Origin of the sequence: Rhodoplanes tepidamans (genome assembly GCF_030813915.1) — a bacterium.
GTDB lineage: Bacteria > Pseudomonadota > Alphaproteobacteria > Rhizobiales > Xanthobacteraceae > Rhodoplanes > Rhodoplanes tepidamans.
In genome coordinates, this window is sequence record NZ_JAUSUJ010000024.1 from 1 (window position 1) to 55,528 (window position 55,528).

The 55,528-nt window shown below is 70.9% G+C and carries 50 protein-coding genes and 1 tRNA gene; 31 read left to right on the plus strand and 20 right to left on the minus strand.

What is annotated here, in order from left to right:
- Positions 1 to 296: 296 nt before the first annotated feature.
- Positions 297 to 599, plus strand: a complete 303-nt coding sequence (locus tag J2S22_RS23765; protein WP_272780758.1) for a hypothetical protein — start codon at positions 297 to 299, stop codon at positions 597 to 599.
- Between the two features lie 91 nt (positions 600 to 690).
- Here J2S22_RS23765 and J2S22_RS23770 read toward each other — a convergent pair whose 3' ends face one another.
- From J2S22_RS23770 to qatA, 6 genes are all read right to left on the minus strand, one after another.
- Positions 691 to 1,059 carry a DUF5368 domain-containing protein gene (locus tag J2S22_RS23770; RefSeq protein ID WP_272780757.1) on the minus strand — a complete coding sequence of 123 codons (369 nt, stop codon included), beginning with the start codon at positions 1,057 to 1,059 and terminating at the stop codon, positions 691 to 693.
- Between the two features lie 12 nt (positions 1,060 to 1,071).
- Positions 1,072 to 2,388, minus strand: coding sequence for an NAD(P)/FAD-dependent oxidoreductase (locus J2S22_RS23775; protein ID WP_272780756.1), 1,317 nt, complete (start codon positions 2,386 to 2,388; stop codon positions 1,072 to 1,074).
- A 234-nt stretch (positions 2,389 to 2,622) separates the two neighbouring features.
- Entirely contained in the window at positions 2,623 to 3,375 is a 753-nt protein-coding gene (gene qatD / locus J2S22_RS23780; RefSeq protein WP_272780755.1) for a Qat anti-phage system TatD family nuclease QatD, read from the minus strand.
- Positions 3,376 to 3,381: 6 nt separating this feature from the next.
- Positions 3,382 to 4,731, minus strand: a complete 1,350-nt coding sequence (gene qatC, locus J2S22_RS23785; RefSeq protein ID WP_307155881.1) for a Qat anti-phage system QueC-like protein QatC — start codon at positions 4,729 to 4,731, stop codon at positions 3,382 to 3,384.
- A complete protein-coding gene (qatB, locus tag J2S22_RS23790) occupies positions 4,728 to 5,600 on the minus strand; it encodes a Qat anti-phage system associated protein QatB (RefSeq protein WP_272780753.1) in 873 nt (290 codons plus the stop codon). The genes qatC and qatB overlap by 4 nt, the downstream gene beginning before the upstream one ends.
- The gene (gene qatA, locus J2S22_RS23795; protein WP_272780752.1) at positions 5,600 to 7,561 is read right to left on the minus strand and encodes a Qat anti-phage system ATPase QatA; all 1,962 of its coding nucleotides are present in this window, start codon (positions 7,559 to 7,561) and stop codon (positions 5,600 to 5,602) included. Before qatA ends, qatB begins: the two co-directional genes overlap by 1 nt.
- A 162-nt stretch (positions 7,562 to 7,723) precedes the next feature.
- On the opposite strand from qatA, the gene J2S22_RS23800 reads away from it, so the two are divergent.
- Positions 7,724 to 8,011: a type II toxin-antitoxin system ParD family antitoxin gene (locus J2S22_RS23800; RefSeq protein ID WP_272780751.1), complete on the plus strand. Its 288-nt coding sequence runs from the start codon at positions 7,724 to 7,726 to the stop codon at positions 8,009 to 8,011.
- Between the two features lie 7 nt (positions 8,012 to 8,018).
- Entirely contained in the window at positions 8,019 to 8,375 is a 357-nt protein-coding gene (locus J2S22_RS23805; RefSeq protein WP_272780750.1) for a type II toxin-antitoxin system RelE/ParE family toxin, read from the plus strand.
- Between the two features lie 41 nt (positions 8,376 to 8,416).
- Here the strand turns inward: J2S22_RS23805 and J2S22_RS23810 are convergent.
- The 4 genes from J2S22_RS23810 to J2S22_RS23825 all read right to left on the minus strand — a co-directional run bounded on the left by J2S22_RS23810 (position 8,417) and on the right by J2S22_RS23825 (position 12,884).
- Positions 8,417 to 8,493, minus strand: a tRNA-Arg gene (locus J2S22_RS23810).
- 427 nt (positions 8,494 to 8,920) lie between these two features.
- Positions 8,921 to 10,297: a sensor histidine kinase gene (locus J2S22_RS23815; protein ID WP_272780759.1), complete on the minus strand. Its 1,377-nt coding sequence runs from the start codon at positions 10,295 to 10,297 to the stop codon at positions 8,921 to 8,923.
- A 326-nt stretch (positions 10,298 to 10,623) separates the two neighbouring features.
- On the minus strand, positions 10,624 to 12,078 hold the full coding sequence (locus J2S22_RS23820; RefSeq protein WP_272780749.1) for a dihydrolipoyl dehydrogenase family protein: 1,455 nt from the start codon (positions 12,076 to 12,078) through the stop codon (positions 10,624 to 10,626).
- Positions 12,075 to 12,884, minus strand: coding sequence for a VTT domain-containing protein (locus tag J2S22_RS23825; protein ID WP_272840450.1), 810 nt, complete (start codon positions 12,882 to 12,884; stop codon positions 12,075 to 12,077). The genes J2S22_RS23820 and J2S22_RS23825 overlap by 4 nt, the downstream gene beginning before the upstream one ends.
- Positions 12,885 to 13,208: 324 nt before the next feature.
- On the opposite strand from J2S22_RS23825, the gene rpmH reads away from it, so the two are divergent.
- The 6 genes from rpmH to J2S22_RS23855 all read left to right on the plus strand — a co-directional run bounded on the left by rpmH (position 13,209) and on the right by J2S22_RS23855 (position 18,333).
- The gene (rpmH, locus tag J2S22_RS23830; RefSeq protein ID WP_111360736.1) at positions 13,209 to 13,343 is read left to right on the plus strand and encodes a 50S ribosomal protein L34; all 135 of its coding nucleotides are present in this window, start codon (positions 13,209 to 13,211) and stop codon (positions 13,341 to 13,343) included.
- 30 nt (positions 13,344 to 13,373) lie between these two features.
- Positions 13,374 to 13,799: a ribonuclease P protein component gene (gene rnpA, locus J2S22_RS23835; protein ID WP_272778711.1), complete on the plus strand. Its 426-nt coding sequence runs from the start codon at positions 13,374 to 13,376 to the stop codon at positions 13,797 to 13,799.
- Positions 13,796 to 15,646 (plus strand): membrane protein insertase YidC, encoded by a 1,851-nt coding sequence (gene yidC / locus J2S22_RS23840; protein WP_272778710.1) that lies wholly within the window; start codon positions 13,796 to 13,798, stop codon positions 15,644 to 15,646. Before rnpA ends, yidC begins: the two co-directional genes overlap by 4 nt.
- Before the next feature lie 204 nt (positions 15,647 to 15,850).
- Positions 15,851 to 16,522, plus strand: a complete 672-nt coding sequence (yihA, locus tag J2S22_RS23845) for a ribosome biogenesis GTP-binding protein YihA/YsxC (protein ID WP_370878246.1) — start codon at positions 15,851 to 15,853, stop codon at positions 16,520 to 16,522.
- A 180-nt stretch (positions 16,523 to 16,702) separates the two neighbouring features.
- Positions 16,703 to 17,074, plus strand: coding sequence for a DUF423 domain-containing protein (locus tag J2S22_RS23850; RefSeq protein WP_272778709.1), 372 nt, complete (start codon positions 16,703 to 16,705; stop codon positions 17,072 to 17,074).
- 158 nt (positions 17,075 to 17,232) lie between these two features.
- Positions 17,233 to 18,333 (plus strand): sugar kinase, encoded by a 1,101-nt coding sequence (locus tag J2S22_RS23855; RefSeq protein WP_272778708.1) that lies wholly within the window; start codon positions 17,233 to 17,235, stop codon positions 18,331 to 18,333.
- On the opposite strand, the gene J2S22_RS23860 is transcribed toward J2S22_RS23855, so the two are convergent.
- Entirely contained in the window at positions 18,234 to 19,280 is a 1,047-nt protein-coding gene (locus J2S22_RS23860) for a tyrosine--tRNA ligase (RefSeq protein WP_272778707.1), read from the minus strand. The genes J2S22_RS23855 and J2S22_RS23860 overlap by 100 nt on opposite strands.
- A 292-nt stretch (positions 19,281 to 19,572) precedes the next feature.
- On the opposite strand from J2S22_RS23860, the gene argB reads away from it, so the two are divergent.
- Positions 19,573 to 20,457 carry an acetylglutamate kinase gene (gene argB, locus J2S22_RS23865; RefSeq protein WP_272778706.1) on the plus strand — a complete coding sequence of 295 codons (885 nt, stop codon included), beginning with the start codon at positions 19,573 to 19,575 and terminating at the stop codon, positions 20,455 to 20,457.
- Positions 20,458 to 20,537: 80 nt separating this feature from the next.
- On the opposite strand, the gene J2S22_RS23870 is transcribed toward argB, so the two are convergent.
- Positions 20,538 to 21,440: a LysR family transcriptional regulator gene (locus J2S22_RS23870; RefSeq protein ID WP_272778705.1), complete on the minus strand. Its 903-nt coding sequence runs from the start codon at positions 21,438 to 21,440 to the stop codon at positions 20,538 to 20,540.
- A gap of 258 nt (positions 21,441 to 21,698) precedes the next feature.
- On the opposite strand from J2S22_RS23870, the gene J2S22_RS23875 reads away from it, so the two are divergent.
- The 8 genes from J2S22_RS23875 (at position 21,699) to dapE (ending at position 30,047) form a co-directional block, all read left to right on the plus strand.
- The gene (locus J2S22_RS23875) at positions 21,699 to 22,745 is read left to right on the plus strand and encodes an amidohydrolase family protein (protein WP_272778704.1); all 1,047 of its coding nucleotides are present in this window, start codon (positions 21,699 to 21,701) and stop codon (positions 22,743 to 22,745) included.
- 48 nt (positions 22,746 to 22,793) lie between these two features.
- A complete protein-coding gene (locus J2S22_RS23880; RefSeq protein WP_272778703.1) occupies positions 22,794 to 23,759 on the plus strand; it encodes a tripartite tricarboxylate transporter substrate binding protein in 966 nt (321 codons plus the stop codon).
- A 244-nt stretch (positions 23,760 to 24,003) separates the two neighbouring features.
- Positions 24,004 to 25,584 carry a B12-binding domain-containing radical SAM protein gene (locus J2S22_RS23885; RefSeq protein ID WP_272778717.1) on the plus strand — a complete coding sequence of 527 codons (1,581 nt, stop codon included), beginning with the start codon at positions 24,004 to 24,006 and terminating at the stop codon, positions 25,582 to 25,584.
- A gap of 73 nt (positions 25,585 to 25,657) precedes the next feature.
- Positions 25,658 to 26,662, plus strand: coding sequence for a DUF1036 domain-containing protein (locus J2S22_RS23890; RefSeq protein ID WP_272778702.1), 1,005 nt, complete (start codon positions 25,658 to 25,660; stop codon positions 26,660 to 26,662).
- A 31-nt stretch (positions 26,663 to 26,693) separates the two neighbouring features.
- On the plus strand, positions 26,694 to 27,452 hold the full coding sequence (locus J2S22_RS23895) for a pyrimidine 5'-nucleotidase (protein WP_370878247.1): 759 nt from the start codon (positions 26,694 to 26,696) through the stop codon (positions 27,450 to 27,452).
- 87 nt (positions 27,453 to 27,539) lie between these two features.
- The gene (gene dapD, locus J2S22_RS23900) at positions 27,540 to 28,385 is read left to right on the plus strand and encodes a 2,3,4,5-tetrahydropyridine-2,6-dicarboxylate N-succinyltransferase (RefSeq protein WP_272778701.1); all 846 of its coding nucleotides are present in this window, start codon (positions 27,540 to 27,542) and stop codon (positions 28,383 to 28,385) included.
- Between the two features lie 49 nt (positions 28,386 to 28,434).
- Positions 28,435 to 28,887, plus strand: a complete 453-nt coding sequence (locus J2S22_RS23905; protein WP_272778700.1) for a DUF805 domain-containing protein — start codon at positions 28,435 to 28,437, stop codon at positions 28,885 to 28,887.
- A gap of 5 nt (positions 28,888 to 28,892) precedes the next feature.
- Positions 28,893 to 30,047 (plus strand): succinyl-diaminopimelate desuccinylase, encoded by a 1,155-nt coding sequence (gene dapE / locus J2S22_RS23910; RefSeq protein WP_272778699.1) that lies wholly within the window; start codon positions 28,893 to 28,895, stop codon positions 30,045 to 30,047.
- Here the strand turns inward: dapE and J2S22_RS23915 are convergent.
- A complete protein-coding gene (locus J2S22_RS23915; protein ID WP_272778698.1) occupies positions 30,004 to 30,954 on the minus strand; it encodes a LysR family transcriptional regulator in 951 nt (316 codons plus the stop codon). The genes dapE and J2S22_RS23915 overlap by 44 nt on opposite strands.
- A 141-nt stretch (positions 30,955 to 31,095) precedes the next feature.
- Here J2S22_RS23915 and J2S22_RS23920 point away from each other — a divergent pair, with 141 nt between their 5' ends.
- Positions 31,096 to 32,553, plus strand: a complete 1,458-nt coding sequence (locus J2S22_RS23920) for an MFS transporter (RefSeq protein ID WP_370878248.1) — start codon at positions 31,096 to 31,098, stop codon at positions 32,551 to 32,553.
- Between the two features lie 49 nt (positions 32,554 to 32,602).
- Here J2S22_RS23920 and truA read toward each other — a convergent pair whose 3' ends face one another.
- Positions 32,603 to 33,340 (minus strand): tRNA pseudouridine(38-40) synthase TruA, encoded by a 738-nt coding sequence (gene truA / locus J2S22_RS23925; RefSeq protein ID WP_272778697.1) that lies wholly within the window; start codon positions 33,338 to 33,340, stop codon positions 32,603 to 32,605.
- 11 nt (positions 33,341 to 33,351) lie between these two features.
- Positions 33,352 to 34,284, minus strand: coding sequence for a methionyl-tRNA formyltransferase (gene fmt / locus J2S22_RS23930; protein WP_272778696.1), 933 nt, complete (start codon positions 34,282 to 34,284; stop codon positions 33,352 to 33,354).
- 257 nt (positions 34,285 to 34,541) lie between these two features.
- Here fmt and J2S22_RS23935 point away from each other — a divergent pair, with 257 nt between their 5' ends.
- From J2S22_RS23935 to J2S22_RS23965, 7 genes are all read left to right on the plus strand, one after another.
- Positions 34,542 to 35,234 (plus strand): DUF2848 domain-containing protein, encoded by a 693-nt coding sequence (locus J2S22_RS23935; protein WP_272778695.1) that lies wholly within the window; start codon positions 34,542 to 34,544, stop codon positions 35,232 to 35,234.
- A 1-nt stretch (position 35,235) separates the two neighbouring features.
- Entirely contained in the window at positions 35,236 to 36,000 is a 765-nt protein-coding gene (locus J2S22_RS23940; RefSeq protein WP_272778694.1) for a M15 family metallopeptidase, read from the plus strand.
- A gap of 181 nt (positions 36,001 to 36,181) precedes the next feature.
- Positions 36,182 to 38,863, plus strand: coding sequence for a bifunctional diguanylate cyclase/phosphodiesterase (locus J2S22_RS23945; RefSeq protein WP_272778693.1), 2,682 nt, complete (start codon positions 36,182 to 36,184; stop codon positions 38,861 to 38,863).
- A 194-nt stretch (positions 38,864 to 39,057) separates the two neighbouring features.
- On the plus strand, positions 39,058 to 39,954 hold the full coding sequence (locus J2S22_RS23950) for an NAD(P)-dependent oxidoreductase (protein WP_272778692.1): 897 nt from the start codon (positions 39,058 to 39,060) through the stop codon (positions 39,952 to 39,954).
- A 126-nt stretch (positions 39,955 to 40,080) separates the two neighbouring features.
- A complete protein-coding gene (locus J2S22_RS23955; RefSeq protein ID WP_272778691.1) occupies positions 40,081 to 40,908 on the plus strand; it encodes a putative hydro-lyase in 828 nt (275 codons plus the stop codon).
- A gap of 11 nt (positions 40,909 to 40,919) precedes the next feature.
- A complete protein-coding gene (gene ggt / locus J2S22_RS23960) occupies positions 40,920 to 42,521 on the plus strand; it encodes a gamma-glutamyltransferase (protein ID WP_272778690.1) in 1,602 nt (533 codons plus the stop codon).
- Positions 42,522 to 42,534: 13 nt separating this feature from the next.
- Positions 42,535 to 43,752, plus strand: a complete 1,218-nt coding sequence (locus J2S22_RS23965; RefSeq protein ID WP_272778689.1) for a M20 family metallopeptidase — start codon at positions 42,535 to 42,537, stop codon at positions 43,750 to 43,752.
- A gap of 187 nt (positions 43,753 to 43,939) precedes the next feature.
- On the opposite strand, the gene J2S22_RS23970 is transcribed toward J2S22_RS23965, so the two are convergent.
- Positions 43,940 to 45,316, minus strand: coding sequence for an acetate--CoA ligase family protein (locus J2S22_RS23970; protein ID WP_272778688.1), 1,377 nt, complete (start codon positions 45,314 to 45,316; stop codon positions 43,940 to 43,942).
- Positions 45,317 to 45,345: 29 nt separating this feature from the next.
- A complete protein-coding gene (locus J2S22_RS23975) occupies positions 45,346 to 46,404 on the minus strand; it encodes a zinc-binding dehydrogenase (RefSeq protein WP_272778687.1) in 1,059 nt (352 codons plus the stop codon).
- A gap of 194 nt (positions 46,405 to 46,598) precedes the next feature.
- Here J2S22_RS23975 and J2S22_RS23980 point away from each other — a divergent pair, with 194 nt between their 5' ends.
- The 4 genes from J2S22_RS23980 (at position 46,599) to J2S22_RS23995 (ending at position 50,256) form a co-directional block, all read left to right on the plus strand.
- On the plus strand, positions 46,599 to 47,627 hold the full coding sequence (locus tag J2S22_RS23980; protein WP_272778686.1) for an ABC transporter substrate-binding protein: 1,029 nt from the start codon (positions 46,599 to 46,601) through the stop codon (positions 47,625 to 47,627).
- Between the two features lie 165 nt (positions 47,628 to 47,792).
- The gene (locus J2S22_RS23985; RefSeq protein WP_284701281.1) at positions 47,793 to 48,548 is read left to right on the plus strand and encodes an ABC transporter ATP-binding protein; all 756 of its coding nucleotides are present in this window, start codon (positions 47,793 to 47,795) and stop codon (positions 48,546 to 48,548) included.
- A gap of 11 nt (positions 48,549 to 48,559) precedes the next feature.
- Entirely contained in the window at positions 48,560 to 49,399 is an 840-nt protein-coding gene (locus J2S22_RS23990; protein ID WP_272778684.1) for an ABC transporter permease, read from the plus strand.
- Between the two features lie 92 nt (positions 49,400 to 49,491).
- Positions 49,492 to 50,256, plus strand: a complete 765-nt coding sequence (locus tag J2S22_RS23995) for a GntR family transcriptional regulator (RefSeq protein ID WP_272778683.1) — start codon at positions 49,492 to 49,494, stop codon at positions 50,254 to 50,256.
- Positions 50,257 to 50,293: 37 nt separating this feature from the next.
- On the opposite strand, the gene J2S22_RS24000 is transcribed toward J2S22_RS23995, so the two are convergent.
- The 3 genes from J2S22_RS24000 to J2S22_RS24010 are packed head-to-tail and all read right to left on the minus strand — an operon-like array spanning position 50,294 to position 53,314.
- Complete coding sequence (locus J2S22_RS24000) at positions 50,294 to 51,340, minus strand: HlyD family secretion protein (RefSeq protein ID WP_272778682.1); 1,047 nt, start codon at positions 51,338 to 51,340, stop codon at positions 50,294 to 50,296.
- Positions 51,330 to 52,184: an ABC transporter ATP-binding protein gene (locus J2S22_RS24005; RefSeq protein ID WP_307155882.1), complete on the minus strand. Its 855-nt coding sequence runs from the start codon at positions 52,182 to 52,184 to the stop codon at positions 51,330 to 51,332. Before J2S22_RS24005 ends, J2S22_RS24000 begins: the two co-directional genes overlap by 11 nt.
- Positions 52,181 to 53,314 carry an ABC transporter permease gene (locus J2S22_RS24010; RefSeq protein ID WP_370878250.1) on the minus strand — a complete coding sequence of 378 codons (1,134 nt, stop codon included), beginning with the start codon at positions 53,312 to 53,314 and terminating at the stop codon, positions 52,181 to 52,183. Before J2S22_RS24010 ends, J2S22_RS24005 begins: the two co-directional genes overlap by 4 nt.
- Before the next feature lie 378 nt (positions 53,315 to 53,692).
- Between J2S22_RS24010 and atzF the strand changes: the two genes are divergently transcribed.
- Complete coding sequence (atzF, locus tag J2S22_RS24015) at positions 53,693 to 55,486, plus strand: allophanate hydrolase (protein WP_272778680.1); 1,794 nt, start codon at positions 53,693 to 53,695, stop codon at positions 55,484 to 55,486.
- Positions 55,487 to 55,528: the final 42 nt, after the last annotated feature.

A 55,528-nucleotide genomic window follows, 5' to 3' on the forward strand; every position in this document is an offset into this window, starting at 1 on the left:
GATCGGCGGCCTCGTCCGCACCTTCACCCCGGCGGAATGTGCCAACTACTTCGCCGCCGCAGGATACGATGCAGCCTGATCGGATTCCGCTCTAGTCCGCGCGGGTCGATCGCCCTGCGTCCCGCGGGGCGGCCCTGCGTCCGGCCGGCCGCGCGCCGCCGCCAACGGCCGCCGACGGCCGCGTGGGGCGCGGGGCAGCCATCGGCCGGGCCGGCGAGCGGGAATGTACGGACTCACGTTTTCTCATCACGTGGTATTCCGCTGCCGGTTGCAGCGAGACACGGAGGCCCTCTCCCATGAGCGGCCGTGAAGACCGGGACGATCGGGCAGGGAGCCGGCGCGAGAGGGTGGTGCCGCGCGCCGTGCCGCCGCGGCCCCCCCTCGACATCGAGACCGTCGCCACCCTGATCCTCTACCGCGACGTGGTGCTGGACCGCCCCGCCTGCGCGCAGTGCGGCCATCGCACCCAGGTGGTGGCGCGCACCTTCAGCATCGCCGGGCCGATCAGCCGCGAGATGCGCACCTACGAGTGCACGGCCTGCGGCCACACCCAGGCCTCCGCCTACACGCCCAACGGCAACGCCAGGCGCTCGAACTGAGCGCTCCAACTGAGCGCTCCAACTGAGCGCTCGAACTGAGCGCCCGAGCCGGTCGCTCCAACCGAGCGCCGCGCCCGCCCGTCGCGGCCCGCTACAGCGCCCGGCGGCTGGCGTCGCGGACGCCGCGGACCAGCGACTGCGCCGTGTAGACCAGGATGGCGATGCCGACCGCGCCCAGCACGGCGACGCCGAGCAGCACGATCACGTCGACCGGCCCGCCGATGTCGTCGAAGCCCGAATGCGTCACCGCCTGCACGAACAGCACGGCGGCCACCGCGCCGAGCGGCATGGCGAGCTGCGCCCACAGGAACTTGCGCATCGACAGCCGGCGGTCGCGGATCAGCACATAGAGATAGGCGGCCGTCACCGCGACGGCGGCCAGCACCATGATCCAGAACAGCGCGAGGCCGAACATCTCCTCGAACACCGCGACCAGGGTTCCGACGGTCAGCTCCTTCATGGCGTGTCCTCCTCAGGCCCGGCCGCGCAGCATGGCGCTGTAGGTCGCCTTGAGGGCGACCTCCTTCATCAGCCAGCTGATCCACAGCTCCTCCAGCGGCGCGATGACGCCCGGGAAGGAGGGGGTGAGATTGTTGTGGTAGTCGAACTCGATCAGCATGGCGCGGCCGACCCGGGTGATCAGCGGGCACGAGGTGTAGCCGTCGTAGACGGCGGTGCCCTGCCGGCCCTCGATCTGCGCCACCAGGTGGTCCTCGACCACCGGCACCTGCCACTTCACCGAGGCGGCGGTCTTGCCCTTCGGCACGCCGGCGACGTCGCCGATCGCGAACACCTCCGGGAAGCGGCGGTGGCGCAGCGTCTTCTGGTCGGCCTCCACCCAGCCCTGGTCGGTCCACCTGTCGGCCCAGGACAGGCCGGACTGGCGGATCACCTCGGGGGCCCGCTGCGGCGGGATGACGTGCAGATAGTCGTAGGCCATCTGCGTGTCGCCCTTGGGCGTCGCGAAGGTGGCGATGCGCCGCCCCGGGTCGACGGCCTTGAGCACGTGGCTGTAGACGGCCGCGATGCCGCGCTCCTCGAACAGCATGCGCACCTTCTCGGAGACGATCGGCACGCTGAACAGCGCCGTGTTGTTGGCCGCGTAGGTGATCTCGTAGCGGCCCTTGCCGACCCGCCGGCTGGCGATGTCCTCGATCAGGAAGGTGTGCTTGAGCGGCGCGCCGGCGCATTTCATCTCGGTGCCCGGGCGGGTGAACACGCCCTTGCCGCCGGTGTCGGCGAAGGCCGAGGCCGCCGCCCAGGTCTTCGCCGCGTAGTCCGGCCCGGCATAGAGCGAGCCGATACCGTCGCGGCCGATCAGGTCGAGCGAGAAGCCCTCGATCGCGGCGTAGTCGAGCACCAGGCCGGGCGCGACGATCAGGAAGTCGTAGGCGAGCCGCTTGCCGCCCGCGGTCGTCACCGTCTTCGCCACCGGGTCGATGCCGGCGGCGGCCTCCGGCACCAGGGTGACGCCCTGGGGCAGCCAGTCGGTGGTGCGCGACACCGTGTAGGAGGCGGGCCGCAGGCCGGCGGCGACCAGCGAGAAGCCGGGCTGGTACCAGTGCGCGGCGCGGCCGTCGACCAGCGTGATGGCGGCGCCGTCGAGCCGCTCGACCAGCCGGCTCGCCATCGCGGTGCCGGCCGCCCCGGCGCCGACGATCACGATGCGGGCCTTGGTGGCGACGCGGGCCGCCCGGGCCCGCGCCAGCGGAACCGTGCCGGCGAGGCCGGCCGCGGCGAGGCCCAGCAGGGCCCGGCGGGATGTCAGGATGTCGTGCTCACGGGCCAACGCGCGCTTCTCCCTCGCTGTGTTCGTTCTTGTCGGCAGCGACCGCGCCCGCCCGGCCGGGCACGCGACGAGGAGAGGAAAGCCGGGGGCGCAGTCCACCCCGGATTCGACGGCTTTTTCAGCCGGCGGTATATGCGTAGGAATGCATATGTGGCGGAACCGGGGCGGGGCGGGGGCAGTGAGGGGCGAAGCCCTCGCCGACGCCGCAGCCTCACCCCTCGTCCCAAGGGAATGCTATTCCGAGTCAGTGCATAAGTTTCTGAGGTTCCGCAGGATGACGGCGCACATATCGTTCCGTGTCAAGTTATGCAAGCGCGCCAATCCTTCCACTGCCAAAAGAACATCGCTTGGTCTGGCAGGGCGGAAGCCGACCTGTGTGAACGGCCCATCTGTTTCCGTTAGAACGCGATCTAATGGCAACGTCTTGGTAATCGCCGCACGCCTCGTGTTCACTAGCATTTCTGTGTTCACAGAAAAGTAGCAGCCGAGATCGACGGCTCTCTTGGCTTCCGAAGCAGTGCCGGTGAACCAGTGAAGCACAACCCGTCCGCACGAGGGTGGCATTTGTTGTTCAATCATATCTAGCACGGCCTTAGTCGCACGTACGCTATGGACCGTCACGATCTTGTTTCCCGCCGCTGCGCACAAGGAGAGCACGCGGGCGAAAATTTGTTTCTGGTTCTCGAACGATCTATAGAAACGCGGGCTGGCATCTAGCCCGACCTCTCCGACATAGCGGCTTTGCGGCAGTAGTTTCTCCCACAGATCGATCTCGTGAGCTCGTTCTGCGACCAACTGCGGGTGCAGCCCGAGAGCCGCTCGGACATGGCGCGTGCGGGTCGCCAGCTCGTTGTTCCGTAGCCAAGCTTTTGGCGTGGTGGTGACGGTCAGCGTAAAGATTCCTTCGCGCTCGCACTGTTCTACCGCCGCCGCATGGTCGGAGTAGAGATCGAGGTGACAATGGAAATCGACGAGACCCGAATGCATGATTTTTTACGACGGTACGGCGCGAACGCCCGTCAGCAAGCGTCCCACTTCCTCCAACCCGCGTCTGTAGACGTCGGCCAGAGCGTCGTGTCGGGAGGGATCATCGTAGAGAGGCCCCGGCTTGTGGATCAGTGCCTTGGCGAGTTGAGGGCGCTTCGATAGGCGCGCGATGGCGATCTGGAAGGAGCGGACCTGCTGACCCTCGGCCTGCCTGGTATTCAAGGTCGCAGCCTCAATGTCGGGTACGCCATAAATCGTCGAGTCCCTGCCTCGCAACGCAGCCCGTCGAATGAGGCACGGCAAGCAATACCCACAGTGTCCCAGCGGCTTCTTCGTCCAGCGTCCTTTCGCGGGTGACGAACACGACAACGATAGAGGGACAAGTTCCTTGAGCAGTGCCTGATTGGAGCATTCGGCAACCATCTCTCCCTTCGTTCTATTCCAGTAGGGATTCTCCACCGTCGCCCCAATGCCAAGTTCTCGGATCAGTTCGTTCCACCTGGCGATATAGAAGGGATGTGTTGTCCGGGTGCTGAGCGCTCCTAGACGTAATGGATCGAGCGGTACATTGAGGGTGATGAGGCCATTCTCTGGAACATTCAGCACAAAATTGCGACCGAGTGCAGTACCGGCAGCTATACCTAACGAGAAGAACAAGAAGGATCGACCCCGCGTGGTATCCTCTGATGCGACATTCTCGACTAGCCCGCTGTCGAAAGCCATCCACACCCGCAGCCGATCAAATAAGGACCGCTTGTAAGTAGCCTTCAACGCCTCGAAGCACTGCTCTTGTGATTTGCTCACCAGTCCTTCACCGGCGTGGCTCACCAGAAGCGGCGTATGCCCGGCATTCAAGTTGTTGATCGCACCGATCAGGCTGTCCAGGCCGCCGGAGAATAGGCTCACTCCATCAAAGGGTGCGGGAATGAGGGATGGCGCACCGAGAGGAACTAGCTTTTCGTGCTCCTTTGGCCGCTTGCGGAACCCGACATCCCACTTGTCGCCAGTCAGGAAGTTTAGGGCCCGTATCAGGATGGGCGCCGCAGACGTCCACCGGGCTGGATCGCTGACGGGGACGACCAGTCTAATCTCACGCGTCCACGAATCCTGCGATTCAGTCGAGCGCGATAGGCGCGTGTCCGCGGCATGAACATGAGCTGCTACTACGAGTAGGTCCGCGCCGATTTCGCTCGGGGTTAGGTGTAATGTTACGAGGTCCTCCAACGCGCGGCCGATCCCGTGCCCCAGATGTTTTCCAGCAATCAACTGCAAGGTTGACGCGACTTCGTCACGTGCTCTGGGGACGCGAGCTTTATCGTCAGGGCCAAAACGGCCGATGATGACATGGCGCCTCATTTCGCAGCCTCTGCATCACCTATCGTCTGCAAGACGTCGAAGGCGGATTTGTAGACTGTTGTGACGAAGCCTGTTACCGCGGTTGCGGATAGCGACTGGATGTCTACACCTGCGGCATTGATCGCGTCGCTGACCCCGCGTTGAATGAAATCGCGCAATTGAGCCTGAACTTTTTCAGCAGAACGAGGATCTGTGGGTAAAGTTATGACCTTAGCGCCAATATCGTTGTAGATGCGCGCCTCGATCGCATGCGTGGCATAGAGCTCGAACACTGCTTGTATCTGGCTCGCTGCGAGCCCGTCGATGTTAGTGATGCCAGCGCCGGCAAGATCGGCGATAGTCTCAATAAAGGCATCTCGCGCAATACCTTCATCAATCGTTCCACCTTCAGGACAAATATAATCCGCGAGCCCTGCAAACACCTCTTCGATCGGTCGCCCTGCAAGGCTATCAAGGCTCAGCGTTCGCAGGGCTTCGCGTGCACCGTTTGCGCCGGCATCGTTGAGAAATCTGATTAGCCCCGCACCTACGCCGCGCGCCGAACCCATGCGCTGCGCCGCTTGACGGGAACCGCCCGCCGACTTCGATACATACTGCGATATCGCGCGGCCGAGACTTCTGCGGTCGTTTCCGCCGGAACTCGCAAAACGAGTGAAGTTGCTTCTCGCCGACGTGAACCTATCCGATGCTCCCAGTTGTGGCGTCGGTCGCGCAGCGGGCGCTGGCGGCACAGCTGGAGGCGCCCCATAATCCGACGACGTTTGCGTCTCGTCGCGATCCCCAGCCGCAGCACCCTCCTCGCCCTGCAGCCAGCTCGGAATAAGCGGCGTGCTGCCGCCCGCCCCGCCGTAAGCGTTCGATGTGCCCATTAGCGCCTACCCGTCCGGGTGCGAAGCGCGGCGTCGGCCGTCGCTTTCAGGAACGCAGATTGGGAACTGGACCACCGCCGCAGGAGCTTCTCGAAGCGTAACACAGCTTCTGTATCTTTGATGACGGCTTCCCAGCCAGACGCCGGCCAAGGGCCGCATCGATCAACCGGGAGTGCCTCTAAGAGATCGAGCAGGTTTATCTGCAATGTCGGGTGTGCGCGAACCAACACAGCGAGCCCGTCGATACCGGGCGGCGCTGTATCGAAGGAGTCTCCTCCCATGACGCGGCCCCGCAACTCTTCGAAGACCTGGGCTGCCTCGGCCGGAACGAGTTGCTTGAGTTCTCCGTCAAGCGCCTGCACCGCGAGTTTCGGGCCGAGCAGTTTTTCGACCACCGCGGCCAGGCGACCAAGCACCGACGCCGCGCCAAAATAGTCTTTACGGTCCTTCGTCACAAACAGGTATGGGCGCAGGTCCAGTTCAGCCAAAGGTGGCGATAGCCGTGCCCATGCGCGTATAGCATCGGCCGCCTTCCATTCCGTCAGGATCGCGCTGTCTTCGGACTCGCGCGCGGCAATCGTTTTGTCGTCCGCGACCACGCTGACCCTCGGGCCGGCCCGCTTCGGCTTTGAGGCCGCTGACGCTTCCTCCAGGGCGGCGGCTTCGAGAGCGGCCAAGTCTTTGCAGCGGCCGTTCTGACTGCGGGCAGCAGCACTAGCAATCTGGTCGAACAATCTGGAGAGGAACCGTTCTGCTAGCATGAGTTTGGCCAGGACAGGCAGCTTCACCTCATCGCCGAAGCCTCGGGCAAGCGCGGTCTGATGACGTAACAATAGGCCGTTCAGGAATCGCTTAATCTGCCGCGGATTACCTTGGGTCCCGCTGGCGAGAATCGGGCCGATCTGATCGCTCAAGATGAGCGCGTTCTGAACCGCACCGGCTTGCTCGCCTAAAGCCGTCTTGACCGTCTGTGCATCTAGGCCGGCGGATTGCCAAGGCCGTTTTAGCAGCTCGCGGGCAGCGTCGACGAGGGTTGTGTATGCGGGGTCGTTCTCGCCAAGTTGGGCGCCGATCAACAATAAGGTAACGTAAATGCGGGTTTCCATTTCGCCCAAAGCTGGAATCCGGAATGGGATTTGAATTAGCTTTTCGAGGTAGTTGCGAGCGTAATCACGCGGGCCAGTTGTATCGGGAAGTTCTGGAAAGTGTTTGCGCACCGAATATTCGATCATCGCCTCGTCGGCCGCGACGACGAAGGCGGTCTTAGCCGTGAATACGAATAGCCGTACGGCTTCGAGCGTCTCGATCGCTGTGTCGGGAAGACAGCGATCAAGATCGTCAATGAGGACGATCAGTTGCTGTACGTCTGCTTGCTTAAGTAGCTCGTCGAAAGATTTTCTGAATTCTTCGACCTCCTCTGGTATGTTCTTAGGTGCCCCAGGTTTCAGGAGTCCTTGCACGCTGTCCATTGCCTTATCGTAGTAATCTTTTGTGGCGAGCTTCGAAGGGTCGGCATAGATTTCCTTCAAGTTGCCGACCACGGCGCCAACTTGGTCGACTGTTGGCATGCCGGAAAGCGCGGTGAACGCGAATCCGCCCCCGTGCCGCGCGATCTTGAGCCAATTGATCCTTTGGAAGATGTCTTTAATGGCCAAGCCGGTTTTGGTGAGCAGGGGGCGCTTTTCGATAAGGCCTGTGACGATGCCCTCAATCAAAGCGATTTTCGCGTCTTCGAAGCCTTGAAAGCGCCACCCGTTAAACTTGATGCAGAGAATATCTTTTTTGAAAGCGAGGCCGCTCTCAATCATTTCCAGGATGCTGGACTTCCCGGCGCCCCAATCGCCGTGAACTCCGATTGTAACGGCGCGTTCAGGCCTTTCACAGAGTAATTCGATAATCGTCTTTGCAATCGCCTCGTTGTTCAGGAGATCGATCTTCGTCTCATTGTCAGTGAGGATCATCCTGCCCCGCCCCCTCGCGTCTCGGCCAGCAGTGGTTGTAGCGCAGATTGCTGCGCCCAGCACTGCTACGTTGATCGCAGGCTTGTAGCCACGAAGCTCGCATGGCAGTTTATGCCATGGCGATGCTCGCGTCGTTCACAACCCGAGATTGTGGAGAGGCCGATGCCGACCAGAAACGTCGTGCTGACGAAGCACCAGGAGGATCTCATCCAGGCGCTCGTCGAGTCCGGCCGCTACCAGAACGCCAGCGAGGTGCTGCGCGAGGGATTGCGGCTGGTGGAGCAGCGCGAGGCCGAGGCCGCGACGAAGCTGGACGCCCTGCGGGACGCGGCTCGCGTCGGCGTCGCCGCCCTGGATCGGGGCGAGTTCCGGGAGTTCGAGCGTGTCGAGGACCTGCAGGCCTATCTGAACGACCTGTCCGAGAAGGTCATCTCCAGAACGGCCGAGTAGCAGCGTCATGGCCGCGCGGACATGGCGCGTTCGCCTCGGTGCGGCGGCAGAGCTCGACTTCGCGACCATCATCAAATGGACCGCCGAGACGTTCGGCGAAGGCCAGTCCCGGATCTACCGGGACACGCTCGTTCGGGCGATCGGCGAGCTGGCCGACGGTCCCGAGGTCGCCGGATCCAGGGCGCGGGACGAGATCATGCCGGGCCTGCGCACGCTCCATGTCGCACGCCACGGTCGCCGCGGACGTCACATCCTTCTGTACCGGGTCGCTCCCGGGCGGCTGATCGAGATCGTACGCATCCTGCACGACAGAATGGACGTGCCGCGCCACCTTCCATCGACGGACGACGAGAGCCGCGAATAGCGGTCGCGTGACGTCGGTGCGGGCAGGGGTGCTTGGAAAAATGGCGCGCCCGGAACGATTCGAACGTCCGACCCCCAGATTCGTAGTCTGGTGCTCTATCCAGCTGAGCTACGGGCGCGTGGCCGGTCCGCCCGCGGGCGTCCAGGGGACGCCGGGGCGCGGCGACGCATTCCCTAGCGACTCGGCGCCGGCTTGGCAAGCCGTCGATGACGGGATCGCGACGGCGCGGCGTGCATGGCGGGATCCCGGCGCCCGCTCCGGGGGCGGCGGGGCCGCAGGCCGGGGGACGAGGCGTCCCCGGTCTCCCGGCCGCGTGCCCCGGAGCCGCGTGCCCCGGACAAGGCGCAGCAGCTCGGAGAGCTGGTCATTCCGGGGCGGCGGGCTCGGGGCGGTGCTTCGCGCCGCCTCGAGCGCGTCGAACCCGGAATCCAGCCGAGAACACGGAGGCTGTCGCTGGATTCCGGGTTCGCGGCTTCGCCGCGCCCCGGAATGACGCCGAACCTCCTCCGGACAGCGGTCACCCCGCCTCCGCTCCGCCCCCCCCCTCACGCCCGGGCGCGCTGGTCGCGGCGGTCCTGCAGCTCGATGGGGCGGTCGGGGATGGCGATCCGGAAGGTGGCGCCCAGCGTGCCCTCGACGAGGCCGATCTCGCCGCCGTGCAGCCGCACCAGCTCGGCCGCGATGGCGAGGCCGAGCCCGGTGCCGCCCGAGCGGGTCGACCCGCGGAACGCCTCGAACAGGTGCTCTCGCGCCCGGCTCGTGAGGCCCGGGCCGGTGTCGGACACCTCCAGCACCACCACGGTGCCCTCGCGCCGGCCGCTGATGCGGATCTGGTCGCGGCCCGGCTCGTTGGGGGCGCGGCCCTCCAGCGCCTGCACGGCGTTGCGCACCAGGTTCACCAGCACGCGCAGCATCTGCTCGTAGTCGGCGTCGAGCGTCAGCCCGCGCTCGATCGCCGTCACCCAGCCGATCGGCCCGTCGAGCATGAGCCCGAGCGACTCGCGCGCCTCGTCCACCAGGGCGTCGACCGCCACCGGCTTGCGGTCGGGCGGCGGCTCCTGGGCGCGGCCATAGGCGAGCGTCGTCTCGCAGAACGCGATGGCGCGCTCCAGCGCCAGCATCAGCTTGGGGGCGAAGCGCTGCACCTGCGGGTCGGCGATGCCGCCGAGCCGGTCGGAGATCAGCTGCGCCGAGTTCAATAGGTTGCGCAGGTCGTGGTTGATCTTCGACACCGCGAGCCCGAGCGCGGCGAGGCGGTAGCGCTCGGCCAGCATCGAGGCGAGGTCGGTCTGCATCGCGGCGAGCTCGCGCTCGGCGATGCCGAGCTCGTCCTCGCGGGTGGAGCGCCGCGCGATGCGCGACGGGTTCTCCGGGTTCGCCCGGAACGCCGTCATGTTGGCGGTGATGCGGTGGAGCGGCCGCACGAACAGCACGTGCAGCGCGAGATAGACCAGCGCCGCCGTGATGGCCGAGATCACCAGCGACAGCAGCAGCACGTTGCGCGAGTAGCGCCACATCGCCTGCTTGAGCGGGCCGGCCTCCAGCACGATCTCGACGAACTCGCCGCCCATCGGGGCGGGGCCGACGGCGCGGATCAGGTCGCTGTCGCGGGTGACCAGCAGGGTGCGGAAGGCGTCGACGATCGCCGGCAGGGCGCCGACCTCGCGCACGTCCACCTCCTGGCTCACCGCGGCGGGCAGCTCGGTGGTGGCGAGCAGGCGGCGCTCGCGCCCCATCTTCATGGCGACGGCGCGCGCCCCGATGCTGTCGAGGATCTGCCGGCTCAGGCTCTCCGGCACCATGCCGCTCGGCGCCGCGTCGAGCACCAGCGCGGCCGTGTGGGCGGCGGCCAGCCGGTCGCTCAGGAAGCTCAGGCGGAAATTGGCGATCGAGGGCACGTAGATCAGCACCTCGGCCAGCATCACGAACAGGATGGTGAGCACCAGGAGCCGGCCCGACAGGCCGAAGCGCGGCAGCCCGACGGCGCGCGCCGAGGCGAGAATCCCCGGCAGCGGCCGGCCCGAGACGGTGTGGCCCGGCGTGGCGGCGGAGGCCGCGGAGGCGGAAGCCGCGGAGGCCGGCGCGGGATCGGCGGAGGCGGAGTCCGCGGCCGCGCCGCCCGCGGCGGCCCGCAGGGCGGCCGGGCGCGACGCCTCGGCCGCGGCCGCGCCGGGCTGTCCCGGGCGGGCCTGCGAGGGGGCGAGCTCCGGCGGCGCGCCCTGGTGTTTCGTTGGAGTTTCGGCGTCCATCAGCCCAACCGACGCAACCAGCCGATCATCCGGCGAACCGCGGGGCTCGTCAAACTCCGGGCGTAGTACGTCATCGCGGCGCGTTTCCCGATCTCTCCGCGGGTCGGGTAGGGCACCACCTGCTCGGCGAGGTCGCGGACCCCGAGGCGGTGCCGGACCGCGAGCGCGACGGTCGTGATCAGCTCACCCGCTTGAGTGCCCACCATGCTTGCACCGAGAATGCGGCCGCGGCGTGTCGTTACCAACTTGACATGTCCGGAGGTATCGCGCTCCGCGCGCGCGCGGTCGTTGTCGTGCAGCGGCCAGCGCAGCACCCGCGGCCCGACGCCGCGCCCGCGCAGCGCCACCTCGGTCGGGCCGATGCGGGCGAGCTCCGGGTCGGTGAACACGGTGCGCGGAATCAGCTCGGCGTCGAAGCGCACCGGCAGGCGGAACAGGGCGCTGCGCACCACGAGGCCGGCCTGATGGCTCGCCGCATGGGTGAGGCGCGGGCCGGCGATCGCGTCGCCGATGGCGTAGACGCGGCGGTTGGTGGTGCGCAGGCCGCGGTCGACCACGATGCCGTCCGGCCCGTGCGCGATGCCGGCGCGGTCGAGCTCCAGCGCCGCCAGATCCGGGCGGCGCCCGGCCGCCACCAGGAGATGGCTGCCGGAGAGCGTCCCGCCATGGCCGGGCGTCGCGCCGCCGGCGGGCGTCCCGCCCCTGGCGAGCGTCACCGCGATCCCGTCGCGGTGTCTTTCCGCGCGGGTCACCGTGGTGCCGGTGTGGAGGGCGATGCCCTCGCGGCGCAGCGCCGCCAGCACCACGTCGGCCATCTCGGGATCCTCGCCGGCGAGCGGCGTGCCGGCCTCGATCAGCGTCACGGCGCTGCCGAGCCGGCGGAACGCCTGGCCGAGCTCGAGCCCGACCGCGCCGGCGCCGATCACGATCAGATGGGCGGGCAGCCGGTCGAGCTCGAACACCGTCTCGCTGGTGAGGACCGGCGCGTCGGCGAGTCCCGGGATGGGCGGGATCGCCGGCACCGCGCCGGTGGCGATCACGGTCCGCCGCGCCGCGATCTCCGGCCCGCCGTCGACCCGCAGCGTGCCGGGGCCGGTGAAGCGGGCGGTGCCGCGGATCACGGTCACGCCCAGCCCGGCGAAGCGGGCGGCCGAGTCGACCGGGGCGATGCCGTCGATGACGCCCCGCAGATGCGCCTTGACGGTCTGCCAGTCGACGGTCGGCGGTCCACAGTCGACGCCGAAGCGCGGCGCCTGCGCGATCGCGTGCGCGTGCCGGGCCGCGGCGATCAGCGCCTTGGAGGGCACGCAGCCGGTGTTGAGGCATTCGCCTCCCATCCGGCCGCGCTCGACCAGCACCACCGGCACCCCGAAGCCGGCGGCCGCCGCCGCGACCGACAGGCCGGCCGCGCCGGCCCCGATCACGCACAGGTCGGGGGTGAGGCGGGCCGTCACGGCGGCCCCGGCGCCGCCGTCGTCGTCTCGTCGCCGGCGACGAGGCGACGACGACGGACGACGAGGGGCACGAGGGCGAGGACGGCGAGGGCCCCCAGCCCGGCGATCAGCTGCGGGGTCAGCACCGCCGACAGGTCGAAATCGACGCCGCAGTCGGCGGTTCCGGCCGCCCGGCAGGCCGCGTGGCGGGCCGCCTGTATCCGGATGCCGTCGTCCAACCCCGCGCCGATGAAGGCGAACGTGAAGGTCGCCGGAGCGATGCCGAGCACCGTCGCCGCCAGGAACGGCCGCAGCGCCACCCCGGCGACCGCCGCCACGAGGTTGACGAGCCAGAAGGGCACGACCGGAACCAGCCTCAGAACAAGGAGATAGCCGAAGGCATCGCGGCGCAGCCCGGCCGCGATCCGCGCCGCCCTCCGCCCCGCCCGCGCCACCAGCCAGCCGCCCAGCGCGGTGCGGGCGGCGAGAAACAGCAGCGTCGCCCCCGCGGTCGCCCCGACCAGCGTCCCGAGCCCGCCCAGCAGGGGGCCGAACAGCAGCCCGCCGGCGATCGTCAGGACCGCCGCGCCGGGCACGGCGAGCGCCGCTACGACGATGTAAAGGCTCACGAATCCGACGAGCGCCGGGGCCGCGTGGGCGGCCGCCAGCGCCTCGATCCGGGCGTGATGGCGGATCAGCCCCTCCATCGAGATCTCGCGATGCCAGCCCCCCGCGACGAGCGCCAGCGCGACGCCGCCCGCCACGATCAGCGGCAGCAGCCGCACCAGCCGCCGCAGCGGGCGGCGGGTCGGCGGATCGGCCGGCATGTCCGGAGAACGGGGGATAATCGACCTCGACCAGTGGACCCCGGGCCGGAACGGCGCGAGTTTTCGCTCTATACGATGCCGGCGCCCGTCCCGCCCGCGCCGTCACCGGCTTTTGAACGCCCTGCGCTGCGGGCCGTCCGCCCGTGCGCCGGCGGGATGGTATCGCATTTCCCCTCGCATTGACGGGGGGAGGGGCCTCCCGTATAAGCCGGCCCTGAATTTTCGGCCGCGCCGATCCCCGAACAGCGACGATCTGCGACAACGTGCCGACCCGGCGCCGGCGACAAGAACGTCCGGCCGACACGAAAAGCGGAGTAGAAGACCGTGAAGCGGACCTATCAGCCGAGCAAACTGGTGCGCAAGCGCCGCCACGGCTTTCGCGCCCGGATGGCGACCGTCGGTGGCCGCAAGGTGCTCAACGCCCGTCGCGCGCGCGGCCGCAAGCGGCTGAGCGCGTGATCGCGCCGATGCCGCGCGGGCGTCGTCTCGATGCAGCGGCTGCGGCAACGGTCCGATTTCCTCGCCGCCGCCAAGGGCGCCAAGGCGCCCACGCCGGCGTTCGTCCTGCAGTCGCGCGAGCGGGGTGACCAAGGCCCGCCGCGGGTCGGCTTCACCGTGACCCGCAAGGTCGGCACCGCGGTGGAGCGCAACCGGGTGCGTCGTCGGCTTCGGGAAGTCGTGCGGCTATCGGCCGCGGGGCGTCTCCGGGACGGCAGCGACTACGTGATCATCGGCCGGCGCGCCGCCCTGGACCGGCCGTTCGACCGCTGCGTCGCCGACTTCGTCGGTGCCGTGAAGCGGGTCCACCGGCCCGCGCGCGGGCCCGAACCTCCTGCGCGCGACGATTTTCCTGCGCGCGACGGTGCGCAGGGCCCGAAACCCGATCCGCGGCCGACCGCCCGAGCGTCCTCATGAACGAACAGAAGAACGTCCTCCTGGCCATCGCCCTGTCGGCGGTCGTGCTGATCGCATGGCAATTCTTCTTCGGCATGCCGCAGCTGGAGAAGCAGCGCCAGATCCAGCAGCAGCAGACGCAGCAGGCCCAGCCGGCGACTCCCGGCCAGTCGGCCCCGGCCGCCGGGCAGGCGGGTGCCCCGCCGCAGCCGGCGACCGGCGCGCCGACGCCGGGCGGCAGCGCGCCGCCGCTCCCCGGCCAGGTCCTCACCGCCGAGCAGTCGCGCGAGGCGGCGCTCGCCGCCGGGCCGCGCCTCCAGGTGGACACCCCGAACATCCGCGGCTCGATCGCCCTCAAGGGCGCCCGCATCGACGACGTCGCGCTGGTGCGTTTCCGCGAGACCGTCGATCCGAAGTCGCCGGCGATCGTGCTCCTCTCGCCGTCCGGCACGCCGCATCCGTTCTACGCCGAGTTCGGCTGGGTCGGCGGCGCCGGCACCGCCGTGAAGCTCCCGGGCCCCGACACGGTGTGGACCCAGGAGGGCAGCGGGGCGCTGACGCCGGCGAAGCCCGTGACGCTCGTGTGGGACAACGGCGAGGGCCTCCAGTTCCGCCGCACCATCACGGTCGACGACAAGTTCCTGTTCACCGTGAAGGACGACGTCGTCAATTCCGGCGCGGCCCCGGTGACGCTCTATCCCTATGCGCTGGTCTCGCGCCACGGCACGCCGCAGACGCTCGGCTACTACATCCTGCACGAAGGCCTGATCGGCGTGCTCGGCGACCAGGGCCTGCAGGAGGTCACCTACAAGGCCATCGAGGACAAGAAGGTGATGCCCTTCAAGGTCACCAATGCGTGGCTCGGCATCACCGACAAGTACTGGGCCGCGACCCTGCTGCCCGATCCGGCGGCGAGCCTGCAGGCCAAGTTCTCGTCCGGCCAGGCCGGCAACCTGCGCACCTTCCAGACCGACTATCTGCTCGATCCCGTCACGGTGCAGCCCGGCCAGACCGGCAGCGCCATGGGCCGGCTGTTCGCCGGCGCCAAGGAGGTCGCCACCGTCGACGCCTACGACAAGGCGCTCAAGCTCAACCGCTTCGAGCTGCTGATCGACTGGGGCTGGTTCTACTTCATCACCAAGCCGATGTTCTGGACCATCGACTTCCTGTTCCAGTGGACCCACAATTTCGGCGTCGCCATCCTGCTGGTGACGGTGCTGATCAAGATCCTGTTCTTCCCGCTCGCCAACAAGTCCTACGCCTCGATGGCCAAGATGAAGGCCGTGCAGCCGCAGATGGCGGCGCTGCGGGAGCGGTACCCGGACGACAAGGTCAAGCAGCAGCAGGAGCTGATGGAGCTCTACAAGCGGGAGAAGATCAACCCGATCGCCGGCTGCTGGCCGGTGGTGATCCAGATTCCCGTGTTCTTCTCGCTCTACAAGGTTCTGTTCGTCACCATCGAGATGCGGCACGCGCCGTTCTTCGGCTGGATCCACGATCTGTCGGCGCCGGATCCGACGACGGTCTTCAATCTGTTCGGTCTGCTGCCGTTCGATCCGACCGTGGTCCCGGTGATCGGCTCGTTCCTGCATCTCGGCGCATGGCCGCTCATCATGGGCGTCACCATGTGGTTCCAGATGAAGCTGAACCCGGCGCCGCCCGATCCGACCCAGAAGATGATCTTCGACTGGATGCCGGTGATCTTCACCTTCATGCTGGCGAGCTTCTCGGCCGGCCTGGTGATCTACTGGGCGTGGAACAACACGCTCTCGGTGATCCAGCAGGCCGTGATCATGCGCAAGAACGGCGCCAAGATCGAGCTGTTCGACAACATCAAGGGCCTGATCCCGAAGCGCAAGACGGAGTAGGGCGGGCGCCCCGCTCCGCATCGAGAAACGTCGTCATGGCCGGGCTCGTCCCGGCCATCCACGTCTCACGGCGACTGCCACGGATTCTGATTCGTCGTGCCCGGCCTCGTGCCGGGCATCCACGTCTCGAATGCCTTCGGCGACGAGGACGTGGACGGCCGGGACGAGCCCGGCCATGACTGCTCGGACATTGGACGAGGCATCATGACCGACGCCCCTACCTCCCCCGTCGCACCCGCGCCCTTCACCCCGGCCGAGATGTCCGCCGGGCGAAAGCTGTTCGCGGTGGACTGGCAGTTCATGGCGGCGGCGGCGAACATGGGCGCGCTGCCCAAGATGTTCGGCGTCGAGATCGCGGTCGCGGGCCGCTCGAACGTCGGCAAGTCGAGCCTCGTCAACGCGCTCACCGGCCGCGACGGGCTCGCCCGCACGTCGCAGACGCCGGGCCGCACCCAGGAGCTGATCTTCTTCTCGGCCGGCGACCGGCTGCGCCTCGTCGACATGCCGGGCTACGGCTATGCCGCCGCGCCCAAGGCCAAGGTGGCGGCCTGGACCGAGCTGATCCGCGCCTATCTGCGCGGCCGTGCCAATCTCGCCCGCGTCTACGTGCTGATCGACGCTCGCCACGGCCTCAAGGACACCGACGCCCCGGTGCTCGACCTCCTCGACGAGGCGGCGGTGAGCTACCAGATCGTCCTCACCAAGGCCGACCAGCCGAAGCCCTCGGAGCTCGCCGCCGTCACGGCCGCGACCGAGGCGGCGCTGAAGACCCGCACGGCCGCCTATCCGGGCCTTCTCACGACGTCGGCGCGCACCGGCGCCGGGATCGGCGAGCTGCGCGCCGCCGTCGCCCGGCTGATGGACGAGGTACGGTAAGGGAGACATGGTGATAGTCTCGGTCCGCTCGTCCCCGCGAAGGCGGGGACCCAGGGGCCACATGTCGTGTCGCTCTGGACGCCTGCTTTCGCGGGCATGAGCGGAGATCGGGGATGCCGCGACGGGGACCGCTCCGACGGTGGCTCCGCGTCGCTCGAGACAGTTCAAGGATCGCCTTTCATGACCCTTCCGTTCTTCGTGCTGGTCGCCGGCCTGATGGGGGCCGCCGGCGTGGCGCTGGCGGCTGCCGCCGCCCATGCGGCGCCGGGCGTCGGGCTCGACAGCGCCGCGCTGATCCTGATGGTGCACGCGGCCGCGCTGGTCGCCGCCGCCGCGGCCGTGGCGGCCGGCCTCACCTTCCGGCCGCTGGCGCTCGCCGCGCTGATCGGCTTCGTGTTCGGCGCGCTGCTCTTCTCCGGCGACATCGCGCTGCGCGCCTTCGTCGGCAATCGCCTGTTCCCGATGGCGGCCCCGACCGGCGGCAGCATCCTGATCCTGAGCTGGCTCGCCTTCTCGATCTCGGCCGCCGTGCGGATGGTCCGCGGCGGCTGAGCGGACCGCCCGCCGGCCTGCTCCCGGCGTGGGGCGGACGTGCCTTTCGGGCAGAGGTCGGAGCCTGGATTCGACGACAAGTAACTGTATAGTTACTTGCGTCCGGGGCACCCGCGGGTCCGCTGCGGGGACCGCGGCCGGCCCGGCCTCGATCCGCCATGTCCGAGGGTCTCGCCATTCGTCCGTCGAGCGTCACGCGTTGGGATTGCGTCGCCCTCGGTGAGGTGATGCTGCGCTTCGATCCCGAGTTCGGCCGCGTCCGCGAGGCGCGCCGCTTCCGGGTGTGGGAGGGCGGCGGCGAGTACAACGTCGCGCGGGCGATGCGGAAATGCTTCGGGCTGCGCGCCGCCGTGGTGACGGCGCTGCCCGACAGCGAGCTCGGACGGCTGACCGAAGACCTGATCCAGACGAGCGGCGTCGACACCTCCCACGTTCGCTGGCGCCGGTTCGACGGCGTCGGCCGCTCGGGCCGCGTCGGGCTCAACTTCACGGAGAAGGGGTACGGCGGCCGTGCCGCGCTCGGCTGCGTCGACCGGGGACACTCGGCGGCGGCGCAGATGCGGCCCGGCGAGATCGACTGGGACGCGCTGTTCGGCCGCGAGGGGGTGCGCTGGTTCCACACCGGCGGCATCTTCGCCGGCCTGTCCTCCGACACGGCCGCGGTGGCGCGGGAGGCCGTGCAGGCGGCACGCCGCTGCGGCACCGTCGTCTCCTACGACCTCAACTTCCGGGCCTCGCTGTGGAAGGACCGCGGCGGGGCGGAGGCCGCCCGCGCCGTGAACCGGGCGATCGCGCCCTTCGTCGACGTGATGATCGGCAACCAGGAGGATTTCGTGTCCCGCCTCGGCCTCGACGTCGTGCTGCCGCATCCCGGCGCGACGCAGTTCGACCCCGAGAACGGCGAGGCGATCCTCTCGGCCGCCACGACCGCCTATCCGGGCCTGCGGGTCGCCGCGACGACCCTGCGCGACGCCCGCACGGCCGGCTTCAACGACTGGGGCGGACTCCTGTGGGCCGGCGGCGAGATCTACAGGGCGCGTCCGCGAAGAGACCTCGAGATCTACGACCGCATGGGCGGCGGCGACGCCTTCGCGTCCGGTCTCGCCTGGGCCTTCCTCACCGGCCGCGGCCCGCAGGCCGCGGTCGACTGCGGCGTCGCTCACGGCGCGCTCGCCATGACCTCGCCCGGTGACGTCTCCACCGCGAGCGCCGACGAGGTGCTCGACGCGGTGCTGCCGTGGCCCGAGCCGGCCGGGTGAGCCGGCGGCTGCACCGGCCCGCCGCACAGCGTCGCGACTGCATCGGCCAGCACGGCCCGGGCCTCCTCGGCCTCGCGGCCGCGCAGCCCGGCGAGGCGGTCGACCTCGGGGAGCGGCAGCTCGCTCAGCAGCCGCAGGGCGCGCCCGAGCGCCGCCTCCGGCAGCCGCAGGCAGGCGGCACGAAGCCGCTCCGCCAGGCTCGCGCCCGGTCCCGGCTCCGGCCCGGCCGTCCCGGCGTCGGGCCGCTCCGCCGCCCCGAGTCCTGGAGCCGCGAGGCCCCACAAGGCCGGCCAGCCGGTGCGCCGGCCGATCGCGACCCCGGCCGCGATCGTCTCCCACTGCCCGGCGAGGCCGATCTGCAGCACGCAGCCGTGGTCGCGGGCGAGGGTCAGGAAGTCGTAGGCCTGCACGACCACGAAGTTCAGCTCGAGCAGCGAGACCGGTACGCCGCGTGTCAGACGCGTCCGGATCCCGGCGAGCCCGAGCAGCCGGTCGATCCGGACGTGGCGGCCGACGTCGCGCAGGAACGCGGCATAGCCGAGCCGGTCGAGCCAGTCGGCATTGTCGACCAGGAGTGGGCCGCCGCCGGCCGAGCCGAGCACGCGGCCGGCCAGCACCGCGATCTCGGGCGGCGCGGCGGACACTGTGCCGTCGCAGCCCTGGAGGCCGCCCGCGGGCGACGCCATCCGGGCCGTGCCGCCGCCGGTGAGGACGATCGGCCGGTGCCCGGCGCGGGCGAGCCGGCGCAGGGCCATCAGCGGCACGAGGTGTTCGAGACGGACCGGGTCGTCGGGGTCGAAGCCGGCATAGGCGGCCACCGGCCCGGCGCGCAGACGGGCGTCGAGCCCGGCGAGATCGGTGCAGCGCTCGACGAGGCCGCGCTCGGCGAGCGCCAGCAGCGCATCGGACCGCAGGACGAGGGGTGGAAGGGGCCGGGGGGCCGGCATGGCGATCTCCTGAAGGCCGAGGCCGGAGACCGCCACCCATCCATGCGCCGCCGACCCGCGGCGGCACGTGGTGACAATGACCGTTCGCGCCGCCCTATGGTGAGGGCAGCCAATACGAGCTGGAGGGATGGCCGGCGCGAGTCATGGCGGCCCTCTTACACCTGCGATGCGGGGCCCGCAATCCGGGGTCGCGACCGGCCGCCGCCCCGGCCCCTTCCCCGCGGCGGCGCGGCCCGGTAAAACCCGGCGAGCCGTTCCGGCCGCCGTCGGACCGCCTGCCCGAGGACCTCCCATGACCGTGTCGCCGCACGACATCGCCCGCGTCCTGATCGAGGCGCTGCCCCACATGCAGCGCTACGACGAGGAGGTCGTCGTGGTGAAGTACGGCGGCCACGCCATGGGCGAGGAGGCCGGGGCGAAGAGCTTCGCCCGCGACATCGTGCTGCTCGAGCAGACCGCCATCAACCCGGTGGTGGTGCACGGCGGCGGCCCGCAGATCGGCGGCATGCTCAAGCGGCTCGGAATCAAGTCGGAGTTCGCGGCCGGCCTGCGCATTACCGACGCCGCCACCATCGAGGTCGTCGAGATGGTGCTGGCCGGCTCGATCAACAAGCAGATCGTCGGCTACATCAACGAGGCGGGCGGCAAGGCGGTCGGCCTGTGCGGCAAGGACGGCAACATGGTGACGGCCCGCAAGGTCAGCCGCACCGTGGTCGATCCCGGCTCGGCGATCGAGCAGATCGTCGACCTCGGCTTCGTCGGCGAGCCCGAGAAGGTCGACACCTCGGTGCTCGACCAGATCCTCGGCAAGGACCTGATTCCGGTGCTGGCGCCGGTCGCCACCTCGGCCGAGGGCGGAACCTACAACGTCAATGCCGACACCTTCGCGGGCGCCGTCGCCGGCGCCCTCAAGGCGAAGCGCCTGCTGCTGCTCACCGACGTGCCCGGCGTGCTCGACAAGTCGAAGCAGCTCATCAAGGAGCTGTCGATCGAGGACGCGCGCCGGCTGATCGCCGACGGCACCATCACGGGCGGCATGATCCCCAAGGTGGAGACCTGCATCTACGCGCTTGAGGCGGGCGTCGAGGGCGTCGTCATCCTCGACGGCAAGGTCGAGCACGCGGTGCTGCTCGAGCTCCTGACCGACCACGGCGCCGGCACGCTGATCCACCGCTGATCCACCGCTGATCCACCGCTCATCCACGGCCGATCTCTCGACGGCGGGGCCGACCCGCGCCGGTGCGCCGGCGCGGCCGCTCAGCGCTGGAGCTGGCGCGAGAAGTCGCACACCTTGCGGGCGATGGCGACGACACCGGCCAGGAAGGCGGTCGGGCCGTCGCTGCGATACAGGGCCGCGTAGGGCACCGGCGGCAGCGCCGGCCGGGTCGGCACCACCACCAGCTTGCCCTCCTGCACCAGCGGCCGGAAGCAGCGGCGCGGCAGGTAGCCCACGCCGAGCCCGGCGACCGTGAGGCCGACCGCCGCCATCATGCTGTCGGTCGACATGGTACGCTCCAGCACGATGCCCTGTGCCTTGAACCAGCGCGCGTAGAGGACGCCCGAGCCCGCCCGGTTGCCCTGGGTGACGATCGGGTGGCGCACCAGCGCCTCCAGCGGGATCGGGCGTCGCGCCGTCACCAGGCCGGGCCGGCTCATCCAGGCGTTCTCGACGTCGGCGAGCGGCACCGCGACGACCTCCGGATCGGGCGTCAGCTCCGGCGCGACCACGAGGTCGAGGGCGCCCTCCAGCAGGCGCTCGTGCAGGTTCCGGGTGAGGTCGACGTCGGGCTCGATCGTCACGGCGGGATGCGACCGGCGCAGGATCGCCACGAAGCGCGGCAGCCAGGTCAGCGCCGACAGCTCGGTGACGCCGATGCGCAGCCGCCGGGTCGGCGGCTCGCTGCCGCTGCGCAGATCGAGGATGCGGCCTTCGAGGGTCATCATCTCGCGGCCGAGCGCCAGCACCTGCTCGCCCTGCTCGGTCAGCCGCGCGCCGCGACGGGTGCGGTCGAACAGCGCCAGCCCGGTCGCCGCCTCGAGCTCCTGGATGCGCTTGGACACCGCCGACTGGGTGGTGTTCAGGCGCGCCGCGGCACGCTCGAAGGTGCCGAGCCGGGCGATCCAATGCAGCGCCTCGATCTGCTTGAGCGTGACCGTCACGTGATCTCCTGCCTCGTGCCCGGCCATGCGCCGGCCGGTCGCCGCAGGGTGCGGCGCATCATTCCAAGAAGAGATGAAAACCTATCATAATTAATCGCTGCATGCGCGATCGCGGCCGGTGCTAGGAGAATCCGGTCACCCGGTCGATCGCCGTCCCGCGGCGGCGACGGCCGGCGACCGGCCGCGGGGCGCCGGCGTCGACGCGACGGCGCCGCTCCGCAGGTTCCGTCGTTTCCGCATCACCGAGACGAACCGGACATGATCATCGACTGCCACGGCCACTTCACCACCGAGCCCGAGGCGCTGCACGACTTCCGCCGCCGGCAGATCGCCGCACACGCCGAGGGCCGGCCGGGGCCCGATCCGGAGTCGCTGTCGATCGACGACGAGACGCTGCGGGCCTGCGTCGAGGGTGCGCAGATCGCCGCGCAGCGGCAGCGCGGCACCGACCTGACCCTGTTCTCGCCGCGCGCCGCCGGCATGGCGCACCACGTCGGCGACGCCGCCGTGAGCCTCGCCTGGACGCACGTCTGCAACGACCTGATCCATCGCATCTGCACGCTGTTCCCGAAGAACTTCGTCGGGGTCTGCCAGCTTCCGCAGTCGCCCGGCGTCGAGCCGGCGGCCTGCGTCGACGAGCTGGTGCGCTGCGTCGAGCGGCTCGGCTTCGTCGGCTGCAACATCAATCCCGACCCGACCGGCGGCTTCTGGACGACCCCGCCGCTGACCGACCGCTGGTGGTACCCGCTGTGGGAGGCCATGGCGGCGCTCGACGTGCCGGGCATGATCCATGTCAGCGCGTCGTGCAACGCCTGCTTCCACACCACCGGCTCGCACTACATCAACGGCGACACCACGGCGTTCATGCAGGTCCTGGAGGGCGACCTGTTCCGGGACTTCCCGACGCTGAAGTTCGTCATCCCGCACGGCGGCGGCGCGGTGCCGTACCACTGGGGCCGCTATCGCGGCCTCGCCCAGGACATGGGGCGCGGACCGCTGGAAGACCTCCTGCTGAACAACGTCTTCTTCGACACCTGCGTCTATCACGCGCTCGGAATCGAGCTGCTCACCCGGGTGGTGCCGGCCGACAACATCCTGTTCGCCTCGGAGATGATCGGCGCCGTGCGCGGCATCGATCCGCGGACCGGGCACCATTACGACGACACCAGGCGCTACATCGACGGTCTCGCCACCCTGAGCGCGGCCGACCGGCACAAGATCTTCGAGGGCAACGCCCGGCGCGTCTACGGCCGTCTGAACGACCGCCTGCGCGTGCTCGGCATCGGCGACGGCCCCCCGGCCTGATCGCGTCCATCCGCGCGGGCGCGGCCGCCACGATCACAGGAGGAGACCATGCTTCGACTGAATCGACGCGCCGTTCTGGCCGGCGCCGCGCTGGCGCCCTTCGCCGCGAAGGCCCAGACCGGACCGGCCACCATCAGGATCGTGGTGCCCTATCCGCCCGGCGGCTCGGTCGACGCGATCGCCCGCCTGGTCCAGCCCGGCCTGCAGCAGCGCCTCGGCACCACGGTGATCATCGAGAACCGCACCGGCGCCTCGGGCAGCATCGGCACCGACCACGTCGCCAAGGCGACGCCCGACGGCAGCACCTGGCTGTTCAGCTTCGACAATCTGGTGCTCAACCCGTTCGTGCTCGGCAAGCTGCCGTTCGACACCGAGACCGATCTCGAGCCCGTCTATCTGCTCGGCAAGGCGCCCTACGTGGTGTGCACCAAGGCCGACAAGCCCTACCGCTCGCTCGCCGACGTCATCGCCGCCGCCCGCGAGCGGCCCGGCAAGATCACCTACGGAACGCCCGGAGCCGGCAGTCTCGGCCATCTCGCCATGACGCTGCTCGGCAAGGAGGCCGGCGTCCAGATCGTCCACGTGCCGTATCGCGGCGCCGCGCCGGCCCTCAACGACACGCTCGCCGGCCATGTCGAGCTGTTCGTCGGCAGCATCGCGGTCGCCACGCCGCAGATCGATGCGAAGGCGGTCCGCGCCCTCGCCCAGCTCGGCGAGACGCGGGCGCCGACGCTGCCCGAGGTGCCGACCGCCCGCGAGAGCGGCTTCGCGAAGATCGCGGCCGACGCCTGGTGGGGATTCTTCGCGCCGGCCGGGACGCCCGGCGCGGCGATCGAGCGGTTCCGCGCCGCCGTCGACGCCGGCCTGCAGGATGCGGCGCTGGCGAAGCAGATCACCGAGGGCCAGGGCGTCACCCTGGTGCGGGCGGGCCCGGAGAAGCTCCGCGCCTTCGTCCAGGCGCAGATGGCGCTGTGGGGACCGGTCGCTCGCGAGCACGACATCACGGCGAAATGACCTGCCGGGTGGTGTCGCGATGACTATGACCTCGCCCATGCGGGTGAGCCCGATCGGGTGAGGGCGCCTCCGCAGCGCGGGGGGGCGGCCGGAAACGGTTGCGACGCACCGGTACGCCGCGGCCGCGGCCATCGGCGCTTGAGTGTGCGGACCGATCCGTGCAAGGTGCGGCAACGTTTCCGGATGTTGCGGCTGCCCGCCACGGAGAGTCCCCGACGTGACTGCGCGCTCCACCCGCGTCTTGATGATCTATCCCGAGTTCATCGCGAACTCGTTCTGGAACTACAAGGCCGCCTGCGAGCTGGTCGGTGCCCGGTATCCGGCGGCGCCACTCGGCCTGATCACGGTCGCGGCCATGCTGCCGTCCCACTGGGAGGTGCGTCTCGTCAATCGCAACACCGAGACGCTCGCGGACGGCGACATCGCCTGGGCCGACCTCGTGATGATCGGCGGCATGCTCAACCAGCAGCCGGACTTCCTCCACATGATCGACGTCGCCCGGCGGGCCGGCAAGCCGGTCTGCGTCGGTGGCCCGGACGTGTCGTCGAGTCCGCATCTCTACGCCAAGGCCGACTTCCAGGTGATCGGCGAGGCCGAGCTGGTCATCGACGACTTCATCGCGGCGTGGGAGCGCGGCGACCGCACGGGCGTGTTCACGGCCGAGAAGTACCAGGCGGACATCACCAAGACACCGCTGCCGCGCTGGGATCTGCTCAAGCTCGACCACTATCTCTACATCGGCGTCCAGTACGCGCGCGGCTGTCCGTTCACCTGCGAGTTCTGCGACATCATCGAGCTGTACGGCCGGGTGCCGCGCACCAAGACCAACGACCAGATCCTGGCCGAGTTGCAGGCGCTCCACGACGCCGGCTGGCGCGGCCATGTCGACTTCGTCGACGACAACTTCATCGGCAACAAGAAGAACATCCGCACGCTGATGCCGCGCCTCACCGCCTGGCAGCAGGAGCGCGGCTTCCCGTTCGAGTTCTCGACCGAGGCGTCGATCAATCTCGCCGACGACGACGAGATGATGCAGGCCATGAAGGACGCGAACTTCTTCGCCGTCTTCGTCGGCATCGAGAGTCCGGATCCCGAGACGCTGGTGCAGATGCGCAAGAAGCAGAACACCAAGCGCAACATCGCCGAGTGCATCCACAAGATCTACAGCTACGGCATGTTCGTGACGGCCGGCTTCATCGTCGGCTTCGACACCGAGAGGGTGTCGATCGCCACGCCGATGACGGAGTTCATCGAGGAGACCGCGATCCCCGTCTGCATGGTCGGGCTCCTGTACGCGCTGCCCGGCACCCAGCTCACGCGGCGCCTGGAGAAGGAGGGCCGGCTGCATCCGGGCCACGACCTGATGCATGTCGAGAGCGGCGGCGACCAGTGCACGCTCGGCTGCAACTTCGACACCAAGCGGCCGCTGCGCGACATCCTGGTCGACTACCGCACCATCCTGCAGAACGTCTTCGATCCGGTCGCCTATGCGGGCCGGCTGTCGCGCCTCGCCGCGATGATGGATCGGTCCGGCCGTCCGCGCGAGCTGCCCGAGGGCGATCCGCGCAGGCGTCTCGGCGGCATCGAGACCGTGCACCAGATCATCCGGGCGCTGCCGGAGGCGCGCGAGCCGTTCTGGAAAGTGTTCGTCGAGGTCGCCAAGTCGAACCCCGGGGCGCTGCGCTACATCGTGCTGCTGATGGCCTTCTACCTGCACCTCGGGCCGTTCTCGCGCCACGCCGTCGCCGCCATCGACCGCCGCATCGCCGAGCTCGACGCGGCGGCGGCGCCCGAGCGGCCGTGGGCGGTGGCGACGGTGCACTGAGGCGCCTCTTGCCGTCACGCCGCCGGCGATTCATGCCTGTGTCGGGCAGCGAATCACCGGGACGGAGGGTGCGATGCGGGGCAGGGGGGCGAGGCTCGCCGGCGCTGTCGCGCTGGCGCTCTCCATGGCCGCCGCCGCCCCGGCGCGGGCCGATCTCGCCATCTGCAACCGGCTGAGCTTCGTGGTCGAGGCGGCGCTCGGGCTGGAGGAGAAGGGGGCCACCGCGACGCGCGGCTGGATCCGGCTGGATCCCGGCCAGTGCCGCACCGTGCTGCAGGGCACCGTCGAGGCCGACCAGATCTTCCTGCACGCCCGAGCCCTCCCGGTATACGGGCCGTCGCCGGAGCCGCAGAGCGGCCACGCCGACCTGTGCATCGCCGACGGCGACTTCGTCATCGCGGCGGCGCGGGCCTGCCGGCCGCCGCAGCGCTTCGCCCGCTTCACCGCCGTGAAGCCCGCCGAGGCGCCGGAGGGCCTGGTCGCCGCGCTCGCCGAGGAGGCCGAGTACTCCGACGAGCAGGCCCGGCTCGCCGGCATCCAGCGCCTCCTGGTGCTGGCCGGCTACGACGCCAACCCGGTCGACGGCGTCGCCGGGCCGAAGACGGACGCCGCGATCGCCCAGTTCCTCAAGGACCGCGGCCTCGGCCCCGAGGCGAAATCCGCCCCGAACCTGTTCGACCTGCTGGTCGAGACGGCGCAGTCGCCGGCCGCCGCGGGCTTCTCCTGGTGCAACGACACCCGCTGGGCCGTGATGGCGGCGGTGGGGACCGACGAGAAGGGCGGCATCGTCGCTCGCGGCTGGTACCGGATCGAGCCCGGCAAGTGCGTGCGGCCGGACGTCGCCGGCAAGCCGAAGCGGCTGTACAGCTTCGGCGAGGCCGTGGACGCCGGCGGCCAGCCGGTGCGGCGCGGCAGCGGCCGGCTGTCCTGGGGCGGTGGCACCACCCTGTGCACTCGCGAGGCGCGCTTCGAGCTGTCCGACCACAAGGACTGTGCCGGCGCCGGCCTCGACGCGACCGGCTTCGCCACCGTCGACCTGGCGGGCCAGCCGGCGACGACGGTGCGTTTCAAGGAGTGACGCTCCTCCCCGATCGGGATAAAAGCGGGCCATGTCCTCCATGGCCCCCGAGATGTCCTCCGCCCCGTCGCCGGCCCGCGGCTTCGACCATGTCGAGACCTGGGTGTTCGACCTCGACAACACGCTCTATCCGCACCACCTCAACCTGTGGCAGCAGGTCGACGTGCGGATCCGCGACTACATCGCGAACTTCCTCGCCATCACCCACGACGAGGCGTTCCGGGTGCAGAAGGACTACTACAGGCGCTTCGGCACCAGCATGCGCGGGCTGATGATCGAGCACGGCATGAAGCCGGACGACTTCCTCGACTACGTCCACCGCATCGACCACTCGCCGCTGGAGCCGAACCCGGCCCTCGGCGCCGCCATCGAGCGGCTGCCGGGCCGCAAGCTGATCCTCACCAACGGCACCCGCACGCATGCCGACGCCGTGCTGGCCAAGCTCGGGATCGACCACTGCTTCGAGGACGTGTTCGACATCGTCGCGGGCGAGCTGTCGCCCAAGCCGTTCCCCGAGGTCTACGACAAGTTCCTGGCGCGCCACGGCGTCGACCCGACCCGGGCGGCGCTGTTCGAGGACCTCGCGCGCAACCTCGCGGTGCCGCACGGGCTCGGCATGGTGACGGTGCTGGTGGTGCCGGAAAAGACCCGCGAGGTGTTCCGCGAGTACTGGGAGCTGGAAGGCCACGACGCCGACCATGTCGACCACGTCACCGACGACCTGACCGGCTTCCTGCAGCGCCTGCCCGACCGGCTGCCGCTCGACCGGCCGGCCGGCGGGCCGCGCTGACCCGGCACCCTTGACAGACGGCCGGCCTGCCCCGACAACGCGGCCGCCATTGGGCCTGCCGCCATTGGGTTTTTCGAGGATTGCCGCATGTCGCACACCGAGCTCGCCAGGACCATCGACGAGGCGTTCGAGCGCCGCAACGAGGTCGGTCCGGACACCGAGGGTCCGGTGCGCGATGCGGTCGAGCACGCGCTCGCCCTGCTCGATCGCGGCGAGGAGCGGGTCGCCGAGCGCCAGTCGGACGGCGCCTGGCGGGTCAACCAGTGGCTGAAGAAGGCCGTCCTGCTGTCGTTCAGGCTCGCCGACATGGCGGTCATCCCGGGCGGCCCCGGCACGGCCGGCTGGTGGGACAAGGTGCCGTCCAAGTTCGACGGCTGGGGCGAGGCACAGTTCCGCGACGCCGGCTTCCGGGCCGTGCCGGGCGCGATCGTCCGCCGGTCCGCCTACATCGCTCCGAACGTCGTGCTGATGCCGTCCTTCGTCAATCTCGGCGCTTATGTCGACACCGGCACCATGGTCGACACTTGGGCGACGGTCGGCTCCTGCGCCCAGATCGGGAAGAACTGCCACATCTCCGGCGGCGCCGGCATCGGCGGCGTGCTGGAGCCGCTGCAGGCCGGCCCGGTGATCATCGAGGACAACTGCTTCATCGGCGCGCGCGCCGAGGTGGCCGAGGGCGTCGTCGTGCGCACCGGCTCGGTGCTGTCGATGGGCGTCTATCTCGGCGCCTCGACCAAGATCGTCGACCGCGCCACCGGCGAGGTGTTCATGGGCGAGGTGCCGGCCTATTCGGTGGTGGTGTCGGGCACCATGCCGGGCAAGCCGCTGCCGGACGGCACGCCGGGCCCGGGCCTGTACTGCGCCGTCATCGTCAAGCGGGTCGACGAGAAGACCCGCTCCAAGACTTCGATCAACGAGCTCCTGCGCGATTGATGAGGCCGTCGTCGCGCGGACCCGGAGGGCGGCATGACCTGGGGACGACATGACCTGGCATGACGTCCTGTTCGGGTTCGACGGCCGCATCGGCCGAAAGACCTTCTGGATCGCCTTCGTGGCGGTGACGGCGGCCGAGCTCGTCTGCCATTCGATCGCCGGCGCCATCGAGGGCGAGCGGCTCACCTCGATCGTCAGTCTCGCCTTCAGCTATCCCGAGTTCGCCATCATGGCGAAGCGCGGCCACGACCGCGGCATGCCAACCGCGGTGCCGGGCGTGTTCTTCGCCGTCAGCGTCGTCATCGACTTCCTGTTCGTGATCGGCGCCGCCGGCACCACCGAGGAGCCGAGCGCGCTGCTCCTGATGCTCACCGTGCCGTGGCTGGTCTTCGCGCTCGCCCTGATCGTCGACCTCGGTTTCCGGCCCGGCACCCGGGGGCCCAACCGCTACGGTCCGGATCCGGAGCGTCCGCGGCTGCGCGGCATCGACGGACGCGAGTGACATCCATGCCGGCCGACGTCGTCGCCATCGCCCGCGATCTCCTGCGCTGCCCCTCGGTGACGCCCGCCGAGGGCGGTGCGCTCGCCTGTGTGGCCGAGATCCTGTCGCGCGCCGGCTTCGCGGTCGAGCGCCCGGTGTTCTCCGAGCCGGGCTACCCCGACGTCGAGAACCTCTACGCCCGCATCGGCACCGCGGGGCCGCATCTCGTCTTCGCCGGCCACACCGACGTGGTGCCGCCCGGCGACGAGTCGAAATGGACACATCCGCCGTTCGGCGGCGAGGTGGCGGACGGCGTGCTCTACGGCCGCGGCGCCGTCGACATGAAGGGGGCCGTCGCCTGCGCACTCGCGGCGGCGCTCGACCATATCGAGGCGAACGGCGGCACGCCGAAGGGCTCGCTCTCGTTCCTGCTCACCGGCGACGAGGAGGGCGTCGCCGTCAACGGCACCGTGAAGCTCCTGAGATGGGCGGCGGACCGGGGCCAGACGTTCGATCACTGCCTCCTGGGCGAGCCCACCAACCCTGGCGCGCTCGGCGAGATGATCAAGATCGGGCGGCGCGGGTCGCAGAACGGCACCCTGGTCGTCACCGGGACGCCCGGCCACGTCGCCTATCCGCACCTCGCCGACAATCCGGTGCGCCACGTCGTGCGGATGGTCGCGGCGCTGCTCGCCGAGCCGCTCGACGCCGGCACCGACCACTTCGACCCGTCGAATCTTGAGTTCACCTCGATCGACGTCGGCAACAAGACCGTCAACGTCATCCCGGCCGAGGCGCGGGCGCGCTTCAACATCCGCTTCAACGATCGCCATACGCAGCAGACGCTGCGGGCCTTGGTGGACGCGCGCGCCGCCGCGGCCGCGCAGGGCGCCCGCTGGCGCATCGACTGGGAGCCGTCGAACGCCGATGCCTTCCTCACCGCGCCGGGCCCGTTCGTCGGCCTGGTGAGCGACGCCGTCGCCTCCGTGACGGGGCGGGCGCCGACGCTCTCCACCTCGGGCGGCACGTCGGATGCACGCTTCATCAAGAATTACGGTCCGGTGATCGAGTTCGGCCTCGTCAACGCCTCGATGCACGGTCTCGACGAGCGCGTGCCGGTCGCCGATCTCGTGGCCCTCACCGCGATCTATCGCGAGATCTTTTCGCGCTATTTCGGGTGAGCCTCGGGGCGGTGCGCCGCTCGGCGCAGACGTCGCGGACGCAGGCGCGCAGGAACCGGTGCGCCGGATCGGCGTCCATGCGCGGGTGCCACAGCATCGAGATCGAGAACTCCGGCACCGCGACCGGCAGCGCGAAGCTGTGCATCCCGTCGCGCAGGGTCCCGGTGTGCCGTTCGGGCACGCTGGCGATCAGGTCGGACGCCCGGGCGAGGGCGAGCGCCGTCGCGAAGCCGCCGACGATCGTGGCCACGTCGAGCGTCAGCCCCAGCGGCTCCAGCGCCTCGTCGATCGGTCCCTTCCCGAGCCCCTGTCGCGAGAACAGGATGTGCCGGCCGGCGGCGTAGCGCTCCGGCGTGATCGTGCCGCGGCACAGCGGGTGGCCGTTTCGCACCACGCCGATGAAGCGATCGCGGAACAGCATCTGGGCCCGCAGCTCCGGTCCCGTCGTGCTCCCGACGACGCCGGTTTCCAGGTCGACGGTCCCGTCGCGCAGCAGCCCGCTGTCCTTGTCCGCCTTCGGCAGGAACCGCAGCCGCATGCGCGGGGCCTCCGCGCCGACCCGGGCGACCAGGTCGGGTCCGAAATTGTCGACGAAGCCTTCGCTTGTCCGCAGCGTGAAGGTGCGCGCCACCGTGCCGAGGTCGAGCGCCTCGGCCGGGCGCAGCACCGCCTCGGCCTCCTGCACCAGCGGGCCGATCCGCTCCCGCAGCGCGACCGCGCGCGGGGTGGGCACGAGCCCGCGTCCGGACCGTACCAGCAGCGGATCGCCGGTCGTCTCGCGCAGCCGCGCCAGCGCGCGGCTCATCGCCGACGGGCTGAGCCGCAGCCGCCTCGCCGCGCGGGCGACGCTGCCTTCGGCCAGCAGCACGTCGAGGGTGACCAGCAGGTTGAGATCGGGTCGGGCCATGCGGAGAGCCTAGCACGGCTCGCGCCGGATGTGGCGTCCCGTGCACGAATGGAGTGCAGAACGTGCGCATTTCGCCATGTCCGCTCTCGACCTACGTTGCGGTGATCGCGGCCGCCCGGCCGCCAGCCCACGGAGCCGAAGGTGAAGCCGATCGTCGTGGACATCGTCGTGGAAGGAGAAGGCTCCGCCGCCGGACGGACGGACCGGAGCCCGTCGCGCCGCTGGGCGCTCGTCGCCCTGTCGCTGTCCATGCTGCTGTCCACCCTCGGCATCAGTGTCGCGAACGTCGCCCTGCCGACCCTCGCCGGCGTGTTCGCGGCCTCGTTCCAGGAGGTCCAGTGGGTCGTGCTCGCCTATCTGCTCGCCGTCACGACGCTGATCGTCGGCGCCGGGCGGCTCGGCGACATGATCGGCCGGCGCCGGCTGCTGATCGCCGGGCTCGTCGTGTTCACGATCGGCTCGCTGTTGTGCGGCGCCGCGCCGTCGCTCGGCCTGCTGATCGTCGCCCGGGCCGTGCAGGGCCTCGGCGCCGCCGTCATGATGGCGCTGACCATCGCGTTCGTCGGCGAGACGGTCCCCAAGGACCGGACCGGCAGCGCCATGGGCCTGCTCGGCACCATGTCTGCGGTCGGCACGGCGTTCGGCCCGTCGCTCGGCGGCATGCTGATCGGAGCGCTCGGCTGGCGGTCGATCTTCTGGGTCGGCGTGCCGCTGGGGATCGTCGCCGTGCTCCTCGCGTATCGCCATCTTCCCGCCGATCGCCCGCGGCCGGCGGCCGAGCGCTCCCGTTTCGACGTCGTCGGCACGCTGCTGCTCGCCGCCTCGCTCGCCGCCTACGCGCTCGCCATGACGATGGGGCGTGGTGGCTTCGGCCTCCTGAACGCGGCCCTGCTGGCAGCCGCCGGCTCCGGCACCGTGCTGTTCGTGCGCACCGAGACCAGCGCGGCCGCGCCGCTGATCCGGCCGACGCTGTTCCGCGATCCGGTGCTGAGCGCAGGGCTCGCCACCAATGCGGCGGTCTCCACCGTGATGATGGCGACGCTCGTGGTCGGACCCTTCCACCTGGCGCGATCGCTCGGCCTCGACGCGGCGCTCGTCGGTCTGGTGCTGTCGGTCGGTCCGCTCGTCGCGGCCCTGACCGGCCTGCCGGCGGGGCGCGCGGTCGACCGGTACGGCCCCTGGCCGATGATCGTCGCCGGCCTCGGCGCCGTCGCGGTGGGCTGCGCGGTCCTGTCCGTGCTGCCGGTGCGGTTCGGGGCGTCCGCCTACGCCGCCGCCATCGCGCTCGCGACCGCCGGCTACGCGTTGTTCCAGGCGGCCAACAACACCGCCGTGATGACCGGCGTGGCGGCGGACCGGCGCGGCCTCGTCTCCGGGCTGCTCAACCTGTCGCGCAATCTCGGGCTCGTCACCGGGGCGTCCGTGATGGGCACCGTGTTCGCGCTGTCGACCGGTGCGGCCGACGTCACGACCGCGCCGCCCGACGCGGTCGCGGTCGGCTTCCGGATCACGTTCCTGGTCGCCGCGATCCTGATCGTCGTCGCGCTGGCCGGCATGGCCGTCGGGCGCAGGATCGCGCGCGCCGCAGCGCCGGACTGAGGCCGGCCGAAGACCGGACCCGATGGCGGCGCCCCCGAAGGACCAACGCTCAATATTCCACGGCGACCAGATAGAGGCCGTCGGGCGGGGCGACCGGGCCGCAGGCGGCGCGGTCGCGGGCCTGGAGCGCGGCGAAGAGATCGTCGCCGCTCCAGTGTCCGTCGCCGACCATCACCAGCGAGCCGACCATCGAGCGCACCTGGTGGTGCAGGAAGGAGCGCGCCACCGCCGTGACGAGAACGTCGTCGCCGGAGCGGTCGACGTCGAGCCGGTCGAGCGTCTTCTCGGGCGACTGGGCCTGGCATTCGGTCGCCCGGAAGGTGGTGAAGTCGTGCTTGCCGATGAGGCGCTGCGCCGCCGCGTGCATGGCCGGGACGTCGAGCGCCTTCGGCACCCGGAAGGCGCGGCCCTCGTCGAGGGCGAGCGGCGCGCGGCGGTTGACGATGCGGTACATGTAGTGCCGCCGCACCGCCGAGAAGCGCGCGTCGAAGTCGTCCGCGGCCTCCTCGGCGGCGAGCACCGCGACCGGATGCGGGCGCAGATGCGCGTTCGCCGCGTCCCGCACCGTGTCGGTGTCGAAGGCCCGGGGCAGGTCCACATGGGCGACCTGGCCGAGCGCGTGCACGCCGGCGTCGGTGCGCCCGGCGCCCTTCACGGTCACCGGCTCGCCGACGAAGGCGGCGATCGCCTCCTCCAGCACGCCCTGCACCGAGGCGCCGTTCTGCTGGACCTGCCAGCCGACGAACGGCGCGCCGTCGTATTCGATGGTCAGCTTGTAACGCGGCATTCTCGTATCCTTCACGCCAGAACAGTGCCGGGCTCGACCGCGGTGCCGCGCAGAAACTCGTCCGCCGTCATCGGCTGACGGCCGGCCCGCTGCAGCTGCAGAATGCGCACGGCGCCATCGCCGCACGCGACGGTGAGCCGATGGTCCAGCACGGTGCCGGGCGGGCCCGACCCGTCCGCGCGGGTCGTGCGCAGCACCTTGATACGGGCCGGCCCCTTCGCCTCCGGCAATTCGAACCAGGCGCCCGGGAACGGGGACAGGCCGCGGGCGTGGTCGTGCACGGCCTTCGACGGCTTCGTCCAGTCGATCCGGGTCTCCGCCTTCTCGATCTTGGCCGCGTAGGTGACGCCGGCCTCGTCCTGCGGGGTGACGGCGAGGGCGTCGCGCTCGAGCGCGGCGAGTGCCCGGACCATCAGGTCGGCTCCGAGCCGGGCGAGGGCGTCGTGCAGGTCGCCGGCCGTCATGTCGGGGGCGATGGCGAGCCGCTCGGCCATGGCGACCGGGCCGGTGTCGAGGCCCTCCTCCATGCGCATCACCATCACGGCGGTCTCGGCGTCGCCGGCCATCACGGCGCGATTGATCGGGGCGGCGCCCCGCCAGCGCGGCAGCGCCGAGGCGTGCAGGTTGAAGCAGCCGAGCCGCGGCGCGTCGAGCACCGGCCGGGGCAGGATCAGGCCGTAGGCGACGACCACGGCGGCGTCGGCGCCGTGGGCCCGGAAGGCCGCCTGGGCCTCCTCGCCGCGCAGCGTCTTCGGGGTCAGCACCGGCAGCCCGAAGCGGCGCGCTTCGCGCTCGATCGGGCTCGGTTGCAGGGCCATGCCGCGCCCGGCCGGCTTCGGCGCGCGCGTGTAGACGGCGACGACCTCGTGGCCGCAGCCGACGATTTCGAGGAAGGTGGGCACGGCAAAGTCCGGCGTGCCCATGAAGACGAGACGGAGCGGCATGTCGGGACCGAATCGCCGGGACGGCGCGCCGCGACCGTAGTCGAATGAATCGCGTGCCGCCAAGCACGACCGTGTTGCCGATTGCTTCGCCGAGACCGACCCGGAACGTACCGGAGTTGTCCCGGGGCGCGATGAGTCGTTATGGTCGCGGTGGGACCGGGCCCGCGACCGCGGGCGACCTTCGGCAGACCGCGGTGGCGTGCCGGCCCGCGTGCACCGTCCGGGCGGCGCCCGGGCGGGAGCCAGGACAGGACCACATGCCCGCCGAAACCCTCACCTTCCGGACCCTCAACGGCAGTGCCATCGAAAGCCGACCGATCACGCTGCGCGCCGTCGTCATCGCGGTGTGGACCAGCCGTGACCCCAGCGGGCGCGACCTCAGGGTCGCCGAGATGGAGGCGGTCGGAATTCAGCGTCCGAGCCGGACGCCGCAGTTCCGGCGGGTCTCCACCCACCGCCTGACGACGGCGGACGTCATCGAGGTGGTGGGTGGCGAATCGAGCGGCGAGGTCGAGGTGGTGCTGGTGCGCGACGGTCGCGGCCTGTGGGTCGGGGTCGGCTCCGACCATACCGACCGTCGCATCGAGCGGACCGAGCCGCATGTGGCCAAGCAGATGTGCGACAAGCCGATCGCGCCCGATCTCTGGGCCTTCGACGACGTCGCCGACCACTGGGACACCCTGGTGCTGCGGTCCTGGATCGCCGAGCACGGCGAGACGCGGCTCTATCAGGAGGGCACGGTCGCGGCGATCCTGCCGCCGGCCGACCTGATGCGGGCCTTCGCCGACCGCGAGGATCTGCCCGACGGCACCGCGCTCTACTGCGGCACCTTCGCGGCGATCGGCGGCATCCGGCCGTCCTCGCGGTTCAGCTTCGAGCTGTTCGATCCGCGGCGCGAGCGGCGCATCGCCCATGCCTACGATGTCGTCGCGCTGCCGGCCGGAGCCTGAGATGCGCGGGCGGCAACCGTCGGCCGCCGCGATCGTGGCGCTCGCGCTGGTCTCCGCCACGACCATGGCCGGGCCGGCATCGGGGCAGGCGGCCGGTCTGCCCGACGGCTTCGTCCGGCTGCGCGAGCGCGATCCCTCGATCCGCCAGGACATCCGGTACGCCGGGCCGTTCAATTTCACCGGCCGCCGCGTGCCGGGCTACCTCGCCGCCGAGTGCATCCTGCTGCGCCCGGTCGCCGACGCGCTGGCGCGGGCGCAGGCGCGTCTCCTCGCCGACGGCTATTCGCTCAAGGTCTACGACTGCTACCGGCCCGAGCGGGCGGTGCGCTCCTTCGTCGACTGGGCGCAGAGCCCGGAGCCCGACCGCATGGCGCGCGTCTTCTCGCCCGAGATCCCCAAGTCGCAGCAGTTCGCGCTCGGCTACATCGCCAAGCGCTCGCGCCACTCGGTCGGCACGGCCGTCGATGTCGGGCTGGTGCGGGCCGGCGAGCCGGATCTTCCGACCCCGACCGATGCCGGCCGCTGCGACGGCCCGTTCGCCGGGCGGGCGCGCGAGTCGAGCCTCGACATGGGCACGGCGTTCGACTGTTCCGCGCCGGCGAGCGCGACCGCCGCGACCGTGTCACCGGCGGCGCGCGCCAATCGCGACCGGCTGGTGCGGGCGCTCGCCGCGGAGGCATTCCGCAACTACCGGCTCGAATGGTGGCATTTCGACTTCACCGGACCGACGCCACCGCAGCGCGCGTGGGATTTCCCCGTCAGGTGAGAAAAGCTCGGGCATGCGCCGCCGCATCGCCGCGCCACTCGGAAAAGGAGCTAGACATCGCCTCCCTCCGGCCGATCCGCCTGATTAACCCTTCGGTAAAGAACGGCGAGAAAATACCGGGAGTTGAATCGATTCCTCCACCCACCGCGTCCACAATGGCACGCGTGGACGTGGGGAACTCATGAAGGCACGTCGGCTCGTCCTGCCCTTCCATGGGTTGATCGCGGTGGCCGGAGCCCTGATCGGGCTCGGACTGCTGGCGATCGGATTGACCGTGTGGGGCCTGCGGTCGGACGCGATCCGTGTCGCCGCACGCGACTCCGAGAACATCGCGCACCTGATCGGCGACCAGATCTCGGCGGCCGTCGAGCCGCTGGTCGACATCCTCGACGAGATCCGCGAGCGCGGTGCCGCCGTCCGCATCGAGGACGATGAGGCGCTCCGCCGCCACTTCGGCACCGAGGCCGTGTTTCAGACGCTCAACGACCGCCTGCGGCGGCTGCCGGCGCGCGCCGTGATCGTCGTCACCGATCGGAACGGTGTCCTCCTCAACTCGACCCGTGCCTGGCCGCCGCTCGCCATGAGCTTCGCCGACCGGCAGTACGTGCAGCACTTCCACACCGCCCCGGCGTCCGACCTGTTCATCAGCACGCCGACCGAGAGCCGCGTCACCGGCGAGCCGACGCTGTTCTTCAGCAAGGGCATCGTCGACGCGCGTGGCGAGCTGGTCGGGGTGGTGGCGGCCGGGTTCGAGATCTCCTATTTCGAGCGGGTCTGGCGTGCGGTCGCCACCCTCGCCGGGCGCACCTTCCTGCTGGCGCGCACCGACGGAACCATCCTGGTCCGCTTTCCGGATCCGAAGCGACGGGCCGGCGAGAGGCTGCCGCCGCACTCGCCGTGGTACAGCGTGGTGGCGGAAGGCGGCGGCTCGTATCGCGGCACCGGCTACTTCGACCCGGAACGCCGCTGGATCTCGGTGTCGCCGCTGCAGCGCTATCCGCTGGTCGTCGACGTCGCCATATCGGAGAACCTCGTGCTCGAGGCGTGGCGGCGGCGCTCGCTGCTGATCACGGTCGCGACCCTGCTCGCCGTCGCGGCGGCCGTGATGCTGCTGCGCGCCCTGATCGTCCAGTTCCGCAGCCTGACCCGGTCCGAGGCCTCGCTCGCCGCGACATCCCAGGAGCTCAAGCAGGTCAACGCCCGGCTCGACACCGCGCTCAACAACATGTCGCAGGGCCTGTGCATGTTCGATCGCGACGAGCGGCTGGTGATCTGCAACGAGCGGTATCTCCGGATGTACGGGCTGACACCGCACGACGCGCCGGCCGGCATCACGCTCGAGGAGCTGCTGGCGCTGCGCGTCTCGTCCGGCAGCTTCATGGGCGACACGCGCGAGTACCGGGCCCGGCTGCGCGAGCGGCTGGCCGACGGCAGCCGCATCTATCTCCAGACCGAGCTGCCCGACGGCCGCATCGTGGCCGTGCTCAACCAGCCGACCCCGGACGGCGGCTGGGTCGCCACCCACGAGGACGTGACCGAGCGCCAGCGCGCCGCCTGGCGGATCGCCCACATGGCGCGGCACGACGCGCTCACAGATCTCGCCAACCGGCTGCTGTTCAGCGAGCGGATGGACGAGGCCTTCGGGCGGCTGCGCGACGTCGGCGAAGGCTTCGCCCTGTTCATCTTCGATCTCGACCTGTTCAAGGCGGTCAACGACTCGCTCGGCCACCCGGTCGGCGACGCGCTCCTCAAGGCGGTAGCGGAGCGCCTGCGCAAGCACGTGCCGGAGGACTGCACGGTCGGCCGGCTCGGCGGCGACGAGTTCGCCATCCTGATGCCGGGCGGCGAGAACCGGCGCAAGGAGGCGGCGCGGCTCGCCGAGATGCTGCTCGACGTGATCGGTGCGCCCTACGACGTCGACGGCAGCCGGGTCGGCATCGGCATCAGCGTCGGCATCGCGCTCGCCCCCGAGGACGGCGACGACACCTCGACGCTGCTCAAGAACGCCGACCTCGCGCTCTACCGGGCCAAGGCGGCGGGCCGGCACTGCTGCCGCTTCTTCGAGATCGAGATGGACGCGCAGGCCCGCATGCAGCACGTGCTCGAGATCGACCTGCGCAACGCGCTGGCGCGCGACGAGCTCGACGTCCACTACCAGGTCATCGTCGACGTCGCGACCCGGAAGCCGAGCGGGGTCGAGGCGCTGGTGCGATGGCGTCACCCGGTGTTCGGCGAGCTGCCGCCCGATCGCTTCATCCCGATCGCCGAGGACACCGGCATGATCGTCGCGCTGGGCGAATGGATTCTGCGGCGCGCCTGCACGGACGCGATGTCCTGGCCGCCGCACATCCGGGTCGCCGTCAATCTCTCGCCCGTGCAGTTCCGCGATCCCGGCCTGGTTCCCACGGTGCGCGGCATCCTGACGACCGCCGGCCTGCCGCCCCAGCGGCTCGAGCTCGAGATCACCGAGTCGGTGCTGCTGCAGAAGCACGCCTCGATCATCGCCATGCTGCACGAGCTGTCGGACCTCGGCATCAACATCGTGCTGGACGACTTCGGGGTCGGCTACTCGTCGCTGAGCTATCTGCGTCTCTTCCCGTTCTCCAAGATCAAGATCGACCGCGGCTTCGTCGGCGAGATGACCCAGCGTGCCGACTGCGCCACCATCGTGAGCGCCGTGACGAGCCTGGCGCACGCGCTCGACATGGCGACGACGGCCGAAGGCGTCGAGACCTGGGAGCAGTTCCGGCTGGTGCAGGCGGCCGGCTGCAGCCAGGCGCAGGGATTCCTGTTCAGCAGGCCGCAACCGGCCGACCAGATCGACTTCTCGCCGCGCGGCAGCGGCGAGCGCAGCCACGGCTGAGACGACGGCGGCATATCGTGGCGCTTTCGGATAACGAGGGCGGCGCTTGGCGTCGCGACCCGCGCTGACAACGCGGCCGCGTCACGCTATGGAGAAGACCGACCTCGCGGCCGTCGCCGATGCCCGCCTGACGGCCCGCCCGTTCCGCCTTCCGTCACCGCCTCCCGATTCCATTTCGCGCCAGGATCGACATCATGCAGGACACGCGTTCGCCGCTCGGCCTGATCGGCCTCGGTCTCATCGGCACGGCGCTGGCGAAGCGCCTGCTCGCCGCCGGATTCCCGGTGGTCGGCACCGACATCGCGCCCGACGCGCGCGCGCGCCTCGCCGGGCTCGGCGGCACCGCCGTCGACACCGTCGCGGAGATCGCGCGGCGCTGCGAGCGCGTGCTGATCGCCGTGTTCAACAGCGACCAGGTCGAGAGCGTGATCGAGGGCGCCGACGGCCTCCTCGCGGCCGAGGGGCGGAAGACCTCCGTCGTGCTCAACTTCGCGACCTGCGACCCCGACCGCATGGTGGCGCTCGCCGGCCGGCTGGCGCCGCGCGGGCTCGACTTCCTGGAGACGCCGCTGTCCGGGGCCAGCGACCAGGTGGCGCGCGGCGAGGCCGTGTGCCTGGTCGGCGGCGACGAGGCCGTGCTCGGCGCCGCGCGCGACGTCGTCGAGGCGGTGAGCGGCAAGCACTACTTCCTCGGCCCGGTCGGCAACGGGGCCAAGGCCAAGCTCGCCACCAACCTGATCCTCGGCCTCAACCGCGCCGCGCTCGCCGAGGGCCTCGTCTATGCCGAGGTGCTCGGCCTGCCGCTCGACGCTTTCTTCGAGGCGGCCCGCAACTCCGCCGCCTACTCGCAGGCCATGGACGTGAAGGGCCGCAAGATGATCACGCGCGACTTCTCGACCGCCGGCAAGGTCGTCCAGTCGGCGAAGGATTTCGCGCTGATCCTGCAGACCGCCCGCGAGCAGGGCCAGACGCTGCCCTTCGCCGCCGCCTATGCCGAGGCGATGGCCGGCTGCATCGCGGCCGGCGAGGGCGACTGGGACAACAGCGCCATCGTCGAGCACGTCCGCCGCGCCCGCATCCGCAAGGGGTGAGGCGGGCGGCGGCCCGGGCGCGAGGCTCCCGCTCTTCCGTTCCAGTATTATTCGGTATACAAAAGCGCCGGACAGTGCGGCCCGCCTGCCGGGGCGGGGCCGCGCGGCACGACGACCGAGGATCGGATGGCAGTTTCGGAGAGCACACCGGCCGGCGCGGCGGGCGCCGGCTTCGACCGGCGCGACCCCCGCGCGGTGCGGCACGCCTGCCGCAGCGGCGGCTACACGGGCTACACGGCGGGCCTCGCGCCCGGCCACGTGCAGGCCAACCTGTGCATGCTGCCGAAGGACTGGGCCGAGGACTTCCTGCTGTTCTGCCAGCGCAACCCGGCGCCGTGCCCGCTGATCGCCCGCTCCGATCCCGGCGACCCGCGGCTGCCGACGCTCGCGCCGGATCTCGACATCCGCACCGACGTGCCGCGCTACCACGTCTTCCGCGACGGCGCGTTCGTCGAGGAGGTGACCGACATCACGGCCCTGTGGCGCGACGACCTGGTGGTGTTCGCGCTCGGCTGCTCGTTCTCGTTCGAGGAGGCGCTGGCCGACGCCGGCCTGCCGCTGCGCTTCCTGGAGCGCGGCTCGGTCGCCGGCGTCTACGTCACCGACATCGACACCAGGCCGGCCGGCCGCTTCCACGGCAAGCTCGCCGTGACGATGCGGCCGTTCAAGCCGGCGGACGCGATCCGGGCCATCCAGGTGACGTCGCGCTTTCCCAACGTGCACGGCGCGCCCGTCCACATCGGCGACCCGGCGGCGATCGGCGTCGACCTCGCGAACAAGTATCGCGGGGTGGGCGACGGCACCGTCGCGCCGGGCGAGCTGCCGCTGTTCTGGGCCTGCGGGCTCACGCCGCAGCTCGCCGTCGCCAATGCGCGGCCGCCGTTCTGCATCACCCACGCGCCGTCCTCGATGCTGGTGACGGATCTGCGCAACGCCAGCCTCGCCGTCCTGTGAGCGGCGCGCGGATGGGATACCGGTACCGGAACTTCGAGCTGCCCGGCCGCTCCGAGGCGCTGGGCGCCGACGGCATGGTGGCGACCTCGCATCCGGCGGCGACGCTCGCCGCCCTCGACGTGCTGCGGGCCGGCGGCAACGCCGTCGACGCCGCGGTGTGCGCCGCCGCCATGCAGGCCGTGGTCGAGCCGACCCAGACCGGCATCGGCGGCGACTGCTTCGTGCTGCTGATGAAGGCCGGCCGGGACACGCCGGTCGCGCTGAACGGCTCCGGCCCGGCCCCGGCCGGGGCGACGCTGGACGCGCTGCGGGCGGCCGGGCTGCGCGAGATTCCGGTCGAGAGCCCGCACGCCGTGACGATCCCGGGCGCCGTGGGGACGTGGGAGCGGCTGGTGCGCGAGCACGGCCGTCTCGATCTCGCCCGCCTGCTGGCGCCGGCGATCGCGGCCGCCGAGGACGGCTGCCCGGTGCCGGAGCGCCTCGCCCGCGACTGGGGCCGCCAGGTCGACAAGCTCCGCCGCAACCCGGCGGCGGCCGCGACCTTCCTGCGCGACGGCGCGCCGCCGCGGCCCGGCACGGTGCATCGCCAGCCGGTGCTCGCCGAAACGCTGCGGCGGATCGCGAAGGACGGCGCCGACGCCTTCTATCGCGGCCCGATCGCGGCCGCGCTGGCGCGCACGCTGCGCGGCCTCGGCGGCGTCCACACGGCCGACGACTTCGCCGGCTTCGCGCCCGACGACGTCACGCCGATCGCCGTGAACTACCGCGGCTGGGACGTGTGGGAGTGCCCGCCCAACGGCCAGGGCGTCGTGCCGCTGATGATGCTCAAGGCGCTGGAGGGCTTCGATCTCGCCGCCTTCGATCCGGTGAGCGTCGAGCGCTTCCACGTCCAGTCCGAGATCGGCCGGCAGGCCTATGCCGAGCGCGACGCCGTGGTCGGCGACCCGCGCACCGGCGTCGTGCCGGTCGACTGGCTCCTGTCGGAGCAGCACGCCGCACCGATGCGCGGCCGCGTCTCGATGACGGGCCGCATCGCCGATCCGCTGCCGCCGGCCGGTCCGGTGCATCGCGACACCGTGTTCATCGCGGTGGTCGACCGCGACCGCAACGCGGTGGCGCTGATCAACTCGATCTACGAGGACTTCGGCTGCGGCATCGTCTGCCCGGAGACCGGCATCGTGCTGCACAACCGCGCCTGCGGCTTCGTGCTGGAGCCCGGCCACCCCAACGCGATCGCGCCCGGCAAGCGGCCGCTGCACACCATCATCCCGGCGATGCTGTCGAAGGACGGCGAGGCGGTGATGCCGTTCGGCGTCACCGGCGCCCAGTTCCAGCCGTTCGGGCAGGTGCAGGTGCTGACCGACATGCTCGACTACGGCCTGCCGGTGCAGCAGGCGATCGACCTGCCGCGCATGTTCGCCCGCGGCGATCTGTTCGAGGTGGAAGGCACGGTGCCCGACGCGGTCGTCGACGGTCTGCGGCGGCTCGGCCATGCCGTGACGCGTGCGGAGAACCCGCTCGGCACCGCCCAGGCGATCTGGATCGACCGCGAGGCGGGCGTGCTGCGCGGCGGCGCCGATCCGCGCCGCGACGGCCTCGCCCTCGGCTATTGAGGATGCTTTCGACGTGACCGACCTCCTGACCACCATCGATGCCGAGATCGACGCGGCGCGCGAGACGCTCGTCGGCCTGTGCGGAACCCTGGTCGCGGCGCCGAGCATGAGCCCGCCCGGCCACACCGCCGGCGTCGCGCCGATCGTCGAGGCGTTCCTGGCCGCCGGCGGGGTGCCGAGCGAGCGCGTCTTCTGCGATCCCGAGGCGCCCAACATCGTCGCCCATGTCGACGGGGCGGGCGCCGGGCCGCAGGTCGTGTTCAACGCCCACATGGACACCATGCAGGCCGGCGACGAATCGCGCTGGACCGTGCCGATCCTGACGCAGACGCGCCGCGACGGCCGGCTCTACGGCCTCGGCATGGGCAACATGAAGGGCGCGCTCGCAGCCCAGTGCCTCGCCACCACGGTCTTGGCGCGTCATCGTGATCGGTTCGACGGCCGGCTCACCATGACGGCGGTGTGCGACGAGGTGATGTTCGGCGAGCGCGGCGCCGTCCATCTGCTCGCCGCGCGGCCCGACGTGCACGGCGACTACCTGATCAGCGGCGAGGGGCCGGGCTTCATGGAGCTCGCGGTCGCCGAGAAGGGCCTGCTGTGGCTCGACGTCGAGGTGCGGGGCGACGGCGGCCACTCGTCGCGTGCCCTGACCGGCAGCACCGCGGTGGCGCGGCTCGCCGCCATCCTCACCCGCATCGACCCGATCAACAGCATGTACGCGACCGTGCCGCTGGAGATCGGCGGCGTCACCGGCGGGCCGGACAATGCCGGGCTGCGCGTCTCGCTCAGCGTCGGCACGCTGTCGGGCGGCGGCGTGCGCAGTTTGGTCGCGACGCGGGCGCGGGCCGAGATCGACGTGCGGCTGCCGCCCGGCGTCAGCGCGGCCGAGATCGAGGCACAGGTGCGCGAGGCGGCGCACGGCGACCCCGACGTGACCGTCACCAACGTGAAGTGCTGGGACGCCAACTGGACGGCGCTCGGCCACCCGCTCACCCAGGCGACGGTCGCGGCCGTCACCGCGGTGCGCGGCAAGGCGCCCCGCTACGTCGTGCGCCTGCCCGGCAGCGACGCCCGTCGATGGCGCGACCTCGGCGTGCCGGCGATCTGCTACGGCCCGCAGCCGACCCTGTCGGCCGGCACCGACGACTTCGCCTTCGAGCAGGACGTGGTCGACTGCGCCAAGGTCTATGCGCGCACGGCGCTGGCCCTGCTGAACCGCCAGCGTGACTGAACTGTCCGGCGTGGCTGAACTGTAACGTCGGCGTCGCGTCATCCTATGACCCGTCGTGCCCGGCCTCGTGCCGGGCATCCACGTCTTTCCAAGCTGCGAGAAGGAAGGCGTGGGTGGCCGGGGACGAGCCCGGCCATGCCGGCGTCCGCGGCGCCGCCGGCGCCGCGCAGATCGAGCACGGTCCGGACTATGCCGCCGCCTGCGCCAGCAGGGCGAGGGCGCGAGCGCCGTCGCGGGTGGTGCGCAGCACCGGGATGCCGGCGCCCTCGATGTCGCGGACCCAGCGCTCGCGGGCGGCGCCACCGTAGATCACCAGCACGACCGGCTTGTCGTGCTCCCGGCGCAGCCGCTTCATCAGGTCGCCGAACTCCGGGAAGTCGGCGTTGCCGGGGGCGAGCAGGGTGCACAGCAGCATGTCGGTCGCCGGGTCCGCCAGCATGGCGCCGAGGCCGACCTCGTGCGCCTCGCGCGGGCCCTTCACGTCGATGCCGATCCAGAAGTCGAACGGGTTCTCGGGCGGCAGCCAGTCGGGCAGGATGCCGCGCATCCGGGCGACCGTCTCGGGCGCGAAGCTGGACAGGGTCAGGCCGGCTTCGACCACCAGGTCGGTCGCCATCACGCCGAGCGCGCCGCTGGTCGTGGCGATGCCGACCCGCCGGCCCTTCGGGCGCGGCAGGAAGGCGAGCGTGCGCAGCGCGTCGACGAACTCGGTCTCGTCGGCGACTCGGATGATGCCGGCCTCGGCGATCGCCGCGTCGAGCGCGGCGCCGTCGGTCTCGCGCGACCCGGTGTGGGCGAGCGAGGCGCGGGCGCCGTCCGCGGTGCGGCCCGGCTTGAGCATGACGATCGGCTTGCTCTTCCGCACCTCTCTCGCCCGCGCCAGGAACTCGGCCGGGCGCAGAATCGTCTCGATGTAGAAGCCGATCACCGTGGTGCCGGGGTCGTCGGCGACGAAGTCGAGGAAGTCGAGCTCGTCGACGTCGATCTTGTTGCCGACGTCGATGCTCTTGCCGACCGGCAGGCGCTGCGTCTCGGCGCTCATCACGCCGAGCATCAGGGCGCCGGTGAAGATGCCGGTCTGGGTGAACAGCGAGACGCCGCCGCTTTCCCAGCGCGGAAAGTTCACGAAGCTGCCCATCATGCCGCACTCGGCATTGACCATGCCGATGGTGTTCGGCCCGCCGAGCAGCAGGCCCGCCTCGCGCGCCATCGCGCGGATGCGCTCCTGGTCGGCGCGGCCGGCCTCGCTCGCCTCGGCGAAGCCCGCCGTGATGATCGAGGCGGCGCGCGCGCCGGCCGCGATGCACTGCTTCACGGCGGTCTCGACATGGTCGCGTGGCAGCACGATGTAGACGAGGTCGACCGTCTCGGGGACGTCGGCGAGCCTCGGATAGGCCTTGCGCCCCATCACCTCGGGGGCGTTCGGGTTGATCGGGTAGAGCGGTCCCGAGAAGCCCCCGCGCACCAGGTTGTGGAACAGCACCCCGCCGGATTTCTGGGCGTTCGTCGACGCGCCGATCACGGCGATCGAGCGCGGCGCGACGAGCGGACGGATGTCTCGCATGACGGTCGTCTCTCCTCGGCGTCCGCGGCTCAGTGCTCGACCTTCAGCAGCACCTTGCCGAACTGCTTGGCGGCCTCGAGATAGCGGTGCGCCTCGGCGGCCTCGGCGAGCGGGAAGACGCGGTCGATCACGGTCTTCAGCCGGCCGTCGTCGAGCATCGGCATCATCGCCTCGAGGTCCTGCTTCGTCGCGCTGTTCGAACCGATGATCGACAGCTCCTTGTGGAAGATGAAGTTGACCTGTACGCTGCAGTCGTAGGACTTGGTGCCGCCGGCCGTGACGACGCGGCCGCCGCGGGTGAGGCAGCGGACCGACTTGCCGAGGAAGTCGCCGCCGACGTGCTCGATGACGCAGTCGACGCCGCGCTTGCCGGTCAGCCTCAGCACCTCGTCGACGAAGTCGACCGTGTTGTAGTTGATCAGCTCGTCCGCCCCGAGGGCCTTGGCGCGCTCGAGCTTCCAGTCGCTGCTCGAGGTCGTGAACACGCGCGCCCCGATCAGCTTGCAAATCTGGATCGCCGCCATGCTGACGCCCGACGAGGCGGAGTTCACCAGCACGGTCTCGCCCGGTCGCACCCCGCCGCGGGTCACCACCATGTGCCAGGCGGTGCCGAAGGCGTTGGGGAACGCCGCCGCGTCCTCGTATGTCACGTTCTTCGGCAGCGGGATCAGGTGATGCGCCGGCATCTTCACGTACTGGGCATAGGCCCCGGGAACGTGGGCGCCGAGATAGCGGTAGTCGCGCGAGCAGCGGTTCGGATGCCCGGTCATGCACTGATCGCAGTAGCCGCAGGGCAGCACCCACCAGCTCGTCACCCGGGTGCCGATCGGGAGGTCGGTCTTCGCCTCGGCGTCGAGCGCCACCAGCTCGCCGCCGAAGTCGCCGCCGAGAATGTGCGGGAAGCGGCCCTTGTTGGGCTTGTAGCGGCCGGCGCGCGCCATCAGGTCGTAGCCGTTGAGCGCCACGGCGTGCACCTTCACCAGCGCCTCGCCGCGTTCCAGCGTCGGCGCCGGCACGTCGGTGTAGCGCAGCACGTCGGGGTCGCCGTAGCGCTCGAAGATCACGGCCTTCATGGTCTGCGGGGTCATTTCGGTCTCTTCGTTGGGGCGCGCCGGTGCGGTCCGGGCGTCGTCTGTCTGAATTTTCGGCAGCACCTGCGCATATTTGCAGCGGGCCGGGTGCTTGCCGGCGATGGGGCAATTTTTGTATACCGAGTTATACAACAAATCAACGGACCGCGCGGCGGTTTCCCTGTCACCATCGAAACGAAGGAAGGCGACAGATGCAGAACGAGCAGATGTGGAAGAGCGCTCGGGCGACCGCGATGCGGGACCCGACGCGGCGGCGCGTGCTCGGGGCCGCCGCGCTCCTCGTCACCGCGGCCGTGGCCGGCGGTCCGGCGGCGGCGGCCGACAAGGTCACGTTCGTGACCGACTTCGGCTTCAACGGGCGCCACGCCTACTATTACGTCGCGCTCGACAAGGGCTACTACAAGGACGCCGGCCTCGACGTGGAGATCGTGCGCGGCCAGGGCTCGGCCGACGCGGTGAAGCAGGTCGCCGCCAAGACCGCGCAGCTCGGCTTCGCCGACGCGGCCGCCGTCATTCTCGGTCGCGGCAACGACCAGATCCCGGTCAAGCTCGTCGCCATGGTGTACGCCAAGCCGCCGCACGCCATCTACGTGCTGAAGGAGTCCGGCATCGCCAAGCCGAAGGACCTCGAGGGCAAGCGCATCGCCGACACGGCGTTCAGCGCCATGCCGAAGATGTTCGACGCCTACGCCAAGGCGGCCAAGATCGACGGCTCCAAGGTGAGCTGGCTGGTCGCCGCCAGCGACGCGCTGCCCGGCATGCTCAATCTCGGCCGCGCCGAGGGCATCGGCCAGTTCACGGTCGGCGAGGCGCTGCTGAAGAAGGCCGCCGGCGGCAAGGAGCTGGTGAAGCTCGCCTACGCGGACGTGGGACTCGACTACTACTCGAACGGCATCATCGCCACCGACGAGACGATCAAGTCGAACCCCGATCTGGTGAAGCGGTTCGTCGCGGCGACCCTGCGCGGCCTGAAGGACGCGATCGCCGATCCGGCCGAGGCCGGCAGGATCATGAACAAGTATCACCGCCAGGTGGACGTCGACGTCGCCACGGCGGAGACCGCCGCGGTCGCGGCGCTCGCCCAGGTTCCGGGCGAGGCGCTCGGGGCGATCAATCCGGACCGCGTGCAGAAGACGATCGACATCATCGCCGGGGCCTATCCGCTGAAGTCGCCGGTGACCGTGAAGGACATCTCTGTGACCGACATGGTGGCGAAGTGATCGCCCGGCGCCGCTAGCATGGACGCCGCCCTGCGACCCGCGCCGGCCCGTCCCGCGACGAGCCGGCCGGGCGTGCTCCCGGACCCGGCCACTGGCGGCCGGGCGGCGGGCGAGCCCACCGTGACGGCGTCGAGCGCGGCGCTGGCGAGCGAGACGTCGCGTGCGATGACCAAGATCCAGATCTTCGACGTCTACAAGACGTATGCGACGCGCAGCGGCCGCACCACGGCGCTGCAGAAGGTCGATCTCGACATTCGCGAGAACGAGTTCATCGCGCTGGTCGGGCCGTCCGGCTGCGGCAAGTCGACCCTGCTCAAGCTGATCACGGCCCTCATCAGGCCGTCGCGCGGAAAGATCCTGCTCGGCGGCACGCTGCTGGACAAGCCGTCCCGCGACGTCGGGATCGTGTTCCAGCAGCCGGTGCTGATGCCGTGGCGCAGCGTGCTCGACAACGTGCTGCTGCCGGCCGAGATCCTCGGCCTCGACATGAAGGAGGCGCGGGCGCGCGCGGTGGAGCTGCTCGATCTCGTCGGGCTCGGCGGCTTCGAGAACCGCTATCCCGGCGAGCTGTCGGGGGGCATGCAGCAGCGCGCCGCGATCTGCCGCGGCCTCGTGCACGATCCGTCGGTCCTGCTGATGGACGAGCCGTTCGCGGCGCTCGACGCGATGACCCGCGAGGATCTCGGCTTCGAGCTGCTGCGCATCTGGGAGCGCCACCGCAAGACCGTGGTGTTCGTCACCCACAACATCCCCGAGGCGATCCTGCTCGCCGACCGGGTGGTGGCGATGTCGCCGCGGCCCGGCCGCATCGAGAAGGTGATCGACGTCGACCTGCCGCGGCCGCGCACCCTCGACATGCAGTTCACCCCGGCCTTCAAGGCGCATTCGGACGAGATCCGCGCCCTGATCCGCCGGACCTGAGGAGGCCCGCCATGAGCGATCCGACGACCGCCGACAGCGCCCTCGCCGACCGGGCCTCCGAGGCCGACGACGGCGCCGAGGCGTGGGTCGATCCGGAGCGCGTCTCGCTCAAGGACGTGCTCCTGCCGCTCGTCACCTTCGCGGTGCTGCTGCTGATCTGGGAGGCGGCGGTCCGCGAGGCGAAGATCCCGGCTTGGCTGCTGCCGTCGCCGACCGTCATCGGCGAGGCCTTCGCCGACTGGTGGCGCGAGCTGCTCGCCCATTCGCTCGTCACCCTCTACGAGACGCTGGCCGGCTTCGCCCTGTCGATCGCGCTCGGCGTGCCGCTCGCGGTGGCGGTGGTCTACTCGCCGGTGCTGCAGAAGACCATCTACCCGATCCTGCTGGCGCTGCAGTCGGTGCCCAAGGTCGCCATCGCGCCGCTGCTCGCCCTGTGGATCGGCTTCGGCGCCATGCCGAAGATCATCGTCGTCTTCCTGGTGTGCTTCTTTCCCATCGTGGTGGCGACGGCGACCGGCCTCACCGCGGTGCCGCCGGCCCTGATGGATCTGATCCGCTCGCTCTCGGCGACGCCGTTCCAGACCTTCGTCAAGGCGCGCTTCCCCACCGCCATGCCGCACATCTTCGTCGGCCTGAAGATCGCGATCACGTTCGCGGTCATCGGCGCCGTGATCGGCGAGTTCGTCGGCTCCGAATCGGGCCTCGGCTACCTCATCCTGGTGTCGTCGTCGCAGTCGCGCACGCCGGTCGCCTTCGCGGCCCTGGTGGTGCTTACCTTGATGAGCATCGTCCTGTATTATGCGGTGGAGTTCGTCGAGCGACTGATGGTCCCCTGGGCGACCAAGACCTGACCGGGTGACGGGGCCCGGCCGGGCGGCCGGCCCCGCACGGGCGGTCAGGCCGTCGCGCGACGCACGACACCCCCGCGACGAACGGATCGAGCATGGCCCGAGCGGCGACGAGTCCCCGCGGCGACAGGCGGCGGACCCCGCGGCGCACCGCGGAGACGACGGACGAGACCGGGCCGGAGGACGCCGGCTTCCCGATGCCGCCGCCGCGGCAGCGGGCCGGCGAGGGGCTCGGCGACTTCGCCTACCGGGTGCTGCGCGAGGCGATCCGCAGCGGCCATTTCCGTTCCGGTCGGCACCTGCGCGAGGCCGACGTGGCGCGCTGGCTCGACATCAGCCGTACCCCGGTGCGCGAGGCGTTCCACCGCATCGTCTCCGAGGGGCTGCTGGTCAGCGGGCCGTGGAACGGCCTGATGATCGCCTCGCTCGATCGCCAGCAGCTGGTCGAGCTCTACGCGGTGCGCGAGGTGCTGGAGGGCACGGCGGCGGCGCTCGCCGCCCAGCACGCCTCGCCGGCCGAGATCGACCTGATGTTCTCCATCGCGGCGAGCGAGACCGCCGCCAAGGACGACCCCGACCGGCTGGTCGTCATCAACGCCGAGCTGCACCAGACCATCTACGGCGCCGCCCACAACCGCTATCTGCTGCAGTCGCTGAACGCGGTGGTCGATTCGCTGGGCCTGCTGCGCCACTCCACCTTCGTGCTGCCCGGCTCGACCGAGCTCGCGCGCCGCGAGCATGTCGAGATCCTGCGCGCCATCAAGGAGCGGAACGCCAGGAAGGCCGAGCAGCTCGCCCGCCGGCACATCCGCCACGCGCTGGCTCTGCGGCTCCGTCTGCAGCACGAGGAGGGCGGCTGAGCGTCGTCGTCGGTCGGTCCGGGCGCGGCGCGTCGGCTCACCGGGCCGCGGTGCCGGCCTCGCGGCGGAAATAGGCGTCGACCTGCATGCCCGGCTTCAGCGGGCCGGGGTCGGCGAGGTCGATGGTCACCTCCAGCACGTCGATGTCGGACTGGCGGCGCGGGCCGCGCGCCGCCATGCCGCCGGGGCCGACCGTCTGGGCGATCGACGCCACGGTGCCGGCGAAGTCGCGCCCCTGGAAGGCGGCAGCCCGCACCGTCACGGCCTGGCCGACCTTCACCTGGCCGATGTCGCGCTCGTCGAGCTCGGCCCGCACCCGCAGGGCGGAGAGATCGCCGAGCACGATCAGCGGCGGCTCGCCGCCGGGCGGCGCGAGCTCGCCGGGCCGCGCCGCCACCTGCAGCACGGTGCCGTCGATGGGGGCCCGGATGCGGGTCTTCTCCAGCGCCGCGTCGGCGATCACGAGCTCGGCCCGGCCGGCCAGCCATTCGGCCTCGGTGCGGTTCGGCAGCGGCGTGTCCTCGTCGGCGCGCAGGCGGGCGAGATCGGCCTGAGCCTTGACCAGCCGGTCCTGCGCCGTGGCGAAGCGCTCGCGCGCCGGCGCGATCATGCTCTCGGCGCCGTCGCCGCGGCGGCGCACCAGCACGGCGCCGTCGAGCGCGTCCCGCGCCGCGATCAGGGCGCGTTCGGCGTCGGCCACCGCGTCCTCGGCCCGGCGGCGGTCGCCGGAGCCGCGCGGTGCCGACTGGTCGTCGCGGGCCCGCTCGCGCGCGCCGGCCTGCGCCTCGGCCGCCACCACGCGGGCGCGCGCCTCGGCGTCGTCGAGCCGCACCAGCAGCTCGCCGGCGAACACCGTGTCGTTCGGCTTCGCCAGCACCTCGACGATGCGGCCGGGCGCCGCGGCGCCGAGCCGGATCTCGCGCGAGCGCGGCTCGACCCGGCCGAGCGCCACCGCCGCCCACTGCTTGCGGGCGTCGCGATCGCCCTCCTCGGCGCGTTGCGCCGCCGCCGGGGCGGCGAGCGGCAGGACGAGCGCCGGGACGAGCGACGCGGCGAGGGCGAGCGGGATCAGGTCACGGCGCATGCGGGGAACCCTGGGACTCTGGGGACGCGGACTCTGGGGACACGGACTCTGGGGACACGGACTCTGGGGACACGGACTTGGGGGACACGGACTTGGGGGACGCCGACTCGTTCGGCGCGGGCTCGCGCGGAGCGGGCCCGGCGTGCGCACCCGCCTCCTCGGCGACGATGCGGCCGTCCTCGATGCGGACGATGCGGTCGGCGAAGGGCAGCGTGCGCGGATCGTGGGTGACGACCAGGACGGCGCGGCGCGGATCCTTCGCGATGTCGGCCAGCACCGTCATGATGGCGCGGCCGTTGTCGCCGTCGAGCGAGGCGGTCGGCTCGTCGGCGAACAGCGCCGCGGTGCGTCCGACCACGGCGCGGGCGATGGCGACGCGCTGCTGCTCGCCGCCCGACAGCTCGCGCGGGAACGCATGGTGCTTGTGCGCCAGGCCGACGGTGGCGAGCGCCGCCGCGGCGCGCTCGGGCGCGTCCTCGCCGTGCTCGCCGCGCACGTCGAGCACCAGCCGGACGTTCTCGATCGCGGTCAGGGTCGGGAACAGGTGATAGGACTGGAACACGAATCCGACATGGGTGCGGCGCAGCCGCGCCAGCGTCTCGGGGCCGGCGCCGGTCGTGGTCTCGCCGGCGAGCCGCACGGTGCCGCGGGTCGGCGTCAGCATGCCGCCGAGGATCGACAGCAGCGTCGTCTTGCCGCTGCCCGACGGCCCCATCAGCAGCGTCAGCTCGCCGCCCTTCAGGGCGAGCGACACGCCGCGCAGCGCCTGCACGCGGCCGGCGCCCTCGCCGAGCGTCTTCTCGACGTCCACGGCCTCGACGATCGGGGTGGTCGCGGCGGTCATCGGCTCAGCACCGTGGCGGGATCGATGCGCACCACCTCGCGGATCGCGGCGACCGCCGAGACGGCGCACATCACGACGGTGAGCACCAGCAGGCCGAGCACCAGCCCCGGCGTCATCACCACGGGCAGGGCGGAGTCGGCGGTGAGCACGACGATCACCACGCCGGCCGCGGTGGCGAGCAGGAAGCCGACCACGGCGCTGAGCAGCGCCTGCCACAGGATCACCTCGACGATGTAGCGGGTCGACGAGCCGATGGCGCGCAGCGTGGCGAACTCGGCGATGTGGTCCTTGGTGCTGGAATAGAGCGTCTGCGCGACGATCACGGTGCCGACCACGATGCCGAGCAGGGCGCCGCCGAACAGCGCCGCGCCGGCGCCGGTGCCGAACAGCCAGAACGACCGGCTGCGCTCGCGGAACTCGGCGCGGGTCAGCACCTCGGCGTCGGCGATGTTGCCCTGGATGCGATCGCGCACCGCGGTCGCGTCGGCGTCCGGCCGGAGCCGCACCAGAAAGTAGGTGGCGCGGTCGGCCGGCGTGTTCATGTAGGCGCGGGCGCGGTCGTACGCGGCGAACACGTAGGGCGTGGTGGTGAACGAGCGGATGCCCGACGTGACCGCGACGATGCGGGCCTTCTGGTCGCGCAGCTCGCCGGCGTCGCCGAGCCCCCGCACGCCGAGCCGACCGAAATAGGAGCGGTCGACCGCGACCGAGAACGGCGTCGCCAGCGCGTCGACGCGGCCCTCGACCACGTTCCACGGACCGAGGCCGCCGCCGCGCGGATCGGAGCCGACGACGAACACCGGCGTCGCGCCGCCGTCCGGCCGCCGCCATTCGGCGAAGCCGAGCACCAGCGGCGCCACGTCGGCGACCCCGGCGATGGAGAGCGCCCGGAACCGCTGGCGGTCGTCGAGCAGCGACGGGTCCTCGAAGTTCCGGGTGCCCTTCGGGACGATCCACAGGTCGGCGTCGGCATGGTCGATCATGGTCGTCACCATGCGCTCGAAGCCGAGATAGAGCCCGATCTGGACGGTCACCAGGATCACCGAGAAGACGATGCCGATGACCGTGGTGACGAGCCGCACCCGATCGTGGAACAGGTTGCGCCAGGCGAGCAGCACGATCAGCGGCAGGCCGCGCTTGCGGGCCCGCGCGAGGTGCTCGTGCAGCGCGTCGGCGGCGTCGCCGAGCCGCGACAGCGCGGAGGCCGCGCCGCTGCGCAGCGCCGGGCCGGCGGCGGTGCGCAGGCGCATGTCGATCCGCTCGATCCAGCCCGGCCGCATTCCGTTCCCCGATCCTCCGCCCGCGCGACAGCCGGCGGGCGCCACCCGTGAGGCGGCAGTGTGGCGCCCGAAATGGGCCGGATGAAGCCGGTCGCGGTGTCGCTGCGACGATCCGCGCGCGCCGCCGCAGCCCTGCCGCGCAGGCGGCCACGCCGGCATTGCACTTGCAGGAAAATAATGCACAACAAACCACTTGGTGCCATCCCGGCAGCATGCGAGGGGGATCCCGTGACGGAGACGGTCGCCGACATCGTGAACGCGCACAGGGCCGGGCGGGCGGACCCGGCCGAGACGGTCGCCCGCGCCTATGCGCGGCTGCGCGCCTACGACGATCCGGCGCTGTTCATCACGGTGCGCGACGAGGCGGAGGCGATCGCCGAGGCGCGGGCCCTCGCCGCGGCGGGCGGCGCCGACAAGCCGCTCTTCGGCGTGCCGGTCGCCGTCAAGGACAACATCGACGTCGCCGGCCTGCCGACCACGGCGGCCTGCCCGGCCTTCGCCTACACGCCGCAGCGCGACGCCACCGCGGTGGCGCGGCTGCGCGCCGCCGGCGCGATCGTGATCGGCAAGACCAACCTGGATCAGTTCGCCACCGGACTGGTCGGCGTGCGCTCGCCCTACGGGACGCCGCGCAACCCGCACGATGCGGCGCTGGTGCCGGGAGGCTCGTCTTCGGGCTCGGCCGTCGCGGTCGCCGCCGGCATCGTGCCGCTGGCGCTCGGCACCGACACGGCCGGATCGGGCCGGGTGCCGGCCGGCCTCAACAACATCGTCGGGCTGAAGCCGAGCCTCGGCCTCGTCCCGGCGACCGGCGTCGTGCCGGCCTGCCGCTCGCTCGACACCATCTCGGTGTTCGCGCTGACCACCGACGACGCCCATCTGGCGCTCGCCGCCATGGCGGGCGTCGATGCGGCCGACGCCTTCTCGCGCGCCTTTCCGCCGTCGCGGCCGGGGCCGCTGGCGGCCGGGCTGCGCATCGGCGTGCCGCGCCATGCCGACCGGGTCTTCTTCGGCGACGCGCGCGCCGAGACGGCTTATCTGCACGCCCTGGAGATCGCCGCCGCGCTCGGCGCCACCCTCGTCGACGTCGACATGGCGCCGTTCTACGCGACGGCGCGGCTGCTCTACGACGGCCCGTGGGTGGCCGAGCGGTTCGCCGCCGTCGGCGAGTTCATGGCCCGTCATCCCGACGCCGTGCATCCGGTCACCAACGAGATCGTCCTCTCCGGCAGCCGGCCGACTGCCGTGGACGCCTTCCAGGCCTTCTACAAGCTGCAGGCGCTGCGGGTGCAGGCGCGCGAGACGCTCGGCCGTCTCGACATGCTGATGGTGCCGACCGCGCCGGCCGCCTACACGGTGGCCGAGCTGGAGGCCGAGCCGATCCGGCTCAACAGCAATCTCGGCACCTACACGAACTTCGTGAACCTGCTCGACATGGCCGGCCTCGCCGTGCCGGCGGCGATCGCCGAGGACGGCACGCCGTTCGGCGTCACGCTGCTCGCCCCGGCCGGCCGCGACGCCGCGCTCGCCTCGTTCGGCCGCGTGCTGCACGCCAGGACCGGCCTGCCGCTCGGCGCACTCGGCGTGCCGCAGCCCGAGCTGCGTCCGCTGCCGGCCACCGCGGCCGAGGGCGAGTTCGTGCTCGCCGCGGTCGGCGCCCATCTCACCGGCCTGCCGCTCAATCACGAGCTGACCGGCCTCGGCGGCCGTTATCTGGAGACGACGCGGACCGCGGCCGACTATCGGCTGTTCGCGCTGCCCGGCACGACGCCGCCGAAGCCCGGCCTGCTGCGGGTGGCGGCCGGCAGCGGCGGCCCGATCGAGGTCGAGCTGTGGGCCCTGACGGCGGAGAGCTTCGGCCGCTTCGTCGCCGCCGTGCCGTCGCCGCTGTCGATCGGCAACGCGACGCTCGCCGACGGCCGCGTGGTGAAGTGCTTCCTGGTCGAGGCCGAGGCGGTCGCCGGCGCCCGTGACATCACGGCGGCAGGCGGATGGCGCGCCTTCCTGGGGAAGACGAGCTGATCAGCTCTCCGTCGTTCCGGGGCGCGGCAACGCCGCGAACCC

What these genes read in the sequence shown, in the direction of transcription:
- J2S22_RS23970 (WP_272778688.1), bottom strand. Translation starts at nt 45,316, where the DNA reads ATGCGAGACATCCGTCCGCTCGTCGCGCCGCGCTCGATCGCCGTGATC.
- J2S22_RS23985 (WP_284701281.1), top strand. Translation starts at nt 47,793, where the DNA reads ATGACCAAGATCCAGATCTTCGACGTCTACAAGACGTATGCGACGCGC.
- yihA (WP_370878246.1), top strand. Translation starts at nt 15,851, where the DNA reads ATGACCGACGCCCCTACCTCCCCCGTCGCACCCGCGCCCTTCACCCCG.
- ggt (WP_272778690.1), top strand. Translation starts at nt 40,920, where the DNA reads ATGGGATACCGGTACCGGAACTTCGAGCTGCCCGGCCGCTCCGAGGCG.
- J2S22_RS23875 (WP_272778704.1), top strand. Translation starts at nt 21,699, where the DNA reads ATGATCATCGACTGCCACGGCCACTTCACCACCGAGCCCGAGGCGCTG.
- fmt (WP_272778696.1), bottom strand. Translation starts at nt 34,284, where the DNA reads ATGCCGCTCCGTCTCGTCTTCATGGGCACGCCGGACTTTGCCGTGCCC.
- J2S22_RS23950 (WP_272778692.1), top strand. Translation starts at nt 39,058, where the DNA reads ATGCAGGACACGCGTTCGCCGCTCGGCCTGATCGGCCTCGGTCTCATC.
- J2S22_RS23940 (WP_272778694.1), top strand. Translation starts at nt 35,236, where the DNA reads ATGCGCGGGCGGCAACCGTCGGCCGCCGCGATCGTGGCGCTCGCGCTG.
- J2S22_RS23880 (WP_272778703.1), top strand. Translation starts at nt 22,794, where the DNA reads ATGCTTCGACTGAATCGACGCGCCGTTCTGGCCGGCGCCGCGCTGGCG.
- J2S22_RS23850 (WP_272778709.1), top strand. Translation starts at nt 16,703, where the DNA reads ATGACCCTTCCGTTCTTCGTGCTGGTCGCCGGCCTGATGGGGGCCGCC.
- J2S22_RS23815 (WP_272780759.1), bottom strand. Translation starts at nt 10,297, where the DNA reads ATGCTGGCCGAGGTGCTGATCTACGTGCCCTCGATCGCCAATTTCCGC.
- J2S22_RS23935 (WP_272778695.1), top strand. Translation starts at nt 34,542, where the DNA reads ATGCCCGCCGAAACCCTCACCTTCCGGACCCTCAACGGCAGTGCCATC.
- yidC (WP_272778710.1), top strand. Translation starts at nt 13,796, where the DNA reads ATGAACGAACAGAAGAACGTCCTCCTGGCCATCGCCCTGTCGGCGGTC.
- J2S22_RS23765 (WP_272780758.1), top strand. Translation starts at nt 297, where the DNA reads ATGAGCGGCCGTGAAGACCGGGACGATCGGGCAGGGAGCCGGCGCGAG.
- J2S22_RS23800 (WP_272780751.1), top strand. Translation starts at nt 7,724, where the DNA reads ATGCCGACCAGAAACGTCGTGCTGACGAAGCACCAGGAGGATCTCATC.
- rnpA (WP_272778711.1), top strand. Translation starts at nt 13,374, where the DNA reads ATGCAGCGGCTGCGGCAACGGTCCGATTTCCTCGCCGCCGCCAAGGGC.
- argB (WP_272778706.1), top strand. Translation starts at nt 19,573, where the DNA reads ATGACCGTGTCGCCGCACGACATCGCCCGCGTCCTGATCGAGGCGCTG.
- qatD (WP_272780755.1), bottom strand. Translation starts at nt 3,375, where the DNA reads ATGCATTCGGGTCTCGTCGATTTCCATTGTCACCTCGATCTCTACTCC.
- J2S22_RS23805 (WP_272780750.1), top strand. Translation starts at nt 8,019, where the DNA reads ATGGCCGCGCGGACATGGCGCGTTCGCCTCGGTGCGGCGGCAGAGCTC.
- J2S22_RS23980 (WP_272778686.1), top strand. Translation starts at nt 46,599, where the DNA reads ATGCAGAACGAGCAGATGTGGAAGAGCGCTCGGGCGACCGCGATGCGG.
- J2S22_RS23975 (WP_272778687.1), bottom strand. Translation starts at nt 46,404, where the DNA reads ATGACCCCGCAGACCATGAAGGCCGTGATCTTCGAGCGCTACGGCGAC.
- J2S22_RS23855 (WP_272778708.1), top strand. Translation starts at nt 17,233, where the DNA reads ATGTCCGAGGGTCTCGCCATTCGTCCGTCGAGCGTCACGCGTTGGGAT.
- J2S22_RS24005 (WP_307155882.1), bottom strand. Translation starts at nt 52,184, where the DNA reads ATGACCGCCGCGACCACCCCGATCGTCGAGGCCGTGGACGTCGAGAAG.
- J2S22_RS23995 (WP_272778683.1), top strand. Translation starts at nt 49,492, where the DNA reads ATGGCCCGAGCGGCGACGAGTCCCCGCGGCGACAGGCGGCGGACCCCG.
- J2S22_RS23955 (WP_272778691.1), top strand. Translation starts at nt 40,081, where the DNA reads ATGGCAGTTTCGGAGAGCACACCGGCCGGCGCGGCGGGCGCCGGCTTC.
- J2S22_RS23990 (WP_272778684.1), top strand. Translation starts at nt 48,560, where the DNA reads ATGAGCGATCCGACGACCGCCGACAGCGCCCTCGCCGACCGGGCCTCC.
- J2S22_RS23825 (WP_272840450.1), bottom strand. Translation starts at nt 12,884, where the DNA reads ATGCCGGCCGATCCGCCGACCCGCCGCCCGCTGCGGCGGCTGGTGCGG.
- J2S22_RS24000 (WP_272778682.1), bottom strand. Translation starts at nt 51,340, where the DNA reads ATGCGCCGTGACCTGATCCCGCTCGCCCTCGCCGCGTCGCTCGTCCCG.
- qatB (WP_272780753.1), bottom strand. Translation starts at nt 5,600, where the DNA reads ATGGGCACATCGAACGCTTACGGCGGGGCGGGCGGCAGCACGCCGCTT.
- dapD (WP_272778701.1), top strand. Translation starts at nt 27,540, where the DNA reads ATGTCGCACACCGAGCTCGCCAGGACCATCGACGAGGCGTTCGAGCGC.
- qatA (WP_272780752.1), bottom strand. Translation starts at nt 7,561, where the DNA reads ATGATCCTCACTGACAATGAGACGAAGATCGATCTCCTGAACAACGAG.
- dapE (WP_272778699.1), top strand. Translation starts at nt 28,893, where the DNA reads ATGCCGGCCGACGTCGTCGCCATCGCCCGCGATCTCCTGCGCTGCCCC.
- J2S22_RS23770 (WP_272780757.1), bottom strand. Translation starts at nt 1,059, where the DNA reads ATGAAGGAGCTGACCGTCGGAACCCTGGTCGCGGTGTTCGAGGAGATG.
- truA (WP_272778697.1), bottom strand. Translation starts at nt 33,340, where the DNA reads ATGCCGCGTTACAAGCTGACCATCGAATACGACGGCGCGCCGTTCGTC.
- qatC (WP_307155881.1), bottom strand. Translation starts at nt 4,731, where the DNA reads ATGAGGCGCCATGTCATCATCGGCCGTTTTGGCCCTGACGATAAAGCT.
- J2S22_RS23945 (WP_272778693.1), top strand. Translation starts at nt 36,182, where the DNA reads ATGAAGGCACGTCGGCTCGTCCTGCCCTTCCATGGGTTGATCGCGGTG.
- J2S22_RS23895 (WP_370878247.1), top strand. Translation starts at nt 26,694, where the DNA reads ATGTCCTCCATGGCCCCCGAGATGTCCTCCGCCCCGTCGCCGGCCCGC.
- J2S22_RS23890 (WP_272778702.1), top strand. Translation starts at nt 25,658, where the DNA reads ATGCGGGGCAGGGGGGCGAGGCTCGCCGGCGCTGTCGCGCTGGCGCTC.
- J2S22_RS23860 (WP_272778707.1), bottom strand. Translation starts at nt 19,280, where the DNA reads ATGCCGGCCCCCCGGCCCCTTCCACCCCTCGTCCTGCGGTCCGATGCG.
- J2S22_RS23905 (WP_272778700.1), top strand. Translation starts at nt 28,435, where the DNA reads ATGACCTGGCATGACGTCCTGTTCGGGTTCGACGGCCGCATCGGCCGA.
- J2S22_RS23885 (WP_272778717.1), top strand. Translation starts at nt 24,004, where the DNA reads ATGATCTATCCCGAGTTCATCGCGAACTCGTTCTGGAACTACAAGGCC.
- J2S22_RS23915 (WP_272778698.1), bottom strand. Translation starts at nt 30,954, where the DNA reads ATGGCCCGACCCGATCTCAACCTGCTGGTCACCCTCGACGTGCTGCTG.